Consider the following 57,671-nt stretch of genomic DNA (forward strand, 5'->3'; position numbering starts at 1 on the left):
ATTTTCTAAAAACAGCATGTCGCCGCGGCCAAGCAATTTTTCAGCGCCGCTTATATCGATTATTGTCCGCGAGTCTACCTGGGAAGATACTGAAAAGGCAATCCGAGTTGGAATATTCGCCTTTATTAGCCCGGTAATAACATCAACAGATGGTCTTTGTGTCGCAACAATTAAATGGATCCCGCAAGCCCTTGCTTTTTGGGCAATCCTGCAGATGGCCTCTTCAACATCTGCGGGTGACATCATCATTAAATCGGCTAACTCGTCAATCACAATGACAATAAACGGAAGCTTATCTGAATAGCGCTTATGCTGCATTGCCAGATCATTAAACCTGTTAATATCGCGAACGCCAGTATGGGCAAATAGCTCGTAACGCCGCTCCATTTCATCGACAGCCCATTTTAACGCAGCCGTTGCTGCCTTTACGTCCGTAATAACCGGACTGACAAGGTGGGGAATACGATTATATGGCGCAAGTTCCACCATTTTTGGATCAATTAGCAATAGCTTTAAATCTTCAGGTTTAGCTTTGAATAACAAGCTTATTAATATCGTATTAATACACACACTTTTTCCTGAACCTGTCGCCCCGGCAATTAAGCCGTGCGGCATTTTCTTTAGGTCAGTTACAATCGGCTTTCCGGCAATATCAAGGCCCAGTACCGCTGTTAACGGTGAGCTTGATTCTTCAAAAACACTCGTCTGGATAATTTCATTGATGAGTACAGGCCGTGACTTTTGATTCGGAACCTCAATCCCAATCGTATGTTTTCCCGGGATTGGAGCTTCAATGCGAATATCTCTTGCAGCAAGGCTTAGCTTAATATCATCACTTAGATTAGTAATTTTGTTTACTTTCACACCCGGCTCCGGTTGTACCTCAAAGCGGGTAACCGACGGACCTTGGGTCACATGGACAACACTTGCACCTACATTAAAGTTTTGTAGCGTAAGGTTTAAAAGCTCCTCTTGTTCTAGCAGCCATTTGGTATCCCTCACCTCAGTAACAGGCGGGCTTAACAGACTGGATTTCGGGAGTGCATATAATCCATCATCCATCTTATGCTGGATTTCCTCCACTATGTCAGGAGCGTGCTGATTAATCTGCTGAACGTTTTCGACAGGTTTGATTTCGGTCGGAATAACTTGCTGCTGTTCCCGTTCTCTTCTTCGTTTTCGTTCTTCCCATTTTTGATTATCCTGCTTTAGCATCATGACATTGAAAGGCAAATGGGACCGCTTTGGTGCAGGCGGTTCAGGTTCGGGCTTATCATTAATGTTTGCTTCTTGCTCCATTTCCAGCACAAGTCCAGACGCAGCCTCTTCCGCTGCTTCTTTGTGTCCATCCGCTGACCCTTTGGCTAGAGGGATGAACCTTCGATTCTGGATGATTTCAATAGCTTCAGTGGCTGTATCAATAACTTCTAGTTCCGCTGCATTATCTAGTTCATTTGGCACTTCGTGCACCGAAGTTAGTGGTGCTGGATCTTCGTGAACTGAAGTTATTGGCGTAGTCTCTTCGTCAACTGGAGTTATTGGCGCCGGCTCTTTGTGAACTGGAGTTATTGGCGCCGGCTCTTTTCTAAGAACCAGCTCATCTAGCTGATTATCAAAATCCTCAGTTAAAAAGTGGCTCAATTCATGCTCCACGACTGTGTCCGTTTTTTTCGGCCTATTGAATCCGAAAACCGGTGAAGGAATCTCCGTGGGTTGAAACGGCCCCCGGCTTCTTGCTAATTTTTCATGCTTTACTTTAGGCACTTCTTCTTTTACTGGTTGAACTTCCTGCTGCTCTATCTTTCTTCTTTTCTCGGGAAGCTTCTTGGATCTTTTTTGGCGTAATGGTGCTTCGATTGATTTTCGGTTTTCCCGCGGTGCAGGAGTAGGACGAACACTGCCTTTTGGATATTGATAAGAAATTTTCGTATCTAAATCCTTTAGACTTTCATATTGGTTTATAAGCGGGAGGTTTTCAGGTCTATGATTATGTAGGCTATAATCGTCGTATGTTTCATCATCATCTCGTTTGAATTTTTGGAAAAAGTCTTGAATCCAACTCAAAACTATCACTCTTTCTACTTTATCTATCACTCTATTTTAGCAGTAAAAATTATTTTTTCGAGATAATTATTGAGAATGAGTCAAATTATCTTCTAAATAGCTATTAGCGGTAAGGAAAAAAGACCACTTTTTCTGTGATCCTTTTTCAAATGATGTGTTATTTATTTTTTCCCATTATAAAAATCGGTTCTAATTCCCCATTTTCATATATGAATGATAATGCCGTAATTGGCACATGTCCATTTGCAAAAAAACTCATGGCCATTTGCGCCATAACATCATAGCCTCGGTCGTTCTGAATATCGGCAATAATCAGCACATCTTGATGAGGAACAGCAACAACCATTGCCCCCGTCATTTTCTTTTCAAAATCAGCGAGGAAACCTTTATTTAAGATCCGGCTGGCATCGTAACCATCATTCGTATTGAGAAAATAAAACGTATTCCCGGCCACTTGATCCTCTTTTAATGACGTTGATAGGGATCTGACATTAAAAAGGGCAATCTCCTTTATCCGGTTAGGTTCCCAGCCCTCTTTTTCCATCATCCGAATGTCAATCAATCGATAGGTTTTGCCCATATCATAGGCGTAATAAATCTTGGTTTCTGCCGTGTGTTCATCACTCAAAAACGGAATTCCCTCTTCCGCTTCTGACGGGAACGAAGTGGAGCGGATGATAGGGAATATTTTTCGTTCGTGGTCTGTAAGTTGAATGGGCTCCTCCATTGCTCGGAGTCCTTCCTCGACGTAATAAACGATCTCATCAATGGCTTTTTCTTTATTGACATGCCATTTAGCGACGATTCCAGGCAATGAAATGGTTATACCTTTACCGACTAATTCACTTTCAATGCGCAGCTGATCTTTTTCACGGTCGTAAGAAATGACTCTGTCTTTCCCAGCCAGTCGCGCCTCTAATTCTCTTTTCATTTTTTTGCTATCCATTTTCACTTTGTAATCCTCCAATTCCAGGAGCTGCTTTTTCTATTGTACATTAAAAAAACCCTCATCTCAAAAGAAGAGAGAGGGTTAGGCTAGATTATTTTAAACCCGAAATGAATCCTTCGATTTCTTCTTGCGTTTTTCGGTCTTTACTGACAAAGCGACCAAGCTCTTTTCCGTTTTCATAAGCGATAAAGCTTGGAATGCCATAGACGTCAACCTGTTGGCATAAATCAATAAATTGATCGCGATCCACATGAGTAAACGTATATTCAGTAAATTTAGCTTCTATTTCCGGAAGCACGGGTTCGATAAACCGGCAATCTCCGCACCAGTTTGCTGAAAACATAAAGATCGTTTTTGATCCGTCACGAAGTTGTTCAAATTGCTCTATTGATTCTAAATTTTTCAAATTCAATGCCTCCCTTTCACTTTAATTGTTAGATTCTTCCCAAATGATAGCAGTCATGCGGCTTCTCCGTCCAATGATATGCATTAGGGGTATTGTTGAAAAAAAAGCCAGTCGTTCACTTTCATTGTTCCCAAAAAAGCTTTATTATTAATCTTGTGCAGTCCAATTCCAATATTCGTATTTTCCAAGCTCAGCTCCTTGTACGATATCCAAGTTTTTAAGCTTTAATAATTCCTTTACCGGACCCGTTACAACTGCGCCATATACATGAAAGCCATTCTTTTTTAAATAATGGTATCTATCATCTAAATATCTTAGACCCAATACATTTTCAAGATATGAGCTGCTTTCGTTATCAATCAGCATTTTCATATTGGAAAGCATGATGTTCTCATTTTCCTTTATTGTTTCCATACGAATGCCAGTTACACTATAGGAATGGTAATCATCACTCTGTCTTGCTTTAGATAATCCAATTGAATCGACAGATAAATAATTATCTCCACCTAGAGTATAACCAATATCCCTAAGTTCTTTAAGTTCTCCCGTATATAAGGGCATCCAAAGGACATCGACATCATAATCCTTTAAGCGGTCAAGCAATTCTTCAGGCTTAAGAAATGTTGTTGTCGAAAAAGCTAAGTTGGCAACAGTCCCTTCATGCACCTTATTCAAGGAACTCCAGACTTCTGGGGTGCTTTGAAGTCTTAAAGCTTTTCCCGTTCGCGGATCTTCTGGTAAATAGAACTGAAAAAGCTTTGCATCTGCTGAATTTAAATAGGTTATTTCTTTTGTGGAAAAGGGTCCAACCCCTTTGGTTAAATTAACTGTGCCAATTGGTTGTTCTTCTTTTCCGATTGTCCGGTACAGTGGAAACGAGATTTTTTGACTTAAAAACGGTGTGATTTCCCCATGAAGACCGGATTCTCCATAGTTACCAGCTTGTGTCCAATCAATAGCCAAATTCATTTGAAATTCATTTTTGCTATAGAGATTTGTTTTTGAATAGCCAATTGATAATAGCATCATATAAACCGCGTAAAGACAGAAAAGAATGACAATGACTCTAAGGATTCTAAATGTTAACAAAAAACGGTATTTCCATAATACTTTTTTCTCTTTATCCTTTGTCCATTCCGTCATGTTCACTTTCCCCTTTCACATTCTCAGCTAATTCCTTTAACCTCTTTCTGGCGCGAAAAAGTGTTACTTTCACCTGGGATTCAGATAATTCCATCGCTTCTTGAATTTCTTGATATGTAAAGTCCTCATACTCTCGGAAATAAAGAATGGTCCGGTAATTTTCCGGCAGCAAGGCTAACAAATCCTTAAGCTCTTTTTTATTTTCCTTCTTTACTGCTTCAGCTTCCGGAATGCCGTATGGACTAATCATTTCTTCTTTTTCAAAAAACGGAACCCATTTCCACCTTTGCCGCTTTCGCCATTCATCAATATAAATATTGCGTGCTATTTTAAACAGCCAGGGTTTTACTTCCTGATGCTTAATCGATGATAAGGAAATGGTCGCGCGATAAAAGGTTTCTTGAACCAGCTCTTCAGCTACGGTGGGAGAACCCGATAAACGGAGTAGATAATAATACAATCCCTCGGCGTATTTCCGATAAATATCTTCAAGTTTGATATTCCGCTTTTCGTCCAAGGCTCCCCCTCTCTTCACTTAAACCACGAATGAATAATAAAAAGGTTACAGCAAATTTTAATTGTTTTTTTAATACAGGAGTCTATTGACACCACAAAAAAAACGAAGGGATTCCCTCCGTTTTATTTTTCAGTTTCAACTGAATTGACAATTTCCATCATTACTTTGGCATCCTCATTCAGATTACTTGTTTTAGCTTGTGTCGTTATTTTTGCCCCGCCGACACCGATGGTTAATTCGTTCAAGCTGTTATCCTTCAACTGCTTAATTGTCAAAAATCCAAATTTATTATCATTTGTAAACTTCTCGTTCGTATCGAGCTTCTCGTATTGATCGACTGTTGCTTTATAGACAACATCACTTGAGCTGTCTTCTTGCGGATTAATGAACAGAATATAGGTGTCCGCGCCATTTTGTAAAATGATATTATTTGTTGTTTTATCTTTTATACTGTAACCGGAAGGTAAATAAAAATGAGTTTTTTCATTCTTTTGATTTGGCTTTTTTTCCTGTTCCTTGAATATAGCCTTAGCCGTTTTTACCGATGCCTTACTTTCATCTTTGAACGAAGCATTGTTACACGCAGATAATAACAGGATTGATAGCATGAACAAAGTAATGGTTTTGAAGAATTTCAGATTTTTCGCCCCCTTGCAATATGAACAAAGTCCTATCCCTATCATACCCGTCGGAATATTAGAATGACAAGACCTTTGTCGTATATTGCTGTCGAAAACGTAAGATTTATCTTCTTAGATGTTTCTGATGATAGGTATATTGACCTGTTAGAAGTGTTGTAACATGTGTGAACATTTCTATGCGGTTAATCATCCCATTTGTAAAAATCCCAACCGCCCCTTCATGCTTTCTAACATTTTTCATTTTTGCGTAATCATCCATAACCGGACCGAGCTCTTCCCCCAACCTAAGTCTTGCAGCTACCTCCTCTGGGAGAAGGAATCGGGCACCGCCGGCGATAATCGGTTCCATGTTGTGTGTGGCAAGTGCCCCCCAGTTGCACAGAAGCAATCCGTGGCTTGTTTCATGAACGCCGCCCTCAAGGCCAATCCCAATATCGCCATTTCCTTGATTTAACGCACCTACAGCTCGATTGATTGCTCCTTGAATTGTTTCTTCATCTGAAAACGGTTGTGCGTTTACACCTGAGGGGACATCAATTGAAACAAACTCAGCTTCTTGTTGGGAAAAACCACTTTTGACTGCTTTTATTTTGGCCGGATTCTTTGAGCCGATAATGATTTTCATTTTGCTGGAGCTCCTTTTAATAGTGATTCTCTCTATTTTTGTCTTACTGGACTAAATAGATGAGGCTGATTGACCGTCGGCCGCTTTTTTTGGCGTCGACGGGCTTTATGAACTGCTCTTATTGACCGTGAGCGGCTTTTTTCAGCGTCGATGGGCTTTATGAACCGCTCTTATTGACCGTGGATAGCTTTTTTTGGCGTCAACGGGCTTTATGAAACGATCTTATTGACCGTGGCCGGCTTTTTTCCGCGTCCACGGGCTTTATGAACTGCTCTTATTGACCGTGGGCCGCTTTTTTGGCGTCGACGGGCTTTATGAACCGCTCTTATTGACCGTGGGCCCCTTTTTTGGCGTCGACGGGCTTTATGAACCGCTCTTATTGACCCCGTGGCCGCTTTTTTCGGGCGTTGACGGGCTCCAATAGACCTTATTGGCGACCGTAGGCTCCTTTTTTCGGCATCGACGGGCTCCAATAGACCTTATTGGCGACCGTCGGCTGCTTTTTTCGGCGTCGACGGGCTCCAATAGACCTTATTGGCGACCGTCGGCTGCTTTTTTCGGCATCGATGGGCTCCAATAGACCTTATTGGCGACCATGGGCCGCTTTCTTTGATCCAGAGCCTTTTTAGTCCCCAACACCCCATTCAGAAGAGGCCAACCCAAAAAGGAGGCATATAAAATGCCCCCCTCCCCACGAATATTAGCTGTTTGATTTAATGGTATCCACCGTTGTCTGGTCGCAAGCTTTGACAAGTTTAACGACGAGTTCTTTTGCGGCAGCGTAGTCATCAATATGAACGATTGAAGCATGGGTATGGATATAACGCGAACAAATACCGATGACAGCACTTGGAACACCCTCATTAGATAAATGAACACGGCCTGCATCTGTTCCGCCTTGTGATACGAAATATTGATAGGGAATATTGTTTGTTTCCGCCGTATCGAGGACAAACTCACGCATTCCGCGATGCGTCACCATCGACCTGTCAAGGATGCGAAGTAATGTCCCTTTGCCTAATTGACCAAATTCATTTTTATCTCCACTCATATCGTTTGCCGGACTTGCATCAAGCGCAAAAAAGATATCAGGATTAATCATATTCGCCGCTGTTTGCGCTCCGCGTAATCCTACTTCCTCCTGAACAGTCGCCCCGGAATAAAGGATATTTGGTAATGTCTCATCTTTTAATTCCTGAAGCAGCTCAATTGCTAACCCACAGCCGTAACGGTTATCCCAAGCTTTAGCTAAAATTTTCTTCGGATTTGCCATTGGCGTAAATGGACAAATTGGCAGGATTGCCTGACCAGGCTTGATTCCAATTCGCTCAGCATCTTCGCGATTATCGGCCCCAATATCAATAAGCATATTTTTGATTTCCATTGGTTTGTTTTTCTTCGATTCGTCTAACAGATGTGGTGGAATCGAGCCAACAACACCAATAACCGGACCATTCTTGGTCATCACTTGGACACGCTGTGCGAGTAGCACCTGGCTCCACCATCCGCCAAGTGTTTGAAAACGAAGCATGCCATTATCGGTAATGGCCGTCACCATGAAACCCACTTCATCCATATGTCCGGCAACCATAACGGTTGGGCCAGTTCCATTTCCTTTTTTCACACCGAAAATACTGCCTAATTTATCTTGGATAATTTCATCAGAATATTGAGCTAGTTGTTCCTTCATAAAATTTCTTACTAAATGCTCATTGCCGGGTGCACCGGGCAGCTCTGTTAACGTTTGAAAAAGATTTAAGGTTTGTTCGTTCATTTTGTGCTCCTTTTAATCGTGTATTTATGTATAGTGTTTATTTTACAGAAATTTTTGACCGCTTACCAACATTTCATTTCAATATTAGTAATATTACCTTCTTCCTTTTAAATACGATATACTAAAGAGGAGAATGGTAAATGTAATCTTTTCCAATTTAATATTTGGAGGTATTCAAATGAACTGGAAGTCGTTTATCCTGGGCGCAGCGGTTGGTATCATTGGCGGATATGCTGCTCATGAAGTCCTAAATAACAAGTTAAAGGTTTCACCTGAAAAGGTATTAGAGCAGGTTAAGAAACAATTTAAACAGAATGGGCCAATTAGTGGTTCATGGATACATATGGAAGCGGAGCCGTATGAAAAACACCAAATTCACTATAAAGTTTACAAGGGCGGCATTTCGAAAAATAACAACGGCTCAAATGAACAATTTGAATTCATCGCCGATGCCCAGACTGGAACCCTTTTGGATGTACGCCCTTTATCAGATGCACTCATATCTTAGCTACCAAAATAACCGTATCTTAATAATAGATACGGCTATTTTTTGTCGACTAGGGAATTTTAAAAATCGCTTATCTTTCCCGCTTAATGCTCTCCACTATTTGTTTTCCGTCGGAGCCCCATTTAACTGCGCGGTAAAAGGCATCATGATAAAATGTGAACCAGGCATTTTTCCCCAATCCGTATGGCAGCCATTTTTCCTTTGCTAAGATTGAATCCATTGGATAATCATCATAAGCCATCACCCATAAAACATTTTGATGAGCATGTGTTGCCATCAGGTCTGCCATGTGGATGGACAGTTCTCCGCCGTCCTCAATAACCAAGATTGAATGCCCATCACTATGCCCTCCGGTATGGATCATCGTGATGGCCCCCAAGTTCCACTTTTCCTCAAAAGGGACCACCTGCGATTCAATTGCCTCCCAGTTTTCTTTCCAGTATGTATTTTTTGAACGAATATTAGGATTGCGCATTTCGTCCCATTCCACTTGCGACGCAATAATTTTTGCATTTGGGAAGGTTGATACATATTGTCCCTCTTCAAGTTTTGTCAAACCCCCGGCATGGTCAAAATGCAAATGGGTCATTAGGACATAGTCAATTTCTTCCACACTCAAGCCTACTTTCTCCAAAGAAGATTCAAGCTCAGATTCCCTGGCAACGCCAAAATTTCTTAATTGCTTTTCAGATAATTTCCCTTTTCCAAGTCCGGATTCGACTAACAAATTCTTTCCATCCATCTGAATTAAAATTGGATCTGTCGGCAATTCGATTTGATTTTTTTCATTGCAAGGATATTTTTTCGACCATAGCCCTTTCGGAACGACCCCAAACATTGCACCGCCGTCTAGATTTGTTACCCCTCCTGATAACCATGTCAGTGAAACATTCCCTATCTGTAATGTCTCCATCATCCAAAACCTCCTCTTTTCCCCCATTTTATCATTGGCTGATTATTTAGAAAACAAAAAAGGACAGCCTCGTTAAAGAACTGTCCACCCAATTAATTCTGATATTTAACTTCACAGCGATAAATCCGATTTCCTTTTTCCGAGAATTTCTCTTCGTACTCTGTCATGATGTTTCCTTGATAATCACTTTTATGAAAATCAAGACTTACATACTTTAACAATAATCCATAATCGGAAAAGCTCATAAGGGAGTATTCAAATAAACCCTGATTATCGGTTTTAAAATGAATTTCACCCTGATCGACCAAAATATCCTCATAAAGCTTTAAGAAATCTTTGTATGTTAATCTTCTTTTTTCATGACGGATCTTTGGCCATGGATCAGAAAAATTCAGATAAACTCTGTCAACGTCATTCTTAGCAAAATATTTCTCTAAATCAGCTGCATTCACGTTTAACAGCCTAAGATTCGGTAAATCGGCTTCAATTAAACGGTCTAACGCCGCAACGATGACACTGTCATACAATTCTATTCCCATATAATTAATGCCGGGATTTGCTCTCGCCATTTCGGTGACAAATTGGCCTTTTCCCGTTCCGACTTCAATATGAAGCGGCTGCTTATTGCCAAATACTTCATGCCATTTTCCCTTGTACATTTCGGGATTTGCGACAATATATTGTGGATGCTGCTCTATTTTATCCTTTGCCCAAGGCTTATTCCTCAGTCTCATTTATGACACTCCTAAAAAAATTATCGTTCAAACCATATCACTAAAAACCGTTTTCCTGCAAGTAATTTTTGCTGGAAAATAAGTTTAAGTATAAACAAAAAAAGAATTCACATCCTAACTGTGAATTCCTTTTTAAATTCCCACGTTGAAAGGGCGTGTTTTCATGCCATTAAGCCATGATGACCAGGTTACTTTATTAAAAGATATCTTAAACAACCACCAGGCCGATTGCTGTGGATCCGTAGCAGAATGTGAACAATTGGAACGCCTGGTAAAATCTCTAATGGTCAACACTCAAGTTGATGAAAATGTAAAAACCATTTTACAGGAGGTCTATCAGTACAGTCAGCATGGTGCAGAGACTGCTGATTTAGATCAGCATATTTTATCTAACCAAGATAACTTATCACAATGGGTAAGCAATATTGATCAGTTTAGTTAGAGGATATCGTCCAAAAACTTTATCCATTTGTTCATTTCTTCCAGGCGTTTTTTACTTTTATACCATTGAATCGAGGTTAAGGTTTGCAGTGCAACATACCATTTCATTCGTAACCGTAAATGATTGGTAAAGCTTTTTCCGTACATGTTCAGCCAATCTTGCCAGTTTTCTTCAGGAATATACCAATAAAGCAGTAATCCTAGGTCAACGGCAGGGTCGGCAATCATCGCCCCATCCCAATCAATCAGGTACAACTGGTTGTCTTCTGCAAGCAGCCAGTTGTTATGGTTCACATCACCGTGGCAAACGACTTTTTCATCACAATAAACATTGACAGCTTCTTTCTTTAAAAAGCTCAACGCCTTTTGCACTTCCATCAATGAAAGCACTTGTTCATCCAACTCATTTACCACCGCTTGAAAAAAAGTCTCCGGAAGCAATGGGGACGTCTCTAACCGGCTAAGCATTCCAAGCATCGGCTTTGAACAGTGAATCTTCTTTAATAACCTGGCCACAGCCTCATGGTTCATCTCAGAAGGTTTTAGTTCACGGCCTTCCAGCCATTGTTGTGCCGAAATAACATCCCCGTTTTCCAATCGTTTCGTCCAAACAAGCTTTGGGACAATACCCTCTGCTGAAAGAACCGCAAGGAAGGGAGAAGAATTCCGCTTTAAAAAAAGCCTCTGATCCTCATAGCTTGCATAAAAGGCCTCTCCCGTTGCGCCCCCAGCAGGGATTATCTCCCACTCTTGTCCTAATATATGTTCCAAAATTGTTCACCTTCAATTTATGCCGTTCTAACGAGCTTTGCTGCCCATCTTATTCAGAGGTAACGCTATGCTGCCGAAGGTTTTATTTTACCACATTCAAATCAACAGCTATGACTTTTTAAAAATAAAAAAAAAAGCTATTGATCTCATTCCATACAATAGCTATCTTATTAAATTTTATCTCCAATTGCCTTTTTTCGTCAAGTCATCTTGGAAAACTATTTTTTTAGCAAAACATTAAGCGAAATAGAATCAACCGTAAGTTCTTCCCTTACAAGGGCACCTTTTGGGGAAATTCCCGCAAATTCATGATCAGCTAAAATGGACCATTCTCCCTCAGGAAGTGATATAGATTGCGGCTTTGGAGAGGGATTAATCAACAAGATTACTTCATGAGTATCCTTGTGCAATAAGCAGCCTAAAAGTGGGGCAGCTGTGGATAATTGCTGGATTTGACTTCGAATTTCACCAGCAGTTCTCATTCGAAAACAAGAAAAAGATTTCCGAATTTGAATCAATCCTTTAAGATAATTTACATTTTCAATAAACTCCCATTTTCGATCCCAATCTAGCTGATTAATCTCGTTAGGGGAGCGATAGCTATTTCCATCACCTTGTTTTGTTCGAAAAAACTCCTGCCCGCTGTGAAGGAAAGGAATTCCTTGAGACAATAGGACAATACCTGTAGCAAGCCGGTGATATTTCATGCGCGTCAAGTCATCCGCATCTGGCAGGCAAAAGAGAAGCTTATCCCATAGTGTATGATTATCATGACATTCAATATAATTTACTGATTGATAGGGTTCGTTAAAGAGCCGGTTTTCTTTCTTTTTAAAACCTATACTACCTGTGATGACCTCGAATGCCGTTTCAGTGTGATGATCATTCCCTATGGCAAACCCTTTATCAAACAAATTGAAGGTGCTGCCTTTAATCGTGTCGCGAAATTTGTCATTGAACATGGCTACTTGAGGTATTTTCGCTTGATTGGCTATCATTGCTTTTTGTTCTGATGGAAGGGGCGTATTCAAGTTCCAGCCCTCGCCCAGAAGGATCGTTCCCTTAGGCAAACTCTCACAAACCTCTGAAATAGTAGCTATATCCAATATCCCCATTAAATCAAACCGAAAACTATCAATATCATATTCCCCCTGCCAATAGCGAACAGAATCAACGATAAATTTCCTAACCATTCTACGTTCGGAAGCAATATCATTTCCGACCCCTGTTCCGTTAGAAGGCAAACCCATTTCATTATGGCGAAAATAATAGCCAGGGACTATCTTTTCAAACGAGGAAGTTTCACGAATGTACACATGATTATAAACTACGTCCATAATAACGCGAATACCGCTCTGATGTATTTGGTCAATTAATTGTTTTAACTCAATAATTCTTGCATATGGATTTGAGGGGTCGGTGGAATAGCTGCCTTCAGGAGCATTGAAGTGAAGCGGATTATATCCCCAATTATAGGCTTTATTCCGTTCCAGTTCATTGATGCCGGCAAAATCATTAAATGGGAGGAATTCAATATGGGTAATACCTAAATCTTTTACATAGGATAACCCGGTTGGTTCGTCGCCTTTTCCCTTCGTGTTCCGCTCCCCAGCACCAATGTAAAGTCCTTTATCGATAATTCCGCTATTTTCATGTATCGTAAAGTCTCTTATATGGGTTTCATAAATAATGATATCTACTGGACTTTCAATGGGTGGTAACACGTGTTTCGATTTGCGGGTTTTCTCAAGCTTCACAATAACCCCCTGCTCACCATTTACCGTCACAGCCTTGGCATACGGGTCAACAGCCTCTCGCCATTCCTGATTGACTTGAACGAGAAAACGATATTGAAAGGACTCTAGCTCACGGTTGATACCAACAGACCATACTCCGAAGTCCTCGCGTTTCATCTTGATGATTTCTGAAAAATGACTGTTGGGCGGAAGTAATTTGAGTTTCACTTGAGTGGCTGTCGGTGCCCAAAGTTTGAAACGTGTCTGATTGGCATCATAGGTCACACCAAGATCATTCCCGTCATAATAAAATAAATGATCAAATGACTCCGTTCGAATCACTGCACCTATTTGCAGGTCTGTTTGTCCCCCATGTTCATCCATGATCCAATATTGTTTACCAAATGAAATGTCAACCTCAAGTCGACAAATATATTTTTGATTATTTTCAATCTGGTTGATGCTAAGGATTGACAGTGGGCTCTTCTGGGAATGATCGATGAGATAAAATGAGGCTGACACCCCTTGATGATAGGAAAGTGGAAGCAGTATCGTAATGATTGTCAGCTCATCCAAATAGGCAAGGAAATTCCTGTCAGTGGTGATCATTCGCTCCCCTCTCTTTCAAATCAAGGTTTACTTTCCTACCCCTTCTCGTTAACACCTGCAATCCCTTTACCTGAATCTCTATGTTTAAAGGAGTATAACCAATATGTTCCCCGTCTCCATGGACATACAACGATGTCGCCGATTGGATGGAAACAACCCTTCCCTTAAATGTTTTTACTTCTTTAAAATGGATGTGCTTTCCCCAAAAAACACTGATAAATACAAGTAAGAGCTTCCATCTCGCTAACTGGTGGACAACGGTAATATCAAGCTGGCCATCATCCGGCTCAGCTTCCGGGGCAATCTTCATCCCGCCTCCATAGTAAGGTTGATTGGAGACAGTCACAAACCATGTCTTTTCAAATATATGCTTTTGCCCATCAATTGATAAATCAATTGTGGCAGTTTGATAAGTAAATAGCTTTTTTAGGAGAAAATAAACATATACTAAGCGGCCGAGCGAAAGCTTGTTTAACCATCCTTTTATCTGAGATTGATTCACTTCGTAGGAAATAATCGCATCAAACCCAGCGCCCATATTGTTAATAAAATAATGTTCCGATTGATCTTCGAGCGTCATTTTCCCGGCATCAATGAACGCTGGTTCCTGCTTCATAAGCCTTAATAGGACCTCTAAGGCTTCTAACGGGTCTGACGGAATCTGAAATCCCCTTGAAAAATCGTTCCCTGAACCGCCGGGAATAAATCCAAGTGTTATATTCTTATGCTTGATTACCCCATTCATGACCTCATGGATCGTGCCATCACCGCCAACAGCAATAATGATTTTTTCGTTGTCATTCTTGTTGTCAGCAATTTGATGGGCGAGCTTTTTAGCGTGACCGGGATATTCGGTGAAAAAGGCTAGATAGGAAATCTGTTCTGTCTTTAGCTGCGCTTCAATCTTTCCCCAAATTTTTAAACAATGACCGTTTCTCGCTTTTGGATTAATAATAAAGTAGATGTCCTTCATAAAACCAACCTTTAACTTAATAATTATAAGCTTGTAATTCGAATCGTTTAATGACTTCATATTTTGGTGTTTGGTGTAGATGTGTTTGGTATAATACGACCTCATTTGTTTGAAATTGAAGAGGTTCAGGCTGAAGTTCATGCCATACTTCCAGCAATCCCTTTTGAAAAGTGGTGGTCCCGTTCCACTTTCGCGCAAGGGTAATATGGGGACGGAAGGGTCTTGTTTCCAGTTGAAAACCCGCCCTCTCGCAGGCAGAAAACACTTTCTCCCTGATATTCTTCAACTCAATGCTTTCCATGGTATCGGCCCAAAGTACACGAGGGGCGTTCTCGATCCCGAAAAAGCCAAGCTTGTTAATTTTCAATGTCAGTGCTGCTGCCTCCTTTAAGACCTCATTGACGTTTATTTCTGCGGCTGCACGTTTTTCATGAGGTGCTGCGCCAAGAAAGGCCAATGTAATATGGAGGTCCTGATAGTCGACCCAGCGGCTAAATGGGATGATTGCTTTTAATTGATTGATATGATGATTCATAATCAATTTCGTTTCTTCGGGAATTTTCACAGCAAAGAAAAAGTGGTTTCGCTGCTCCATATCGCTTCTCATTCCTTTTTCTTCATTTTAGTCTATTTTCTCCAAATTGTATCCATCTTAATGTAAAAAGGGTGTCAGGCACTATGTGAATTTTTCACATGGTGCCTGACACCACTTTTAGTTCAGTTTATTGCATTGCTTTTCGATTTCCTGTTGGAATAGTTTTTGTAGTTTTTTTGTTACTGGGCCTGGTTGACCTTCGGTTACCTTTTTATCGCCTATTCCGACAATTGGCATGACCTCTGAAGTTGTACTGGATAGGAACACTTCATCGGCACTTGCCAGCTCTTCAAGCGTGAAGGTCCGCTCTTCTACAGGGATATTATTTGCCAAGCACAAATCGAGAATCACATCTTTAGTAATTCCTTTTAAAATAAGATTATTGGATTCATGCGTGATAACCACACCATTTTTGACGATATAGATATTCGACGAGCTTCCTTCGGTAACATTTTCGTCGCGATGCTGGATGGCCTCAAAACAGCCTGCCTCCGCTGCTTTTTGTTTTGCTAATGAATTGCCCAGCAAATTTAAACTTTTAATATCACAGCGGAGCCAGCGGATATCCTCTGTCAGAATCGTCTTTACACCCGTTTTCATGCTTTCATCAGGTCTTGCGAACTCCTTCGTATATGCTGTAAGGGTAGGCGTAATTCTCTCAGTTGGAAAAGCATGATTACGAGGAGCTACACCTCTCGTTAGCTGCATGTAGATAATCCCAAGCTGTAGATTATTTTTATCAATCAGCTTTTCTAGTAATCCCGATAATTCCGCTGTTTTGTATGGGAGAGAAATGCCAATACTGTTCGAGCTCTTAACAAAACGCTCCAAATGTTCCACGGCGGTAAACATTTTTCCGTTATAAACACGGATGACTTCATACACCCCATCGCCAAATTGGTAACCACGGTCCTCGATATCCACTTTCGCTTCTGAACGATCAATAATTTTTCCGTTTAAAATTGCAAATCCCATGCTCCCATTTCCCCTTTGAATTATTTATTCTGTTTTGGCCAATTCATAAATAGCTTGTGCGTAAATGGCCGTAGCTCTTAGTAAATCTTCAATATACATATATTCATCTTTTTGATGGGCGATATCTGGTCTTCCGGGAAATAACGGACCAAAGGCCACTCCTGCTTTCAGCGAACGGGCGTATGTTCCGCCGCCAATTGCAATCAATTCCGCCTTTTCACCTGTTTGCTCTTCATATACCCTTTTCAAGGTTTGAATTAGAAATTCTTTTTCATCGACGTGATGCGGTTTAGAATCAGAAAAGTTTTCAATCGCAAATCCTTCATCGAGTAACAGCGCATCCAACTTTTCCTTCGTTTCTTCCATTTTGTTTGTTACAGGATATCTACAGGTCATCCCGATCCTGCCGCCAGACTCTTTAGAATAAGCCAGTTTTCCAGGGTTGATCGTTAAGTCTCCGGAAATTTCATCAGAATAAGCCACTCCCAGGTTTACACCTCTTGAATCGTTAAAGAAATAGCGGTTTACGAATTGGAAATAATGGGCTGACTTTGCATCCAAACTGAGTTTAGATAGAAATTCAGCTAAAAACAAACCGGCATTCTTCCCATTTCTCGGTTCCATCCCATGTGCCGAAACGCCTATTACTTCTAAAATTAATTTTCCATTTTCAGCATGGTAACTATATTCCAGCTCATATTGCTTCATGTGGGTGATAAATTGTTCGACCACTTCATTTTGATTTTCCTTAACCAAAATGACAGCTTTGGCATGGTCTGGGACCATATTGTAGCGTTTCCCGGAAACAAAGCTCTCGACTTCTACATTTGCCACGGTGGAATCCTGGACTGACTCTTTCTGAACCATATCAAAATCAGCAATTCCTTTCTCTGCATTAATGATTGGGAAATCAGCATCTGGAGCAAATCCTAACGCCGGCATTTCTTCATGCTCAAAATAATGCTTCACACAGCGCCAATTGCTTTCTTCGTCGGTGCCTATAATCATCCGAACACGCTTCTTAAGCGGCAGACCAAGCTCTTTAACAATTTTCATTGCATAATACGCAGCCATTGTCGGTCCTTTGTCATCTAACGCGCCGCGGGCAAAAATTTTCCCATCGCGTATTTCCGCTCCAAAAGGATCACTTGTCCAGCCATCACCTTCTGGAACGACGTCCACATGGCAAAGGATTCCGAGCAGCTCCTTTCCTTCACCAAACTCAAGATGCCCCGCCAAGTTTCCGACGTTTTTCTGGGTAAACCCATCCTTTTCACCGAGCTCAAGCATAAAATCCAGTGCCTCTTTTACACCTTTCCCGAGCGGTGCATCAGCTTCTGCATGTTCTTCATCCAAAAGACTTTTAATATGTAATAAATTCTGTGTGTCGTTAATAAGGGTCTCTTTTCGTTTTTCCACTTCACTGATCCAATTAATCTGTGCCAATTTTATTAACCCCCTAATCAAGATATTTATCCATCTTTTACAATATCATTATTGCAAATAGCTAAGCAATTTTTCTTGCACTTCTTTATAAAATTGCGATTATGCAAAAATAAAGGAAATATTTTTACTAAAAATTCAAACAATTTATCATAAAACAAACATTCAACACCATAACGTGTAGTATGAGAATAATAAAAAAGGGGATGAAGCCACCTATTTTTGTAAAAGATTGTTAAGTTTATTTTAATTTCTTACTATTGTGGTAGAAATTTTTGAAAATTGTGGGTACAATATGGTTAGAGGTAGACAATAAGTTCTCACTTCATTCCATCCAACAAAAAGGAGATGGCTGCGCGGAAAAGAAAACTACATATTCTTGAAGAGTATTCTTCAAACAGGCTGTCAGTAGAAGGATTTTGCCATAGGTTTGAAAAAAGGATAGGGAGTGGTTCTTTGAAACCTTCAACTAACCGGATGTTAAACCGCATCAAATGTATCTACATGTTTATTCGCAATAACGGCACTGTCACGACCCAAGAACTTGTAGAGGAATTTGGTATCACTCCTCGCACCATACAACGAGATTTAAATGTCTTAGCCTATAATGACTTGGTCATAAGCCCAAGCCGCGGAAAATGGAAGACAACACAAAAGAAAGTGAAGTTGTCATCTTAAAACCTACAACAAAATCTGAAGATAAACATAGAAATAGCACGCGAGCCAATCGCGTGCTATTTTGTATTTTTCAAAAAACAAATGGGGAATCATTAATTCTAATTGACAGCCATTTGATTTATGCTATATTAATATAAAAATACTTTATCACTTAAAAGCGTCTAAGTGGAAGAGAGAGTTGGTCATCATGAAAAACAATCAGCAGGAATTAAAAAAGGGGTTATTGCCGCGGCATGTTCAGTTCATCGCTTTAGCAGGCATGATTGGAACAGGGATTTTTAAAGGGAGCTCTGACACGTTAAATATTGCCGGACCAAGTGTCGTCGTTGCCTATTTAATTGGCGGGCTTTTGCTATTTATTATTATGGCTGCCTTAGGGGAAATGGCCTTAGCCTTTCCAAATTTAAATGTGCAGCATCTAGTAAACAAAGCATTTGGCTTCCAGATTTCCTTTCTCGTCGGATGGCTTTACTGGATTAACTGGATTATCGTAACCGTCGTTGAACTATTAGCAGCGGGAAGCTTCCTGCAATTCTGGTTTCCTTCGATCCCGTTATGGATTCTTAGCTTTCTCTGCGCGGTTGTCATCGTTGGTATTAATTTATTTCAAGTAAAATATTACGGGGAAATGGAATTTTGGTTTGCCGGAATTAAGATTATTGCCTTAGTTGCCTTTATCATTTTGGGCTGCTTTCTTCTTTTTGGTATGATTCCTAGTACTGTACACGATCCATTTTCAAACTACACAGCACATGGTGGCTTCTTCCCGCACGGAATCGCTGGAACGTTTAGCGCCTTTTTAGTTGTCATGTTTTCCTATGGCGGAGCAGAATTAATCGGGGTAGCTGTAACAGAAACAAAAGATGCGGAACGGGTTCTGCCAACGATTATTAAGGGTGCTGTTTGGCGCGTTATTATTTTTTATATTTTACCAATTCTCATTATTTGCGGCATCATGCCTTGGGACAAAGTCACAGGTGCAGACAGTCCGTTTGTTCAGGTTTTCAGCAGCACTGGATTGCCCGGCGCAGCCCATATTATGAACTTTGTCCTGTTGACAGCTGTACTTTCGGCCGCAAATTCCGGAATATATGCCACATCAAGAACGTTGTTTTCAATGGCACAAAGCGGTGTTGCTCCTAAAGAGTTAGCAAAAGTATCATCAAAGGGAATCCCTTTAACAGGGATTATCATTACGAGTGTCTGTATTTTAGCCGGCCTTTACTTAGCCTACCTGACTCCAAGTGAGGTAATTGGTTATCTCATGACAATTCCAGGTTTTACCGTCATGTTCATTTGGATTAGTATTTGTGCCGCACAGTTAAAACTGCGACCGCTTTACAATCATCAACCTGCTTTTAAGGTGAAATGGTTCCCATATACGACCATTTTCGCTATTCTATCTTTGAGCGTAATCTTTATCGGATTTTTGTTAAATTCAAATAACGTCATCGGTTCTTCGGTTAGCATTGTAACCATTGGCTTTTTAATCATCGTTTCGTTTTTTATAAAAAAAACTGTAGTTACTTAATTAACCGCCTAAGAAACAGCCAGCAAAATTCTTGCTGGCTTGTTGTTTTCTCTAACCATGAATATTAGTTTGTTCTACTAGATAGGCAGGTTTAATGGTAACATCAATTAAAGCAAAATAATTAAAGTCCACCTGCCAACGGTTCCGACCACCAACCTAGGCAGGCAAAAAGCCAGGCGATTAGCCTGGCTCAGGTATCTTTCCTTATATTTAGAGATCTTGCTCATCTGACTCCACTAAACGTTTTAGCGCGCCAAGTTTATTTTCCCAATATAATTCAAAAAATTGGAGCCAATCTTTTAATTCATACAGTGGTTGCGGCTCAAGCTTGTACCTTGTTTCCCGGCCGACTTTCCGCTCCTTAACTAGTCCTGCATCTGCTAATACACGCAAATGCTTGGACACCGCAGTCCGGCTTATCGGGAAGTGTCCGCTAATAACGGTTACGGGCATTTCTTCACTGCTGAGAAGTTTCAACAGCTTTCGCCTTGTTGGATCAGCAATGGCTTGAAAGACATCATGCTTTGCTGAAGAAGCAGCCATTTACGCCTCAACATATCCTTGCAATTTTTGTACAAGTCCTGCCCAGCCCTGATTCATGTTGTCGCGAATTGGAGTATGTGGAGCACCAAATTCTGTAACTTTGGCAGCATCCCAACCACTATGAATAAGAGTAAATTCAGTTTTTCCATCGAGCTCTTTTAATTCAAACGTTAGTGTCCAATCCTTGCCCCAATTGAACGAAAGGCTATTTGGCGGGTCGACTTTCGTTACCTTACATGGGGACATTCCAAATTGGCCTGCGTTTAGGTGAAATTCGTGCCCTTCAACTGGTTCCATATCATTTGGCATGAACCAGGCGGCTAATCCTTCTGATGTTGCTACAGCGTTCCATACTTTTGTAATTGGTGCATTATACACTAGTGTGTATCGAATATCAGGCAATGTTTGAGTTTGATTTTCCATTATGAATGCTCCTCTTTTAATAAAATACGAAACTATTTGGTTGCGCATTTAAATAATATAACACCTTTTGGTTTCATGTCAAGCATTAAAAAGGTGACTTCACATTAAGTAAAGTCACCGTAAACATAGCTTTTCATTCAAAAAATATGTTTATTGCCCGCTAGATAATAGTGCATGAGCAATTCCGACAAAGTACTCAGATTCGCGAATAATATGATTTAAAACCACTTTTGCAGTATGATTACCGCTTACAGCTTGACTATGTGTTTTAATCTGTTCACATAATTGAATAAAAGACTCACTTTCCTGTAAGCAATAAGTAACAAGCTGTAGCACCTGTTGATACAATTGGTCCGATACTTGGGAACCAGAGCGAATCACAGATTCTATAAATCTTACAACCTGCTGGTGCGTTTCCCCAAGGGCTTGTTCCCACTTTTTCAAGGCATCGACAAACTCAGGCTCCAGTCCTGAGACCAGCTCTCTAATTACTACTGTATGTTCCTCTTCTTGATGCTTCCAAAATTCAGCCTCATCTAAAATTCGCAGTGGCATTTGCGGACCATAGTAAAATTGCATAGATATCCCCCCATTATCATATCACTTCAATGTATGGGATAAGCTATGAAAATATTCATCTGTTAAATCAAGTAACATCCTGTAGACAATCAAGGGAAGGTGTTATAATTATTAAAAATCGTAATGAGGTAGTAATTTATGGAGCTTTTTAATGAACAATTTGTAAGAAGCATCAAATTAAAGAGAGAGGAAATCCCCTCTTTTAAAAAATATCCCTTTAACCTTCCTAGCTTGAAAACTTTAGATGAATTAAGCTTTCATCCAAATGTAACCTTCCTAATTGGGGAAAATGGGATGGGTAAATCAACCTTATTAGAAGCGATAGCAACTGCGTTAGGCTTCAATCCTGAAGGCGGATCGTTCAATTTTAATTTTTCAACCTATGATTCACATTCACCGCTTGGAGACTATCTTAAAGTAATCAAAGGGATTGAAAAACCGAGGGATGGGTTTTTCTTGCGGGCGGAAAGCTTTTACAATGTTGCTTCTAACATTGAGGAATTAGATCGTGAGGGGTTCGGTCCTCGAGTTATTGATTCCTTTGGAGGAGTTTCCCTTCATGAGCAGTCACACGGCGAGGCCTTCTTTGCGACGTTTCTTCACCGTTTTGGCGGCAATGGAATATACATTTTAGATGAACCGGAAGCCGCACTCTCGCCGCTGCGGCAAATGTCGATGTTGACGAGGATCCATGATTTAGTGAACGAGAATTCTCAATTTATCATTGCTACCCATTCGCCGATCATCATGGCATATCCAGAGGCTAGGATTTTTGAGTTCTCTGAGGAAGGTATTAACGAGCGCCGTCTTGAGGAAACCAATCATTATCAAATCATGAAACAATTTTTCGTCGATAAAAATAGAATGCTCCATCATTTGTTAAATGGATAAACAAAAAGAGCGCATTAACACCCGCGCTCTTTTATTAAACAATATTTTTCCCATAAAAAATTTCATCCATCTCTAACTTTAATCTCTCTGTTATTTCAATATGTTCATCCGGAGTTAGCTTGTCTTTTGTATAGCCAAACAAATAATTATTTAAATCGAATTCGCGCAGCTTGCATTTTGTGTGAAAAATATGCTCCTGATAAACATTAACATCAATCATATCGAATAATTCGCTCACGTCTTCTGGGATGTAATTCTGAATGGAATTGATTTCATGGTCGATAAAAAGCTTGTGTCCCGATTTATCTCTTGTAAAACCACGGACACGATAATCGATTGTCATCACATCGGTTTCAAATGTACGAATTAAATAATGAAGTGCCTTAAGCGGCGAAATTTCACCGCAAGTTGAGACATCAATATCTGCCCGAAACGTACTAATCCCCTCATCAGGGTGGAATTCCGGGTAGGTATGAACAGTGATATGGCTCTTATCCAACTGCATCACCACTGATTCGGGAAGCGGACCAGGAGATTCCTCGAATGATTCTGAAGGAGCATTTGCCACAGGCCCTTCCGATACCAGCAATGTAACACTTGCCCCAGCAGGTTCAAAATCTTGGCTGGCCACATTTAAAACATGGGCACCAATGATATCTGAGACATGCCGTAAAATTTTCTGCAATCTTTCCCCACTGTATTCTTCATCAATATAGTTTAAATAAGCTTCCCGCTCTTCCCTTGTCCGTGTGAAACAAATATCATACATATTAAAGCTTAACGACTTCGTTAAGTTATTAAAGCCGTGTAATTCAATCGCCTGCTCGTGTGTAAGTTTCATGACAGTTCCCCCTTCATAGCCTAAACCTATTTAGCTTTTATAGTACCCATTGTTATACCTGGTTACTTATTTTTTCAAAAAGAACGCTTTACTGGACTGATAAACCAAAAATTGGTGTTATACTAATAGTATCCCCTTGAAAGTAGGTGTACCAATGAGCTTACCTCAAGATCATCTGATAAAACTTGAAGAATTTTATAAAATGCGTGAAGAAACGGACAAACTAATCGAATACATCGATGGCAATGTGTTTATGTCACCTTCACCTTCTACAAAACATCAACGCGTTTCGAGCCGGCTCCATGTAAAACTGTTCCATTTTTTGGAAGGAAAAAGTTGCGAAGTATTCCCCGCACCGTTTGATATCGAACTCCATCGCGAAAATATGGAAGGGAACAAAATCATCATCCCTGACTTATCTGTGATATGCGATAAAAGCGGGTTGACGGAGAATAGGTATGTCGGTGCTCCTGCATTAATCATGGAAATATTAAGCCCTTCCAATCAGTCTCATGATTTAGTCTTTAAGTTGAACCTTTATATGCAATACGGTGTTAGAGAATATTGGATTATCAACCCAATGCTAAATACTATCCAAGCTTATGTTTTAGACTCAGAAGGTCAATATCAGCAATTGGATGTCTTAAAGGAAAAAGGAATATTGAAGTCAGCGGTTTTAGAAGGATTAGAGGTTTCATTGGAAGAGATTTTCTAAGCAAAGTATCAAATTTAGATACTTTGCTTTTTTTCATAATATTTCACCCATTATTGAAGAAATTAAAAATGAGGTGAAATTACCCATCCACCTAAGGATTACGGTGATTACTCCCCATTTACTTGCCGACAGCTCGTAAGTTAACATGGCTGCGATTCAAGGACCTCGCGGATTAGCAAAGGGATTTGTGGATTGCAGACGAAAACGGTCAAAATTCAGGATTAAAAATATTGGCGGATATGATTTTTTTGAAGAACAACACGAATAACCATCTTATTTATAATAATTATAATTTAGTATTGATTATAAAATAATATATGATATAATTAATTTAGATAAGAAATTAGGAGGAATGTTACATGACACTCGAACAAGTACTTAATCAACAAATTGCAAACTGGACCGTATTATACACGAAATTACATCAGTTTCACTGGTATGTGAAAGGACCTCACTTCTTTACCTTACATGTAAAATTTGAAGAACTTTATAATGAAGCAGCTGCCACAATCGATGAATTCGCAGAACAATTACTAGCTAATGGCGGCAGCCCGATTTCCACTTTAAAAGAATCGCTTCAATTAGCAACGATTGAAGAATCAAATGATAAATTAACAGCAGAAGAGATGGTTCAGGCAGTGGTCAATGACTTTTCTTTAATCATTACTGAATTAAAAACGGGAATGGAAGTCGCCGAACAAAATAACGACGAAGTTACCAGCGATATGTTCCTCGGCCTAATTGGCAAACTTACTAAACATAACTGGATGTTAAAATCATTCCTGAATGCATAATAAATACAATAGCGTTTTAAAGGACAAGGCTTCATGCTTTGTCCTTTTTAATTTTTTTAAAAATAATTTAGATGTTAATGATGTTTTTGTTATGATAAAGGCAAGAAATTTAAGGAGGATTGGATTGTGAAGAAAACCTTGTGGATGATTCTGTTCTTTTCTTCCATCATAGTAACAGCATGTGTTTCTGAAAAACCACACGACAGTAAGAACCTACCACCAAAAGAAAATGCCATACAGCCTAAGGAAGTAAACCGACCCACTTCACAGCTGCTTACTGAAATCATGGATTTGGCTAAGAAAGGAACGGTTAAGGACTGTCCATTTAATGTACTTGATAGCATTATGGAACAGGTAAAAACGGAATGGGGTGATCCCGATACAGTCGATCAAGCAGGTCTTGGCTTCTATGCTACTTTTAATAAAAAGAAAATAGTTCTAGGTTACAACAAGGCAGGCGAAATTTTCGATGTCCGCTCTTATGCGAGTGATATGAAGGATGTATCCGAGCAGATGATTGTAAAGGCATTCGGACAGCCAGCAGAGATAAAGAACAACAACAATGAAAATATATATGTTTATGGGACGGGCCATGACATTCAATTAAAAATAATCATTCCGAAAAGCAGCAAGACCATCGATCATATTTCCGTTTTTAATCCTAAACGCGCAGAATCGACAGGTGATTATATTCTAGATATTAAAGGATCATCAAATAAATTAACCGACTCAGCATGGGCATCGATGCAGAAATGGCGGAAGGATATTGTTCTTTTTGCGAAAAATCAAGAAAATGTGTTTATTAATGGCCCAAATAAAAAGAAAGTTGCCCTAACATTTGATGATGGCCCGGATGAAGTCATCACACCTGCCATCATTGATATTTTAGCTGCCCATCATGTTAAGGGAAATTTCTTTTTTATAGGAAGTAGAGTTAAAGAGCACCCGGAAGTTGTTATGGAGGCATTCAAACAAGGAAACCTAGTCCTAAACCACAGCTATCATCACCTTGAATTAACGAAGTTAAATAAAGAAGCTGTTCGCAAGGAAATTACCGATACTGGCCAGGCGATAAAATCTGTTACCGGAAAAGAACCCGCCATCATTCGGACCCCCTATGGCGATACGAATACGGATGTAGCAGCGATTTCAAAACAAGAGGGTTATTCCATTGTCCTTTGGTCAATTGACACTTTAGATTGGTCACAAAAGGATTCCAAAAATATCGTTAATAATGTGCTGGCAAATGTTCGAAATGGCGACATTATCTTAATGCACTCTGATTCCGATAAAGGTGAGACCAAAAAAGCTTTACCACTTTTAATCGAGGAATTGCAAAAAAGGAATTTTGAAATTGTTGACTTGCAAGATTTGTTGAATATTAAAGGATATCAATAACTAAAAAATGAAAAAAGCGGAGATTTTCCGGTTAGTCCGCAGAATGAGCCTGGTTTGGGGGATATAAGCGGAGACTTTCCGATTAAGCAAAGAAAAATTACCTATTTTCACGTTTTTCGAGTCAATAGTCGGAATCCTTCCGTCTATTTAAGCTTTTTTCAGTGTGATTTCCTAATTAAGAGAAATTTCTCCGCTTATTTTTCAAACCTTGCTGATTCCTCATCTGGGTCCGCTCTTTTATGGTTGGCGGGAGCAAAAATAGATATTAAAAAAGGCTCAGTATAGTGAACTGAGCCATTTATTTTTAAATGCAAAAACAGATACAAAATGCAATACAAATTGGGATGCATTTTCGGGTTTTGCGACAGGAAACGGAACCCGTTGCTATGTTAAGCTGCTTTTTCATAAAAATTCTCTATTTTACTTGATAATCTCTTAATAATTCTACTTCTTCGCCGGTCAATTCCCGGTATTCACCGAGCTCAAGGGTTTCGTCCAACGGCAGAGGTCCCATGGAAATCCGCTGTAGGTAGACAACACTTTTTCCAACCGCTTCGAACATCCTTTTCACCTGATGAAATTTACCTTCGGTGATGGTTAGCTCAATATCAGAACGAATCCCCGATTTCAAGATTTTCAATTCGCCAGGCTTGGTTTCATAACCGTCGTCCAAGGTTACCCCTTCTGCAAATGCCTCAACGTCTGCCGCGTCCACTTCCCCATCAATCACCGCAAAGTACGTTTTCGGGACATGCTTTTTCGGAGAAAGCAAACGATGAGCTAATTGACCATCATTCGTAATTAGTAACAAGCCTTCTGTGTCCTTGTCCAACCGGCCAACAGGAAACGGCTCATACACCTGATCCTCCATCTCCAATAAATCGATGACGGTTTCACAGGAGTTATCTTCTGTCGCTGACAATACCCCTTGTGGCTTGTTCATCATCAGATAGATGAATTCTTTGTATTCAACAACTTCGCCATTTAAGGCGACGGTTTGTGTTGCAGTATCGACGTGCTGCTTGGCATCCTTAACCACGACATCATCTACTTTAACGGCCCCGCTTTTCAGCAGCTGCTTCACTTCCTTGCGGCTGCCGTAACCGAGATTTGCCAGCATTTTATCAATTCTCAATGATAATCCCCCTTATTTTAAGAAGATTTTCAGGTGCGAAGTCTTAATTTTTGCTTTAAGCGAACAACCCGGTCCCCAAATAATCGGTCGACGAGTCCTGATTTTAATCCTAGGTAAAAATAGATACTCGCACCTGCTCCAGCACTTACTAGGATAATCAAGACCGATTGCCCCTTTGATGCTGGTGAAAGAAATAGCGAAAGAAATTTATAGACAAGCTCTGTCCCCGCCCACATCAATCCTGCAAAAATCACGATTAGTAAGCTCCGTCTCCAAACAAGACGGAATTGGTAACGCGAAAACGTTTTAATAACAATCAAATTAATAATAATTGCTACCGAGTAGCCAAGTGCTGTTGCTAAAACGGCCCCTCTTGTTTCGAACATTTTTATTAGCGGGATATTTAAAGCGAGTTTTACTAATAAACCAACAAGTAAGCTTAAGATGGTAAAGCGCTGTTCATTGATACCCTGCAGAATGGCAGCTGTTACTGCGTACAAGGAAAATAAAATCGCAACCGGAGCATAGGCGCCTAATACTTGTGTTCCAAGTACATCATGCTCATAAAAGGCTGTGTAAACTGGTTCGGCCAATAGGGACAATCCAATCGCGGCCGGTAATGTTAAATACAATAAGACTTGAAATGTTTGGTTTAACTGCCGGTTCATACTTTGACGATCATTCTCAACAAATGCTTTTGTAATGCTTGGTACCAGCGTTAAGGAAAAGGCCGTCGCGAGTGAGACGGGAATAATAACTATTTTATGTGATTCGAAATTCAATATCCCAAATGCAACATCCGCAAAACTCTTATTCATCCCCATTTCCTTCAAAGCCCTTGTCAAGGTAAATTGGTCAATAAATTGAAAGAGTGGATTGGCTATCCCGACAAACACGAATGGTGCTGCGTATATAAAAATCTCTTTATAAATTTCCTTTAACGAGATATCGATGCTGCCTTTATCATGTTCTAAAAGCTGATCCAAATATGGTTTTCTTTTGTACCAATACCAAAATAAAACAAACAAGCCGCCGATAGCACCAATAAAGGCAGCAAAAGTTGCGACACTAACCGCAGATACAATTGTTCCATTTAAAAATTTCAGGACAACGTAGGCACCGGCAAGCGTGAAAATAATCCGGACGATTTGTTCCACGACCTGTGACACAGCAGACGGTCCCATCGATTGATGTCCTTGAAAATATCCCCTGATTAAACTCATAAATGGCACAACAATCAAAGCGAAACTAACAGATCTTATGACTGTAATAACACTTGCCAAGTCTTTTTTATCAGGATGACTCATCTCTGCTAGCAACGGTGCCGCTGAAAACATGACAAGAAAGGCTGCAATTCCCGTAAATAGCATGACCATTATTCCCGATTTAAATAGTTTTCGGCCAACGGCATATTCCTCTAGGGCATTATATTTTGAAATAAACTTTGACACTGCGAGCGGTACACCAGCCGTGGCAACACTAATAAAAATTGTATAAGGGACATACGAGTAGGAGTAAAGCTGTGTCCCATGTTTTCCGACAATTTGATAAAATGGAATAACGTAAATTAAGCCGATAACCTTTGATAGGATCGTTCCAAAGGTTAAGATAAATGTTCCTCTTAAAAGCTTAGACTGCATAAAATCCCTTCCTATTTCGAAAAGCGCAAGCGCCTCATCAAGTAAATTCGACTATTTTTGCACACTATTGTAGTGTACAACTCTTTTCCTTTTGATGCTACTAACAATCCTAAAAAATTTATTAAAAATTGTTGACTATCTGTTTTGTTTTCAGTACGGGCTGAAATGGTTATAATGGAATAATTGGTATAAACACCATTAGGTTACCGATAAAAATGAATGAACATAAAGTTGGTGCAAATATGGAATACGATGTAATCGTCATTGGCGGCGGCCCATCAGGGTTAATGGCTGCCATTGCCGCCGGTGAAAAAGGGGCAAAGGTCCTGTTAATCGATAAAGGAGAAAAGCTTGGCAGAAAACTGGCGATATCCGGAGGCGGACGCTGTAACGTCACAAACCGTCTGCCGGTGGAAGAGATCATTAAACATTTGCCGGGAAACGGGAAATTTTTATACAGTGCTTTTTCTATTTTTAGTAATGAGGACATTATTGCCTTTTTTGAAAAGTTAGGAATTGCCTTAAAAGAAGAGGATCACGGGCGGATGTTCCCGGTATCTAATAAAGCTCAATCCGTGGTCGATGCCCTTTTGGAGCAATTAGAGAAGCTACAGGTTCGTGTGTTCAAAAATTCCCCTGTAGCGGAAGTCATCTATGAAAATGGACAAACAGCTGCTGTTCTATTAAAGGATGACCAGAAAATTGCCGCAAAAGCCATCGTCATTGCTGTTGGCGGCAAATCGGTCCCCCATACAGGATCAACCGGCGACGGCTATGCCTGGGCGAAAAAAGCTGGCCACACGATTACCGAATTATTTCCAACCGAAGTTCCTGTCACGTCTAATGAACCTTTTATCAAAAATAAGGCACTGCAAGGGTTAGCATTGCGCGATATTGAGGTAAGTGTGTTGAATCCAAAAGGAAAGCCAATTATCTCCCATCGGATGGACATGCTGTTTACTCATTTTGGCATCAGCGGCCCGGCGGTTCTTCGCTGCAGCCAGTTTGTTGTAAAAGCGATGAAGAAGTGGAAATTGAAAGAGGTTACCATGAGCCTCGATGCCCTTCCAGATAAAAGAGAGGAAGAAATTTTTCAGGAAATTGTTAGACTTGTAAAAAGTGAGCCAAAGAAAAGTATTAAGAATACGTTAAAGGGCTTGCTGCCTGAACGTTATTTACTATTTCTATTAGAACAAAATGGTATCGACCCTTCCGAGCAGGGCGGCATGATTTCTAATGAAAAAATTCGTAGTTTTTCTAAAAGCTGCAAACAGTTCCTGATTAACGTTAACGGCACACTTCCACTCGAAAAGGCATTTGTCACGGGCGGCGGCGTGTCGGTTAAAGAAATTGAACCGCAAACGATGGGCTCGAAATTAATGGATGGTTTATATTTTTGTGGTGAAATTCTTGATGTTCATGGGTATACAGGGGGTTATAATATTACCTCCGCACTTGTGACCGGCAGGCTTGCGGGAACCAATGCTGCTCTAACTGCCAAAAATCGGGCCTGACTATTGTCAGGCCTTGTAAATAATCATCGCTGTAAAGCAATAAATCTGTTCTTCCTCTTCCTCCTCTGGCATCGCTGCAACGTTATACTTAATATCTAGCAGACTCCGTTCATCTATCCCTCTCAGAAACCGATTCATTTCCTTTTCCAAATCCTTCTCATGCTCGCGATCAAACAATTTCACCTGGATCAATGTACTCTCCCTCTCTTTTTTTATTATCATTATTGACAACTTTTCTGAATTTTAAAAAAGAGGGGCTGGGAAAGTTGTATTTTTCCAAATATTATCCAGGGTATGTCGTAAGTTTCTGTAAATGTGTCGTAAATGACTGAAAATATATCGTAAGGTCTCAAAAATATGTCGTAAAAGTCAAAATTGATGTCATAAACGAGTTTTATGAAAGAGAAAAACCGATTCCAAAATTGGAATCGGTTATTTCGTTTCTCCTGTCCAGTTCATCATACCGCCTACCATGTTGCGGACTTTGTAACCCTGATCCTGCAGATAGTAGCAAACATTACCGCTGCGGGCGCTTGAGCGGCAGATAAAAATATACTCTTTATCCTTATCAAAATAGTCCAAGTTAGCAGGAATTTCTCCCATTCGAATATGCTTTGCCCCTGGAATCATCCCCGCCGCTACTTCTTCATCTTCTCTTACATCAACAAGCTCCAGCTTTTCCCCTGCCGCAAGCTTCTTTTGTAACTCTTCTGGTGTTATCGTTTGAATTACTTCCATCCCAATCATCCCTTCAGAAAAACATCCCCCAGTTTGGCAGGAGGATGTTCTATTTAATTAATTGGCCACAATATTGACTAGTTTACCCGGAACCGTAATGACTTTGCGAATCGTTTTTCCTTCGATTTGTTCCTTGACGCGGTCATCGTCCATTGCGATGCCTTCCAATGCCTCTTTGCTGGCATCCGTTGGCACCATAAGCTTCGTCTTTACCTTACCATTAACTTGAATAACAATTTCTACCTCGTCATCAACTAGCTTTGCTTCATCGTATGCAGGCCAAGCCTCATAAGAGATTGTTTCGCTAGACCCGAGTTTATTCCAAAGTTCTTCTGCAATATGCGGACAAACAGGTGCAAGCATTTTCACGAAGCCTTCAACGTAATCCTTAGGAAGTACTGTTGCTTTGTAAGCTTCATTAATGAATACCATCATTTGTGAAATGGCGGTATTAAATCTCAATCCTTCGTAATCCTCGGTTACCTTTTTCACCGTTTGATGGTAAACCTTTTCCAAACTTGATGCTTCATCTATTGATTGGATTTTTGGACTTAATGAACCGTCCTCTTCCACCAATAAGCGCCAGATCCGATCAAGGAAGCGGCGGGAACCGTCCAAACCATTTGTCGACCAAGCAATCGAGGCATCAAGCGGTCCCATAAACATTTCATACAAGCGCAGGGTATCGGCACCATGACTGTCGATGATATCATCAGGATTGACCACATTTCCTTTTGACTTACTCATCTTTTCATTGCCTTCGCCTAAAATCATCCCTTGGTTGAATAGCTTTTGGAATGGTTCTTTTGTTGGAACCACACCAATATCATATAAAAATTTATGCCAGAAACGGGCATATAGCAAGTGAAGAACGGCATGTTCGGCACCGCCAATGTAAATATCGACCGGTAACCAATGATTTAATTTTTCCTGTGATGCTAATGCTTGATCATTTTTCGGGTCAATATAACGTAAATAGTACCAGCAGCTGCCTGCCCATTGCGGCATTGTATTCGTTTCGCGGCGACCCTTTTTGCCTGTTTCAGGATCGACTACATTTACCCAATCGGCAATATTAGCAAGTGGTGATTCGCCTGTTCCAGACGGTTTGATATCTTGCGTTTTTGGCAGCATCAACGGAAGTTGATCATCCGGCACAGCTGTCATTGTGCCGTCTTCCCAATGGATAATTGGAATTGGCTCCCCCCAGTAACGCTGACGGCTGAATAACCAATCACGTAAGCGGAAAGTTACCTTTTTCGTACCGATACCTTTTTCCTCTAACCACGAGATCATTTTGGAAATGGCATCTTCTTTATTTAAGCCATTTAAAAAATCGGAATTGATGTGTTCTCCGTCACCTGTATAGGCTTCTTTCTCGACATCGCCGCCGGAGACAACTGGCTTAATTGCGAGTCCGAATTCTTTAGCAAATTCATAATCGCGTTCATCGTGTGCGGGAACGGCCATAATCGCACCCGTTCCGTAGCTTACTAATACATAATCAGCAATCCAGATTGGCATTTTTTCTCCATTGGCAGGATTGATGGCATAGGCACCGGTAAAAACGCCTGTTTTTTCTTTAGCTAAGTCCGTGCGCTCAAGATCGCTTTTCGTCTTCACTTTATCTAAATAAGTATCAACAGCAGCGCGCTGTTCGGCTGTCGTGATTTTATCAACAAATGCATGTTCTGGAGCTAATACTGCATAGGTTGCACCGAATAATGTATCCGGACGAGTTGTGAAAACAGTGAAGGTTTCGTCATATCCATCAATGGCGAAGGTTACTTCCGCCCCTTCAGAACGGCCAATCCAGTTGCGCTGCATGTCTTTCAAACTTTCCGGCCAATCAAGCTCCTCTAAATCTTCAAGTAAGCGGTCACCATAAGCTGTGATTTTTAACATCCATTGCTTCATCGGACGGCGTTCAACTGGATGGCCACCGCGTTCACTTTTGCCGTCAATAACTTCTTCGTTGGCCAAAACGGTTCCAAGTGCAGGACACCAGTTCACTGCGACCTCATCAATATAGGCAAGGCCTTTTTCAAAAAGTTTTAAGAAAATCCACTGTGTCCATTTATAATATTCCGGGTCAGTCGTATTGACTTCACGGTCCCAATCATAGGAGAAACCTAACGCTTTAATTTGTCTACGGAAAGTATCAATATTTTTCGCTGTGAATTCTGCTGGATCATTTCCTGTATCTAATGCGTATTGTTCTGCCGGTAATCCAAATGCGTCCCAGCCCATTGGGTGAAGAACATTATATCCTTGCATCCGCTTTAAGCGGGAAAGAATATCTGTTGCGGTATAGCCTTCAGGGTGGCCAACATGGAGTCCTGCCCCTGATGGATATGGAAACATATCTAGCGCATAGAATTTACGTTTATCATATTCTTCACTCGTTTTGAATGTTTTTTCTGTTTCCCATTTCTGTTGCCACTTTTTTTCGATTTGCTGATGGTCAAAACTCATAACATTTTCCTCCTATAAAAAAATAAAAAACCCCTCATCCCAAAAAGGGACGAGAGGATTGTATGTATCTTCCCGCGGTACCACCCACATTAGTGCTAATGCACTCGCTTCATTCATCCTTAACGCGGAAAACGGCAAGCATTACTATTCGTTCATGCTTGCAACTCAAAGGCGAGTTCATGATGTACCCCGTTGACTTCCACCAGCCGTCAACTCTCTACAGTTCGGGTATTGACCATTACTACTCCTGATCACTGTTTTTGTAATTTAAAAGTATTACGGTTATTGTATTAAATTTTCCGATGGTATGCAAGTAAACTTTCGCCTAAATTCAGGATGGACAGGAAATCGCCTTTATAAACAACCAAAAGAAAAGACAATGGAGATTTCCCCCACTGTCCTCCCCACGTGGACAAATGCTACATTTGTCCACGAACGGTGCCTGACACCATTTTCCTTTTTATTCCACGATCATACATAAGTGTGGTGACGATTGCGATTAGGAATAGTCCGATCAATACGAAAAATAATGAGGACATGCTATACAGATCTACTATTATTCCGCCTAGTAATGGGCCAACCATTCTTCCGCCTGTAGCTGTACTATTTACGATTCCTTGGTAAAAACCTTCTCTCCCCTTAGGCGCTAGATCGAAAGCAATGGTAGGAACTGCCGGCCAGATGAACATTTCACCGACTGTTAGAATAATCATTGCAACGACGAAGCCTGAAAAAGCACTCGCATTTCCTGCAACTAAAAATGAAACGATAAAGATACCAATTCCAATAAGGATTTGCACCTTAAGTGAAGCCGTTATATGCTTTAGCACGCCATTTAATAGTGGCTGCCCAATAACGATGATGGCCCCGTTTATCGCCCATAGTAAACTATATTGTTTCAATGAAATGTTGATTTCCTGTGTGTAGGAAGCAATGGTTGTTGTCCATTGACTATAAGCAACCCAACAAAGCAAATACCCACCGCAAACAATCAGTAAAGCCTGCAGATTTGCTTTGTTTTTTACAACATTTATCGCTTTTTCTTTATTGTCATGTATTGCTGTCTCTACCAGGATTCCCTTATATCCAAATAAAGCAATTAGTAGAAAGATTACATACATGATGGTGTTGGCTAAGAAGATTAATTGGAATGAGTAAGCTGCTACAATCCCTCCAAGAAATGCACCTACTGCAACTCCAAGGTTTTGTGCGACATAAAGGGCATTAAATGATTTACGCCCGCCTTCTTTCCATACGGAACCTGCCATCGCATACATCGATGGAAAAATAATTCCTGTTCCAAAGCCTGTGATGGTAAGGAAAACGACGTATTGTGGCCAGTCATGCCAAATGGATAGGCCGATTAGGGCTAAGAGGGAAATAGCAATTCCCAATATAATAGATTTATAGCCGCCAATTTTATCGAATAAATGGCCGCCATAAAGATTTCCGATGACGTTTGCTCCTGAGTTGAGCATGAGGACAATCCCGGCAATGGAGAGGGACTTTCCTAAATGATCGTGAATATAGATTGTATTTAAAGGCCATAAAAAAGAAGAGCCTATTACATTCACTGCCATCCCGATGATTAAAAGCCATAAGGCACGCGGCATGAAAAACGCTCCTTTAAGATTAACTATTTTGTTTCCCTTGGTAATTTTAGCTGTTTTTTTGTAAGGGTGCAATGCTTTTATATTTCCAGTTAGGGCGGGGATTGATTCCGACGATTTTCGGGTTTATTTCGCCAAACTTGGGATTTATCTCGCCAAACTCGGCGCTTATTTCGCCAAACCGAGGGTTTATTTCGCCAACTTCACGATTTATTTCGCCAAACCCCACATTTGACCCCGCAAATTGACACTCCAGCCCAATTCATTCAAAATAAAAGCAAGAAAACACTGTTCCCCAAAGAGAAACAGTGTTTTCCAGAAATTATTACAAGGCTCTTTCCTAAATTCTTATTCCTTCTTGGTCGGACGAATAAGAACTGCTAATGGAAAGGGTCTATTTTTTTGGAACTGCTGACACTACCGGTGCTTGGGCAGGGAAATAACTATTAACAGCATGGTCTTTCTTCTTCTCGTTTACCTTTTCATCGAAGACAGCTTTTTTAGCTTTTTCAATTTCCTTGTCAAGCTCATCCATGTTGACGCCTTTTTTCACAAGCTCTTCCGTTGCAAGGCGAATCGCTTTGCTAGACTGCTCAATGGACATCCGTAAGGAATCCATTGATCCTTGCGGGTTATGGAAGCCGGCGGAGTTTTCAGCGGCAATGATATCCCAGAACCATTGGCCTTTACGGACAAATTCCTGAGCTTGGTTAATTTTTTCCTGGCTCACCCCTGATGTAATCATTTTGTTTACATAGTAATGGGCTGAAGTGGAAATATCTTGGGCATCATGTAATCCCTTCACGTTTGCATCTTGAATTTCTATGACACGGTCTTTCAGTTTGTCTAAATCACGGTCACCGTGACATTGTCCGCAAGATGTTTGCATCGTTTTAAGCGGTGAAGTCCACCAGTGTGAGGTGATCTTTCTTTTTCCATCGACACGTTCGTATGGCATATGGCAATCGGCACAGGATACATTTGCTTTCCCATGTGTGCCTGATAAGTGAGTTTCAAATTCAGGATGCTGTGCTTTTAACATCGGTGTGCCGGAAATATTGCTGATCCAGTCTTTCTCAAAACCGTTTTCTTTTGCAATCGTGCTATAGTAATCATACATATCTGCAGGCTTAAAACCTTTTGTCCACGGGTAGGTAACTTCACTATTTTTAGCAGCAAAGTAATATTCATCATGGCACTGGCCGCAAACATAGCTGCGCATTTCGTTTTTCGTTGGGTTCGACACATCGACCCCCTTTGCTTTCAATGCTTTAAAAAGACTAGGGCGGGTGACGCGTAAATCCATTGTTTTCGGGTCATGGCAGTCAGAACAGCCGATTGGCGAGTGGCCCATCGCTTCGCCTTTTGGCCAGATATCTTTATTGAAATTGGCGCCCCAATAGCTGTCACCCATTTCTTCAATCATTTTTGGAACAGCCGTTGATTTACATGTGTAACAAGAACCAACTGACTTATCAGTAATCCGTTTAACACTGCGAATATCTTCTAAGGCATACGTATGGCCGCGGTCTTCATTGTATTCGGTCGCAAATCCATATCCATTGAAAAGGATTGGCAGTAATGGTTCTTTATCGGCGTCGTATTTGCTGCGCTTGACCGAACCATTGTATTTTGTGTCTTCCATCTTTTCATTTTTCTTGTAGCTGTTATATTGAAGCGGAAATAAGTCCTTGAACGCATCATTACTTATTTCATCTGCTGAAAGGCCTGTCGTTTTCTTACCTGCTGCCGAAGCTGTTTTTTCACCGGAATCATTGCAGCAGCCGGTGATTATCAACACAAATGACAGCAGGAGAAGATATGCCCCATATCGAATCCTTCCCATTTTTTAAAATCCTCCCTTATTTTCTAATAATTCTCCTGATTTAGGTGGCTTATTATAATGATCATCTTTAAAGCCTTTCCCATGCGGAACTGTTTTGTGACAGGATATACACTTATCCTTTGCGTCATGTGATACATTGCTGAGCGTACTGTTGTGGCACGAAATACAGTTATCATTCATGATATCTTTCGTGCGGTCCGTCGCCTGGATTACATCCGGAATATCATCGGTTCCGAGTGTGTTGAAATAAATATGTGTCATCCCGGCACGGCCTTTAAAAAATAACTTCCCGACTTCACTCTTGTGTGGCAAATGGCAGTCATTACACTGTAAATCGGAATGTGTAGAATCCACGAATGACGTATAAACGGATTTCATCGTATGACAGTTTTGACAAAAACCAGGTGAATCCAAGTAAGCCATTGTTTTGACTGTTGAAAACGATAAAAATACGCCGACAAGCAGGGCCAGCACAATTAAAAACTTTTTGTTCATCTTCAAAAGCTTTTTAAACATTACTTCACCTCCCATTAATGATCTAAATACTCTCTATTTATTTATTAAAGAACCTTGAAGGCACCTTAATCCCAATTGAATCACGCCAAAAGGCGCTTTTGTTTTTACTGCCTATTCCTGCGATTTCTTATCAGAATGGTCAATGCAGCCACAGATAGAACACTAATCCCGCTAAATGCGCCAACGGCAATACTTGTGGATTTCTTATTCTCGTTTACTTTCACTTCAGCTGAATCATTTAAAACCTCTGTGGACAGCTTCTCTTCGCTGCGTTCATATGTTAAGGTGAAGTTTTTTTCTTCACCCGCTTTTACTCCTTGGAAAAGATAGGAGAATGTGTTAGCTGCTTCACCATGATTCTGGTTTTCATCAGGGGCCGGCGTGAGCTTGAATTTTTTTGCCTTAGACGGCTCTGTAAAGGTAACATTGACGAGTCCGATGTCAGCAAAGCTTTTAAACTGATACGCTAAGGTCTTCTTAGCCTTATTTACCTTTAGGCTGTCTGTATAAAATTCGATAACAAATTTGTAGCGTTCATTCGGGCCAATCTCTTCACTTGTTGTCCAGGAAATCGTTCCTTTATCACGGTCGATGGCATATTCGATTTCATAGGTCTTTCTTAAATCGCTTGAGTAATCTGCCACATAGCCAATTCGGAAGTTTTTCTCACCCATTGGCAGCGGCATTTCAATTTGTCCTTTTTGCGGCCGATCGGAGTTATTTACCATTGAACCCTGATAACCAATTAACAGCGGTGAATGATCCTTCTTTTGATCATTTGGATGATAAGCAAACTCCGGCATGACTTGAATCGTCAGCTCTTCCATGCTTAAAATTTTACTCTCAGCAAAGCTAACCGAAGGACACATAATGGCCAGAATGATGCTAGCGATAAAAAGGTATTTTTTCATGTCAATACTTCCTTTGTTAAGTAAAATTTGTGGATAAAATGTGAACGCATTCACATAATCTTCTATTAAAAGTGCTAAGTAGTTTCACTTAGCAAAAGGTGGTATTCGTGGAATGAGGTTTTTAAATCCATATCTCATTTAAACCATGTTAAATAATCTCCATCTGTGACCTCCATCACACAATAAATTGTAGTTGTTGCTAAAGTGTGAACATGGTTTTTCTTCTATTTTCATGTTGTTTTTATTAAGAAATTGATGTCCCAAGTGATTTTAGAGTCATTTTTTAAAAATACCCGCAAAAAAATCTCCCAACGAATTGTTGAGAGATTTTAAACTTTTATTAGGATTGTCCATTTTCTGGGTGCATTTTAGATTTTACTGGCTGACCGCCTGATTGTTCATATTTCCTTTTTGCGTTCTTGACAAGGTCAACATCCTGGCCGAGTTCGAGATCTTGATTATTGATTCCATTTCGAGTTTTTTGTTCTGGATTTTGTTGTTTTGATCGTTTTTTCAAGAAGTCTCTCCTCCTTTTAATGCCCTTTTAAAATCATCGAGTTCTGCAGCTGCTGCAGCTGCAGCCTCATCCTATGGAGCTGTTCCCGCTGCTGCGAATTGGAAAAATGGGCCATTTTGGCGATATCACCGTAAGTGTCTTCGAGACCCTGTAGTGCCTGTGTATAATTATCATCGTTATATTGTTCTTGGAGGCTGCTTTGCTTGTATTGTTCCTCGGCAAATCGAATCGCATCCTCACACTGCTGCATCAGGTTATCCATTGAATCACGAGTAGCCATTTAAGAACCCCCTTCAATCCCTGCTATGAAGCATACGGCTTCATTTCTTATTGTGTTCTCCATTCTTTTTCCTATGACAGAAACCGCAGGATAAATTTTTACCAGCCTTCCTTGAAACAATTACAATTGGATAAGGATTTCGCTTCATGTTAAAATTGAGCTTATGAAAATTAAAAGGAGGTTTTCTGACATGCTTCAGACAAAACCTTTTCCATATGCAGCTGATGATAAAAGGTACCATACCTGGAATTACCATCTGCGCGGGCATTTCGGTCATAAGGTGTTTAAAATAGCACTTGATGGCGGCTTTGATTGTCCGAATCGTGACGGAACAGTCGCTCATGGGGGCTGTACCTTCTGCAGTGCAGCCGGTTCAGGAGATTTTGCCGGTAATCGTGTCGAGACACTGGAAACACAATTTAATGAGATTAAAGAAAAAATGCACACGAAATGGAAAGATGGCAAGTACATGGCCTACTTCCAGGCGTTCACGAATACCCATGCATCCGTTGAAGTTCTTCGTGAAAAATACGAAACCGTCCTTAAGCAGGAAGGCGTTGTCGGCTTGTCGATTGCCACTCGTCCAGATTGCCTGCCCGATGATGTCGTCGAATATTTAGCAGAATTAAACGAACGAACATATTTATGGGTTGAACTCGGGCTGCAGACTGTGCACGAACGTACCGCCCTTCTTATCAATCGTGCCCATGATTTCCAGAGTTATATTGACGGTGTTAAGAAGCTAAGAAAGCATGGGATTCGAATTTGCACGCATATTATTAATGGCCTGCCGCTTGAGACGGATGAGATGATGATGGAAACAGCCCGTGAGGTCGCTAAATTGGACGTGCAGGGAATAAAGATTCATTTGCTTCATCTTTTAAAAGGCACGCCGATGGTCAAGCAATATGAAAAAGGCATGCTTGAATTTCTTTCGCAACAGGAGTATGTCAATTTAGTATGCGACCAATTGGAGATCTTACCACCGGAAATGATTGTTCACCGCATTACCGGCGATGGGCCGATTGACTTGATGGTTGGCCCAATGTGGAGTGTGAATAAGTGGGAAGTATTAAATTCCATTGATGGAGAATTAAAGCGAAGGGACAGCTGGCAGGGTAAATTTTTTCAAGAGGCATTAAACCGATGAAATTGGAGCGTATTCTTCCGTTTGCGAAAAATTTACTAGAAAAAGCCGTTCAACCCGGTGATGTTGTCGTCGATGCGACAGTTGGCAATGGCCATGATACCGTGTTTTTGGCAGGGCTTGTTGGAGACAACGGGAAAGTTTACGGATTTGACGTGCAAAAAGAGGCAATCGTGGCAACAAAGGAGCGCTTGGCGGCTCATGGCTTGTCAGAGCGGGTGACCATTTTTCACGAAGGACACGAACAGCTTTCCGCAAAAATTCCAACTTCTGATCAGCGAAAAATTACTGGAGCGATTTTTAACCTTGGCTACTTGCCTGGCAGCGATAAATCAATTGTTACTCAACCAGATACAACAATTGCCGCAATCGAGCAGTTATTGGAACTGATGGCACCAGAGGGAATCATCGTCCTTGTTATTTACCACGGGCACGAACAAGGTACGGTGGAACGGGACATCCTACTTCAATTCTGTCAACAATTAGACCAAAAGAAAGCCCATGTACTGCAATACCAATTTATCAATCAGCAAAATAATCCGCCGTTTATTGTGGCGCTTGAAAAACGTTAAAAACCAGGCTTCATTCGCCTGGTTATTTTATTTAATCATAAGTCTTGTCACAAACGCGGGGACTAATTTTTGCACCGAGCGGTAGGCGCGTCCGTTGAAATAAAAGAAATAACTGACCCATCCACCTGATTTAATGATTCCCTTTGCCAGCTTGCGGACATTTTTCTGTTTTCGAACCTTGGCATCCGATAAGTAAATTCCTAACAACCCCCGATTGATAAGCTGATGGAATTTCTTATGCGGAAGGTACTCCGTATGCCTGTCCGCTTCGACAACAAAATGCTTTAACCGCTGAAAAAGGGTTTCCTGATTGTCATAGTAAGAACAAAAGTTTAAATCCCCTCCGGCAATATCCTCCTCTTGGTCAATGAAATAATCCAAGAGAATATGGAGTCCTTGAATATAAGGGAAATAGCCCTTACGAATATTTTCGGCATCACTCGCCTGAAAATCCTCACGCATTGCATATGATATTAAGCAAAAAATCCCCAATGTCGAACCGGAGCAGGCCGAAAATTCATACCATTTCATCTCAGGGAGTCGGTTTTGGTAACGATGGAACCATTTTTCAAGCCGCGGTACCCGCTCCTCGTGAACTACATGTTTGTGAATTTGCAAATCACAATAATACTGGCACAACTCCTGAAGATAATCTTTGATTACATCGTAATGCTCGGTCTCATTAAGGACAGAACGACAAGTCGCCGATAAATCATGCAAATAATTCCCATCATCTTGATCCTCGCGAAGCCGGTAATAGTTTTTCCTATCAGCCCTAAGTAAAAGGGCGTCAGCCATCGACTCATGAAGTGCAGCAAAGTCCTCAGGATCAAGCGATGTGCTTCGGTCACAAAGATTATCTAAATAATCACTAATCGTTTGATAAGCGACGATAAACTTGACTGCTTTCTTATAATCCGCGCCGGCCGTAAGCGCTAAGATTGCTCCACCTTCACAGTGAAACGTTTTTTGCTCAATACTGGCAAGCGCCTGAGTTCGTAACTCGGAATTCGGAATTTTTTCAGCCCGGCTTTTCCAATAAGCCAATTCTTGATGGACTGCTGGAAGAATTTTGCGGTATACCCTGGACATAAGGGTGATTGGCATCATGGAAACAACAACCTTTCTAAACGATATATCCGATAGCTTTTAATTGACTAAATACAAAATCTTTTGCGTATTCAAAGACCTCTTCGCGCTCCGGTTCATTAAAAATTTCATGGTAGCATTTCGGCCATTCCTTAAATCTCTTTTCGGATAATGGGACATGATTGAACCATTCCTTAACGGTCGTTTTATTGACGATTTTGTCATCCCCGCCCTGCATAACCAGCATGGGGATATCCTGTGTTTTTCCGAGATCAAGGAATGCTTGCTTTATCGCCGCTGCAAGTTCACGATACCATCTCACCGATATCTTTGTCACGTAAAGGGTATCATTCGAGTCCGCTTCTCTTACGTCTTCATTTCTCGTCGCCATTTGGACAGTCAAACCTGAATTCATTCGTAACGAAGGAAAGACCGCATTCAACACATGGGATAGTGCGTCTAAGAATTTGGAAGGGGAATGGACCAGTCCTAAGCATGGGGAAGAAAGAATCACTCCTGCGACATTTAACCTCTCTTCTTGGAGTAAGCGAATCGAGATTAATCCGCCCATACTATGTCCAAGTAAAAAGACAGGCAGATCATATCGGTAGGCAGCTTGGACCCAATCTTTTACCTCAAAAATATATTCATCGAAGGAGTCAATATGGCCCCGGTTGGCTCTAGTTGTCATCCCTTGCCCTGGAAGGTCAGCCATAATGACATGAAAGCCAGATAAACGCCACATTTCAATTAGCCAGCCATATCTGCCATGGTGTTCCATTGCCCCATGAACAATGACGATTACCGCCTTCGCTTCCCCTTCAGCTTCCCACTTCCACATATATTTTTTCCCCCTTGAAAAAGTAATTAGCGATTATTTTAAAAATTAATCTTCCACCTGATGTTTATAAAAAATAAAAAAGATAAATGTTTTGAAATTTACTTAAAGCTTTCGATACAATAGAATTATTACTCAAAAAGGAGCGAACCTATGATTTACCCCTTTAAAGATAAATATCCGTTAATTGCGGAAACTGCATTTATTGCCGATTATGTAACGATTACTGGTGATGTTGAAATTGGCGAACAATCCAGCGTCTGGTTTAACTCGAGTATTAGAGGTGATGTTGCCCCAACGAGGATAGGCAATAAAGTAAATATCCAAGATAATTCTATCTTACACCAAAGTCCTAATAACCCGCTAATTTTAGAGGATGAAGTAACGATTGGGCATCAAGTAATCCTGCACAGCTGCATCATTAGGAAAAGGGCGTTAATCGGGATGGGGTCGATTATCCTTGACCAAGCTGAAATCGGCGAAGGTGCGTTTATTGGTGCCGGCAGTCTCGTTCCCCAAGGGAAAAAAATCCCCCCTAATAGCTTAGCATTCGGCAGGCCGGCAAAAGTTATTAGAGAATTAACAGCAGAAGACAAAAATGACATGGAACGCATTTATACAGAATATGCGGTGAAGGCACAATATTATAAGTCCTTACAGTCATAATTAAAAAAATAGCACCCAAAAATTAATTATGGGTGCTATTTCGTCGTATTAGATGGTTTCCAGTACTTTTTCACCAGCAGTTTGGAAATTATATATTTTTTCAACATACACTTGATGCCAGACCATAAACATCAACACCGTCCAGATTTTCCGGCTGTTGTCGGCTTTGCCTTGGCAATGGTCTTCAAGTAATCTTAAAACGTATGTTTTATTGATTAAATGATCCGTGTTACTTTCACGGATTATTTTTTTCGCCCATTCGTTCATTTCTGCCTTTAACCAGTGGCGAATCGGCACGGGGAAGCCAAGCTTTTTGCGGTCAAGCACATGCGCCGGAACAATGCCTTCAGCTGCTTTTCGCAAAATATACTTCGTTGTCCCGTTTGCCGTTTTTAAGCTTGTCGGGATTTTCGATGCCACCTCAAACATGGCTTTATCAAGGAATGGAACCCGCAGTTCCAACGAATGTGCCATTGTGACTCTATCTGCCTTAAGTAAAATGTCGCCGCGCATCCACGTATGAATATCAATATATTGCATCCGGTCTACTGGATCATACCCTTTTGATTCCTGATAAAGCGGCTTCGTTATGTCTAAATAGTTCAGTCCTTCACGATAGACGCTCAAAAGGTCACGTTTTTCTTCTTCCGTAAACATCTTGGCATTCCCGATATAACGCTCTTCCATCGGTGTTATACCGCGTTCGATAAAGCTTTTGCCCTTTGTTCCTTCAGGCATCATGTTCGCAATTCCTTTTAACAGGACTTTTCCTACCCGCGGAATTTTATTGAACACTTCTAAATCTTGCGGCTCACGGTAAATATTGTAGCCGCCAAATAATTCATCGGCCCCTTCACCAGATAACACCACGGTTACATGTTTACGGGCTTCACGTGCGACAAAGTAAAGCGGCACACACGCCGGGTCTGCCAGCGGATCATCCATATGCCACATGATTTTTGGAATTTCATTCATATATTCCTGGGGTGTAATCACATAACTAATGTTTTCGACACCAAGCTTTTCAGCGGTCTCCTTGGCCACATCAATTTCACTGAAGCCGTTATGCTCAAAGCCGACTGAGAACGTTTTAATCGACGGATGGAACTCTTTCGCAATCGAAGCAATGATCGAGGAGTCAATCCCGCCAGAAAGGAACGAGCCAACTGGAACATCACTGCGCATATGCATTTTGACCGAGTCGAACAAAACATCTTTAATTTCTTTGATGAAATCAGATTCTGATTTGTTGACTGGCTTAAATTGCGCCTTCCAATATCGTTTAATCTCCATGGGAGCGCCAATTTTTTTCGTAAAATAATGACCAGGCTCTAATTTTTTTATTCCTTCAGACAAAGTGTTTGGTTCAGGAACAAATTGATAAGTTAAATAGTGCTGCAGCGAATCATAGTCCAAAACATCATTTTCAAGGGCGAGTAAGATACTTTTCTTCTCTGAGGCAAACAACGTTCTTTCCCCGTCCTGCATATAGAAAAATGGTTTAATCCCAAAAGGATCGCGCGCACCGTAAAGGGTTTGCTCCTGCTTATCCCAAATAACAAAGGCAAACATTCCGCGCAGCTTTTCGACTGCTTTTTCCTTCAAATGGCTGTATAGGGCGATGATAACCTCCGTATCAGAGCTCGTCGCAAACGATAACCCTTCCTTGAGTAATTCCTCACGAAGCTCCACATAGTTATACACTTCACCATTAAAGATAATCCAGTAGCGCTCATTTTCGTAAGTTAGCGGCTGATGACCGCTCTCAATGTCGATAATACTTAAACGACGGAAGCCAAATTGAATATGATCATCATAAAAGAAACCATCATCATCAGGCCCTCTATGAGTAATGATATCGTTCATATGTTTAAATTGTTGTCTTTGTTCATCACTATAATTTTGTGCTTTGTCGTGTACACAACCAATAAAACCACACATTATGTACCTCACCTACTCCATTTCTAACTATCCTTTAAAAGGATGTTTCTTGAAAAACATACTATATAATACTACCACTATTTTTTTAAAAAATGCACTGAAAACATTAGGAAATTTACTGTACCTTCATTTTTTACTTCTATAGTCCTACTTAAACATTCTATTCAATTTTAAAGACAACTGCACAAAATGTTAGATAAAGAAAACTCGCCGATTGGCAAGCCGGTAGGCGAAGACAGAGGCGTAGTTGCACTTATGCCTGAAAGGAAAGTTATACTTTCCTTTCGGCCGCAAAAAAAGAAAGGGAGTTACATCTGAAATGTAACTCCCCTTTTATTATAGGTTCGCTTCTTGACGTAAAGTATCCGCTTTATCGGTTAGCTCCCATGGAAGCTCAACATCGGTACGGCCAAAATGACCGTATGCTGCTGTTTGTTGGTAAATTGGACGGCGAAGGTCGAGCATTTTAATGATTCCCGCTGGGCGGAGGTCGAAGTTTTTGCTTACTACATCAACTAAAACCTCTTCACTTACTTTACCTGTACCAAATGTATCAATCGAAATGGAAACAGGTCGTGCGACACCAATTGCATATGCAAGCTGAACTTCTACTTTGTCAGCAAGTCCAGCAGCAACGATGTTTTTCGCAACGTAACGAGCCGCATAGGCTGCAGAACGGTCAACCTTTGTTGGGTCCTTACCAGAGAAGGCACCGCCGCCATGGCGAGCATAACCGCCGTACGTATCAACAATAATTTTACGGCCAGTTAAGCCGGCATCCCCTTGTGGTCCGCCGATAACGAAACGGCCTGTCGGGTTAATGAAATATTTTGTGTTATCATCGATTAGTTCTTGTGGAACAACCGGGTTGATAACGTATTCTTTCAGGTTGCGCTGAATTTGCTCTAATGTTACTTCCGGATTATGTTGAGTTGAGATAACAATGGTATCAATGCGAACCGGATTGTCATTTTCATCATATTCAACGGTTACTTGCGTTTTTCCATCTGGGCGAAGGTACTCAAGAACCTTATCTTTACGCACTTCTGTTAATTTGCGGGCAAGCTTGTGTGCAAGTGAAATCGGAAGCGGCATAAGCTCTTTCGTTTCATTGCAGGCATAACCAAACATTAAACCTTGGTCTCCTGCCCCAATTGCTTCGATCTCCTCATCAGACATTAAGCCTTCACGTGCTTCAAGGGCCTGGTCGACACCCATGGCAATATCAGGGCTCTGTTCGCCAATCGAGGTTAACACGGCACATGTCTCCGAGTCAAAGCCGTATTTAGCACGATCGTAACCAATGCCTTTAATCGTTTCACGAACAATCTTTGGAATATCCACGTAAGTAGATGTAGTGATTTCGCCAGCAACAAGAACCAATCCAGTTGTTACTGAAGTTTCAGCCGCAACACGAGCATTAGCATCCTTTGCTAAAATAGCATCTAAAATGGAATCAGAAATTTGGTCACAGATCTTGTCCGGATGACCTTCAGTTACTGATTCAGAAGTAAACAAACGACGTTTTGTTGACATCTGAATTCCTCCTATATAATGAGATAATCGAGGTTTTTGAAGGTTACAGGAATCCTTCTTGAACCTCGTGAATTGACACGGTACTCCCAAGCCTTAGTATGAAATAAACAAAGGATTTTTATTAGAGACTCTTTTCTTAAAAGGACTTATACAAAACAAAAAACCTTACCACTATCAGAGGAAAGGTTGTTCCGGGCCTTTCACTCTTATCGTTCAAGGCGTGAGCCTTGCGTCAGATTAGCACCTTTGCATTTGAAAAGAACCTGTTAGCGGCCACCTTTTCATATTGCAGGTTGCTGGGTTTCATTGGGCCTGTCCCTCCACCAGCTCGGGATAAGAGAGTATCCGTTCAAATTAGAATAATACGCTACAATATCGAGCAATGTCAATGAATTTTTAAGAAACTTCCCTTAAAAACTCAAGAAAAAATACCGTTATTTTTCCAATCATATGCAAAAATTAAATGGATGTTATAACTTATTAAAAATAAATTGAATAATGTATAAAATGCAATTTGATTTCGTTGAATAGTGTAGACTAATAGCTTCAATGTGTTATACTATTAAATACAAAAACCATGAATAAAGGTAGGTTTCATTAAATGAATTCTATAAAAATTCCTAATGAGTTAACGCAGTTGTTAAAGGAAAATCATGTCCAAGTACAATTATCCGTTCCCCAATTAGTCGAGAAAATTTTAGGCCGTAATGAAGGAACATTAACCGCCACTGGCGCAGTTCGTGTTTCTACCGGCAAATATACAGGCCGTTCACCTCAAGATAAATTTATTGTGATGGAGGAGTCTTCGAAGGATAAAATTGCCTGGGGCCCTTCTAACCAACCGATTTCTGAAGACGCTTTCACAATTCTTTATCAAAAGGTTCTTGATTACTTAAAACAACAACCTGAACTTTTTGTGTTTAAAGGCTTTGCCGGCGCCGATAAAAAATCCCGCCTGCCCATTCAAGTCGTAAATGAATATGCTTGGCATAATTTATTCGTGCATCAATTGTTCATTCGTCCATCCGAGGATGAATTGCTGACCCACGATGCTGGATTTACAGTTATTTCGGCTCCAAATTTCAAAGCAGATCCCGCTGTAGATGGCACAAATTCAGAAACGTTTATTATCATCTCGTTTGAACGCAGGATTGTCTTAATCGGCGGAACTGAATATGCAGGTGAAATGAAGAAATCGATTTTTTCAGTGATGAATTATTTGCTGCCTGAAAACAACATTTTTTCCATGCACTGTTCAGCGAATGTTGGGCTTGAAGGAGATGTGGCTCTATTCTTCGGTTTATCTGGAACAGGAAAAACCACCCTTTCAGCTGATCCTAACCGCCGTTTGATTGGTGATGATGAACATGGCTGGTCATCAAATGGTGTCTTTAACATTGAAGGCGGCTGTTATGCAAAATGCATCAATTTAACGCGAGAAAAAGAACCACAGATTTTCGATGCGATTCGCTTTGGTACCGTCCTCGAAAATGTTGTGATCAATCAGGAATCGCGAATCCCTGATTATGATGATGGAACATTAACCGAGAACACAAGGGCTGCCTATCCAATTGATGCGATTGATAATATTATCCTGCCGAGTATTGCCGGTCATCCAAATACAATCGTCTTTTTAACAGCCGATGCCTTTGGCGTATTGCCGCCAATTGCCAAGTTAACAAAGGAACAGGCTATGTATCATTTCCTAAGCGGCTACACATCCAAGCTAGCCGGGACTGAACGCGGTGTGACATCACCGGAAGCCACCTTCTCAACTTGCTTTGGAGCACCATTCCTGCCGCTGCCCGCGACCCGTTACGCGGAAATGCTTGGTGAAAAAATCCTTGAGCATAATGCGAATGTGTTTTTGGTGAATACCGGCTGGACGGGCGGCGAATATGGCGTCGGCAATCGGATGAAACTCGCCTACACAAGAGCGATGGTTCAAGCAGCCCTCGAAGGTGAACTCAACCAGGTTGAAACGGTCAAGGATGAATTCTTCGGTTTAAATATTCCGCTTCATATTGCCGGTGTCCCTGATGATGTACTAAGGCCAAATCAAACATGGGCAGACCCGGAAGCCTATAAACAGAAAGCAAAGGAGCTCGCGGCAAAATTCCGTGAAAACTTCAAGAAATTTACCGCTGTTTCGACTGAAATTGAAGAAAAAGGCGGCCCGATTGCATAATGAAAAAGTCCCGTGTGAAATTAAATTTACGCGGGACTTTTTTACATAATCATTTAAGCCTCTTGAAATGATTTCTTTAAAAATTTAATACTTCCATCAATAAAAGGTTCCCGTGTACTTTCCATTAATACATTAATAAACGGCTTTTTCTTCTTGATATAATTCAACACGAAGTCGTAGTTTAATAGTCCTTTGCCCACGGCGACTGTTTTTAACTTATTGTCCTCGGCGATAAAATCCTTTGCGTGTAGAATAACGATTCTGTCTCCCCATAAGTCAAATGCTTCTTGGAAGATTTCCTCTTGGTTTTGATACGTATCAATTGTTAGCAAATTGACCGGGTCAAAGATGACCTGGAGAATATTTGAGTCGACTGAATCCAACAGCCGCTTCATCACCTTCGAGGAATAAATCGGGTGATTTACACCCGCCTCTACTCCGACGATAACCCCAAATTTTTCTGCTTCGGCCACAAGCTCATGAACGCTTTCGACAACTTCAAGGAAGGGTTTTTCTTTGAAATTTTCAACCGTATAAGCAATTTCCGCATTCACATTCCCAGTTTCCGTACCGACAATACCACAGCCAAAATCTCTAGCAAATCTGATATGCTCTTTGAATCGCTCTAACGCCTTTCTACGCTCCGTTTGATCCGGATGAATCATGTTTATATAACAGCCGAGGACTGCAATTTGAATATCCTGCTCCCGGAAGGCACGGCCAATTTGATGGGCGAAGCCAGGTGATAAACTGCCTGTCGCAGTATTCATATACGGAAAGGATTTGTTTAAGGCTAACTGGATTGAAGTCAGCCCTTTATCACTAATTTTCGTTACTAAATCATCTAAAGACTGATTGTCAATATCGTGTGCTCTTATTCCTATATTCATTATCGCGCCAGCCAGCCTCCATCAACCGCCAAAATATGCCCATTCATGTAATCAGATGCCTGACTTGATAAGAATACTACAACACCCATCAAATCTGCTGGTGTTGCCCAGCGTGCGGCAGGAATACGTGATAAAATTTCGGCATTGCGTTTCTCATCCGCACGAATTGGCGCTGTATTTTTCGTTTCTACATAACCCGGAGCGATGGCGTTAATTTGAATATTATACCCGGCTAATTCATTGGCGAATGCCTTTGTCAGGCCGGCTACGGCATGTTTACTGGCCGTATATGGCGGAACGAACTTTCCGCCCTGGAAGGAAAGCATGGAAGCAACGTTAATAATCTTGCCGCTCTGCTGCTCAATCATTACTTTAGACACTTCCTGGCTTAGAAAATATAAAGCATTTAAGTTAAGCTCAATCACGGCATCCCAATCTTCTTCTTTGTACTCTTGGATTGGTGAACGGCGAATTGTGCCAGCGTTGTTCACTAATATATCAATTTTCCCATAAGCCTTTAGGCATTGGGATACCACTTCCTTGAGTGCCTGTCTATCCGTTAAGTCCGCTTGGAAAAACTCTACCCGGCGGCCTGTTTGCTTAATTAATTCATGCGTTTCATCCCAATTAGTACCATGTGTAACGATAAATAAATCGGCACCCGCCTTGGCAAGAGCTACAGCATATCCCTGACCCAGGCCAGTATTTCCGCCCGTCACAATCGCTACTTTCCCATCAAGCTGGAAAAAGTCCATTGAAAAAGCATTTAATTCACTCGTCATCATGAATACCTCCCATACAATGTAGTTAAAAAGCTATCTTTCTATTAACGCAAGTCTTCCATTTTGACAAAATCCATGTCATCATAGGTAATGTTTTCGCCGCACATGCCCCAAATAAACGTATAGTTGCTTGTTGCGGTACCTGTATGAATCGACCAGCTTGGCGAGATGGCCGCTTGTTCATTTTTCATGACAAGATGTCTTGTTTCATCTGGTTTGCCCATGAAATGGAATACTCGTGTTTCCGGTTCCATATCAAAGTATAAGTACACTTCCATCCGGCGTTCATGAGTGTGGCAAGGCATTGTATTCCACACGCTTCCTGGTGAAAGCATCGTTAAGCCCATTTGCAGCTGACAGCTTTGGCATACATTTGGATGAACATATTGATAAATTTTCCGTTCGTTTAATGTGCCAGGAGCACCTGCTTGAAGCGGGTCAATGTTGTTAATATCAATCTTAACTGTCGGGTATGTATGGTGTGCCGGAGTTGAGTTGATATAGAATTTAGCTGGCTTGTTTGCATCCTTTGAACGGAATCGTACATCCTTTGTCCCTCTGCCAACATACAATCCGTCTCTTCGATCCATGTCGTATTCAACACCATCAAGAAGAACCACGCCCGCATCACCGATATTAATTATCCCCAATTCACGGCGCTCTAAGAAATAATTTACGCCAAGCTGTTTATCAAGTTTAATGGTCAATTCTTCTTTTGCCGGAGTAACACCGCCGAAAATCATTCGATCCACATGAGTATAAGTTAAGTGTACTTGGCCGGCTTCAAAAAGTGTTTCTACTAAAAAGTGATTTCTTAATTCCTCTGTTGTATATTTTTTTACATCCTCCGGATGATGAGCATAACGTGTTTCCATTGTTCATTTCTCCTTTTCATTTCAAATTTTAACGAACGATTTTACCTGGTTTGTTCTCGGCAAATGTAAAGACTTCATCTAAATTTTTTTTCCTAATTACGCCTCTCTTGCTTCTTTTACTTTTTTAATATACTCGCTTGCATACTCGGTAATTTGCGGATATTTCCCCGTTTTAGCAGGTGTTACTAGATTTCCGCCGACACCAACAGCCACACAGCCATTTTTGATCCACTCGGCGACATTATCCAAACTTACGCCCCCTGTTGGCATAATATTGACTTGGGGAAGCGGTGCTTTAACCGACTTGATAAATTCAGGACCATACGCATTTCCCGGGAACAGCTTGATAATATCGGCACCATATTGAAGCGCCTGTTTCATTTCGTTAATCGTCATACAGCCCGGCATATAAGGAATTTGATATAAATTACATAGCTTTGCTGTCTCGACATCAAAACATGGACTAACAATAAACTCTGCACCAGCCAGGATGGCAATCCGTGCTGTTTGAGCGTCAAGAACGGTTCCAGCTCCGATTACGACCTTGCTATTTGAATAAATAGACGTTAATTCCTTTAGAACAGCTTCTGCATCCGGTACTGTGAAGGTAATCTCAATTCCTGCGATTCCACCTTTTACACACGCTTCAGAAATGAGGATGGCTTCTTCCATCGTATCCGCTCTTACAACTGCAACAACTCCACACTCGGTAAGGCTATTTAGAACGTTTAGTTTTTTCATACCTTTCACCACCTTGAAAAATTCATATTAATTTCCTATTTGGAAATCTAATTTATTATTTGGAAATTATAGATTTATTATATATAATAATGTTAACGTTTTCAATAGATAAAAGTATTTTGATAACTTTATAGTAATTTTTAGAGTAATAGCCATTTAAACCATGATCCACTATACTAATTTACAACTCGAATAGGAGAAGGGATTAATGATGAATACGAATAAACCGCCATATGGCACCGTTCTGTTAAAAGCTGCCCGCATTATCGATTTTTTGTCAGCCAGCGATCACCCGCAATCATTAAATACGATTTCAAAAGAGGCTGAATTGACAAATTCAACTGCCTTAAAAATATTGGACACACTGCTGTTAATTGGCTATGTTCAAAAAGACTACGAATCAAAAAAATTCAGTCTGGGCACTGCCCTTATCAAAATAGCGAATAAAGCGATGAATCGGCTCGATATTAAACAAATCGCCCAGCCGCATTTAGAGAAATTACAGCAGAAGACATTAGAAACCGTGCACCTTGGAATCCTAGATCACACAAGTATTGTCTATGTAACGAAAATTGAAAGTAAAAATCCGGTCTGTTTGTATTCGAAAATCGGAAAAGCAATTCCGTTGTATTGCTCCGCTATGGGCAAAGCTGTACTGGCAGATCAAACGGACCAAGAAATAAGACAGTATTTAGCTGCTACTTCATTAGTAAAAATGACCGAACATACGATTACCGATGAAGATGCCTTTATGAATGAAATCGCTAAAATAAGAAATCTTGGCTATTCCTTTGACAACCAGGAACACGAGAATGAGGTTTTTTGCATCGGCGCATCGATTACCTTAAATGGAAAAAATCATGGTGCCTTTAGTGTCAGCATTCCTCACTATCGCGTCACAGATGAATTGCTCAAGGAAACCATTCAGGCCATCCAAACGTGCAAGGCGGATATTATCAGCGACTTACAATAATGTATCCTTTGAAATAAACCCGTTATCGTTAAATAACGGGTTTATTTTTATCCTACTTAAAGCGTTACACCAGTTTTAAAAATCGCAATTTCTCTAAAATCATTTTTTTCATTATTGACGAATTCCCCGCTTGCCACTCTTACAATATAGTCAACAAAATCCTCCAATACTTGCTCTGAAGAAACGCCATCTTCAAGCAAGGTACCGGCATTATAATCAATCCAATGTGGCTTGGTGTTGTAAATTTGCGTGTTTGTAGAAATCTTCATCGTCGGCACAAAGGTTCCAAACGGCGTCCCCCTGCCTGTCGTAAACAGCACCATTTGACATCCGGCTGCAGCTAAGGCCGTGGAGGCCACCAAATCATTTCCCGGGGCACTGAGCAGATTTAACCCGTTTGTTTCAAGAACTTCGCCATACTTCAACACATCGACAACCGGAGAAGAACCGGCCTTTTGCGTACAGCCAAGCGATTTGTCCTCCAACGTGGTAATTCCGCCTGCCTTATTTCCCGGTGAGGGATTTTCGTAAACCGGCATATCGTGCTTAAGGAAATAATCCTTAAAGTCGTTTATTAAATGCACTGTTTTTTCAAAAACCTCTTCATTAATGGCCCGTTCCATTAAGATGGTCTCCGCACCAAACATTTCCGGAACCTCGGTTAACACGGTGGTTCCCCCTTGAGCGATCAGGTAGTCGGAGAAACGGCCCAGAAGCGGGTTGGCCGTTATTCCGGAGAATCCGTCGGAGCCGCCGCATTTTAAGCCAATTTTTAATTCGGATAATGGAATATCTTCCCGTTTATCATTTTTGGCATATTCATAGATTTCTTTTACCAGTTTCAAGCCTTCCTCAATTTCATCCGTAACCGCTTGGGAAATCAGGAATTTGATTCTGCCTTCGTTCACCGGGCCGAGCGCCTTTTTAAATTCCGGCAATTCATTGTTTTCACAGCCAAGCCCCAATACCAACACACCGCCGGCATTCGGGTGATTGACCGCATCCATGAGGATTTTTTTCGTGTTTTCATGATCATCACCGAGCTGGGAACAGCCATAATTATGTTTCAAAACAAGCACATTATCAAACGGGCTGATATCACCGACAACATTTTCAAACCGTTTAATGATTTTTTCGGCAATGCCATTTACACAGCCAACCGTAGGAACAATCCATAATTCATTGCGGATGCCGACCTTGCCATTTTCTCGGCGATAGCCTTTAAAGATGCGGTCTTCTTTCATATATGGATTGGCTGTTTGTATCGGCTCGTAGACATATTCTTCAGTACCGGAAAGGTTCGTTTTCGTGTTATGAGCATGAACCCATTCACCTGGAGAAATATCAGTCAGCGCATGGCCAATCGGGAAGCCGTATTTAATAATATTTTCCTGATCCTTGATTGCTCTTACAGCAATTTTATGTCCCCTGTTGATATCTTCCATTAACTCGATTTGCTGGCCGTTTACGTCAAGCGTCTCTGATTTTTTTAAATCTCTTAATGCCAATATAATGTTATCGTTTGCATTTATTTGCATGATGTCCTTCATGTTAACCCTCTCCCCTGGCAACGGATGCTGTCGATAAATCCTTTATGACTGCAGTTATACCGTCTGTTTCGATTCTGTCCAGATGCGCGGCAACCATGTCTGTCAGCCCCGGAATATCCGTTAAGTCTTCTCCCCAAAGTACAGTGTCAGCCAAAACTTGCGCGGCCAGCTCCTTTAACCCGAGCTGTTGGCGCTGATATTTTTCCCAAAGTGATGCAAACAGGGTTAAAACCTTCGGATGATCATCGAGCTTGATTTCCTCCCCGCCCCTTTTACCTTTATAAAAATACAGCAGGCTGCTGAACGAAAATACCAATCTCTCAGGCAAAGCTCCAAATCTGTTCACGTATTCCACCAAAATCGGCAAATCTCTTGTTTTAAACTTTGAAATTGAGTTTAAGGAAATGCTCATTAAATAATGTTTAATGTATGGGTTCTTGAAACGATTCAATACTTCATTGGTATAAACCATTAATTCATCTTGTGGATCATCCAGGGTCGGAATGATTTCCTCGTAAATCAGGTCGTTAATAAACTTCCCTGTCAGGCTATGATTCACTGACTCTTCCACCGTATCTAAGCCTGATAAATAAGCGACCGGGGTCATTGCCGTGTGGGCACCGTTTAAAATCCGCACTTTTCTTGTCCGGAATTTTGTTAAATCATTGACTATAAAGGTGCCCTTAAGCCCGGCAGCAGCAAACGGAAGTTCCTCGCCCAGCCAATCAGGCCCTTCGATTGCCCAAAGATAATATTGCTCGCCGACAACCATTAACTGATCCTCGTAGCCAAGCTCCTTCTGGATTTCTTCACTTGAATCTTTCGGGTATCCGGGAACAATTCGATCAACCAGGCTGGAACAAAAGGTATTCGCGTTCTCGAGCCAGCTGATAAACGCTTCACCCAGATTCCAATGCTCCGCATACTGAAGAACCACTTCTTTCAACATACCGCCATTGTTTTCGATTAATTCACATGGAATGATGATGCAGCCTTTTGCCTCATCTCCTTTAAAACGGTTAAAACGGTGGTAAAGAAACGCGGTAAGCTTGCCGGGAAAACTTTTTTGCGGCCGATCCTCGAACCGGTCTTCCGGATCAAAGACAATCCCCGCTTCCGTAGTATTGGAAACGATAAATCGCAGCTCCGCTTGCCCTGCCAGCTTTACATATTCGTCATAATCTGCAAATAGATTAATCCCCCTGCTAATCGTATCAACCACCAGCTGTTCTTTGACCGGCTGGTCTTCCTTTATCCCCTGTAGGAAAAGCGTAAATAGTCCATCTTGGTTATTGAGCCGCTCAATTTTTTCTGATCCCCGCGGCTGAACGACAACAACACTGCCATTAAAGTCTGTTTCCTCATTTAATACTTGGATCTGCCAATCGACAAACGCTCTTAGAAAATTGCCTTCCCCGAATTGGAGGACCTTTTCCGGATAAGTTTTGAAATTTTTATAAACTTTTTTATTAAGTAATTGCATATTTTTATCACCCATCCTTTTTGCACACGTTAACAATCATATTCGAAAACAAGGATGTCTCAAGATGATTTAAGCCTATTCACTTGGACATCCTCCGTATGCTATTTTATTTTCCTTACTGAATCTCTAAAGATTAATTCTGTATTTACCAAGATTGTTTCACCACTTACATTCTTGGTTTGGATTAGGGATAGTATTTTTTCCGCACCCATGAAACTAATTTGTTCAACTGGCCGTTTAACGGTTGTCAGCCTTGGATTGGTATACTGTGCGAAGCCTATATCATCAAATCCGACGACAGAAATATCATTCGGAACATTTAATCCGCTAGCAAAAATGGCGTTTATCGCACCAATTGCCATGTCATCGTTAGAACAAAAAACGGCTGTTGGAGGTTTTTCCAATGATAAAAGCTGTTCCATCTTGTTATAGCCACTTTCCATATCGTAATTACCTTCAACAGAATAGGCTTTATTGATTGAAACATTCTCTTCAATCAGAGCTGTCAGGTAGCCTTCTTTTCGCTGCTGAGCTGATTTAAAGCCTTCTCTGCCTTCAATTAACGCTATATTTGTGTGTCCTTGCTGAAGTAAATATTCAACCGCCTGCCGTGAACCCACTTTATCATCCGATATTATATTAATAATTTTGTCGTCCTCAATTTCCCGATTTAAGACAACAAGCGGAATCTTCATTTGCTTGACATGGTAGATAAAAGGGTTGTCACTCACACTTTGGCTCATTAAGATAATGCCATCAAACCGCTGATTATTAATCGATGAATACTCCTTGTAATCATCAATTCCGCGAACATATAAATTGTATTCCTGGCCGATTACATGATTAACACCCTTGATGGTTTCGGCAAGGAAGCTCGCTGATGTCCCATCGCTGATACTTGTAAAGAATAAGCCAATCGTATGCGATTTTTGCATCACGAGGCTTTTAGCATTGAAATTGGGCGTATAATTTAACTGAGCAGCGATTTCAAGAATTTTTCTTTTCGTT

At 40.8% G+C, this 57,671-nt stretch carries 56 protein-coding genes, 1 riboswitch and 1 other annotated feature (2 of these 58 only partly in view); of the genes, 14 read left to right on the forward strand and 42 right to left on the reverse strand.

From position 1 onward, the window contains the following. The 8 genes from BANVL01_RS05405 to BANVL01_RS05440 all read right to left on the reverse strand — a co-directional run. Window positions 1-2,064 carry the 5' portion of a DNA translocase FtsK gene (locus BANVL01_RS05405; protein WP_082804871.1) on the reverse strand. 360 nt of this gene lie to the left of the window's left edge, so 2,064 of the gene's 2,424 nt are visible here — the first part of the coding sequence; the start codon lies at window positions 2,062-2,064; its stop codon lies beyond the left edge, outside the window. Between the two features lie 157 nt (window positions 2,065-2,221). After that, window positions 2,222-3,010 carry a DUF1444 domain-containing protein gene (locus tag BANVL01_RS05410; protein WP_066096828.1) on the reverse strand — a complete coding sequence of 263 codons (789 nt, stop codon included), beginning with the start codon at window positions 3,008-3,010 and terminating at the stop codon, window positions 2,222-2,224. 94 nt (window positions 3,011-3,104) lie between these two features. Beyond that, entirely contained in the window at window positions 3,105-3,419 is a 315-nt protein-coding gene (locus BANVL01_RS05415) for a thioredoxin family protein (protein ID WP_066090904.1), read from the reverse strand. Window positions 3,420-3,566: 147 nt separating this feature from the next. Further along, the gene (locus tag BANVL01_RS05420) at window positions 3,567-4,562 is read right to left on the reverse strand and encodes an anti-sigma factor (RefSeq protein WP_066090907.1); all 996 of its coding nucleotides are present in this window, start codon (window positions 4,560-4,562) and stop codon (window positions 3,567-3,569) included. Beyond that, on the reverse strand, window positions 4,540-5,079 hold the full coding sequence (locus BANVL01_RS05425; RefSeq protein WP_066147729.1) for a sigma-70 family RNA polymerase sigma factor: 540 nt from the start codon (window positions 5,077-5,079) through the stop codon (window positions 4,540-4,542). Before BANVL01_RS05425 ends, BANVL01_RS05420 begins: the two co-directional genes overlap by 23 nt. 122 nt (window positions 5,080-5,201) lie before the next feature. Then, window positions 5,202-5,693, reverse strand: coding sequence for a hypothetical protein (locus tag BANVL01_RS05430; protein ID WP_082804872.1), 492 nt, complete (start codon window positions 5,691-5,693; stop codon window positions 5,202-5,204). Between the two features lie 130 nt (window positions 5,694-5,823). Continuing rightward, the gene (locus tag BANVL01_RS05435) at window positions 5,824-6,345 is read right to left on the reverse strand and encodes a DUF84 family protein (RefSeq protein ID WP_066090910.1); all 522 of its coding nucleotides are present in this window, start codon (window positions 6,343-6,345) and stop codon (window positions 5,824-5,826) included. A 700-nt stretch (window positions 6,346-7,045) separates the two neighbouring features. Continuing rightward, window positions 7,046-8,119, reverse strand: coding sequence for a M42 family metallopeptidase (locus BANVL01_RS05440; RefSeq protein ID WP_066090911.1), 1,074 nt, complete (start codon window positions 8,117-8,119; stop codon window positions 7,046-7,048). Between the two features lie 178 nt (window positions 8,120-8,297). Between BANVL01_RS05440 and BANVL01_RS05445 the strand changes: the two genes are divergently transcribed. Continuing rightward, complete coding sequence (locus BANVL01_RS05445; protein WP_066090914.1) at window positions 8,298-8,627, forward strand: PepSY domain-containing protein; 330 nt, start codon at window positions 8,298-8,300, stop codon at window positions 8,625-8,627. Between the two features lie 70 nt (window positions 8,628-8,697). Here BANVL01_RS05445 and BANVL01_RS05450 read toward each other — a convergent pair whose 3' ends face one another. Beyond that, entirely contained in the window at window positions 8,698-9,540 is an 843-nt protein-coding gene (locus tag BANVL01_RS05450) for a YtnP family quorum-quenching lactonase (RefSeq protein WP_066096839.1), read from the reverse strand. Window positions 9,541-9,632: 92 nt separating this feature from the next. Further along, window positions 9,633-10,274, reverse strand: a complete 642-nt coding sequence (gene trmB, locus BANVL01_RS05455) for a tRNA (guanosine(46)-N7)-methyltransferase TrmB (RefSeq protein WP_066090917.1) — start codon at window positions 10,272-10,274, stop codon at window positions 9,633-9,635. Between the two features lie 163 nt (window positions 10,275-10,437). Between trmB and BANVL01_RS05460 the strand changes: the two genes are divergently transcribed. Next, window positions 10,438-10,716: a YtzH-like family protein gene (locus tag BANVL01_RS05460; protein WP_066090920.1), complete on the forward strand. Its 279-nt coding sequence runs from the start codon at window positions 10,438-10,440 to the stop codon at window positions 10,714-10,716. On the opposite strand, the gene BANVL01_RS05465 is transcribed toward BANVL01_RS05460, so the two are convergent. The 6 genes from BANVL01_RS05465 to pepV all read right to left on the reverse strand — a co-directional run bounded on the left by BANVL01_RS05465 (window position 10,713) and on the right by pepV (window position 17,820). Then, window positions 10,713-11,486, reverse strand: coding sequence for a phosphotransferase family protein (locus BANVL01_RS05465; RefSeq protein WP_066090923.1), 774 nt, complete (start codon window positions 11,484-11,486; stop codon window positions 10,713-10,715). The two genes, BANVL01_RS05460 and BANVL01_RS05465, sit on opposite strands and share 4 nt — an antisense overlap. Window positions 11,487-11,704: 218 nt before the next feature. Next, window positions 11,705-13,831, reverse strand: coding sequence for a type I pullulanase (pulA, locus tag BANVL01_RS05470; RefSeq protein ID WP_066090926.1), 2,127 nt, complete (start codon window positions 13,829-13,831; stop codon window positions 11,705-11,707). Next, window positions 13,818-14,804, reverse strand: a complete 987-nt coding sequence (locus BANVL01_RS05475) for a diacylglycerol/lipid kinase family protein (protein WP_066090932.1) — start codon at window positions 14,802-14,804, stop codon at window positions 13,818-13,820. Before BANVL01_RS05475 ends, pulA begins: the two co-directional genes overlap by 14 nt. A 16-nt stretch (window positions 14,805-14,820) precedes the next feature. Beyond that, on the reverse strand, window positions 14,821-15,411 hold the full coding sequence (gene thpR / locus BANVL01_RS05480; RefSeq protein WP_235845488.1) for an RNA 2',3'-cyclic phosphodiesterase: 591 nt from the start codon (window positions 15,409-15,411) through the stop codon (window positions 14,821-14,823). Window positions 15,412-15,516: 105 nt separating this feature from the next. Next, complete coding sequence (gene dat, locus BANVL01_RS05485; RefSeq protein ID WP_066090938.1) at window positions 15,517-16,374, reverse strand: D-amino-acid transaminase; 858 nt, start codon at window positions 16,372-16,374, stop codon at window positions 15,517-15,519. 24 nt (window positions 16,375-16,398) lie between these two features. Beyond that, window positions 16,399-17,820 (reverse strand): dipeptidase PepV, encoded by a 1,422-nt coding sequence (gene pepV / locus BANVL01_RS05490; protein ID WP_066090941.1) that lies wholly within the window; start codon window positions 17,818-17,820, stop codon window positions 16,399-16,401. A gap of 453 nt (window positions 17,821-18,273) precedes the next feature. Here pepV and BANVL01_RS26550 point away from each other — a divergent pair, with 453 nt between their 5' ends. Together BANVL01_RS26550 and BANVL01_RS05495 are read left to right on the forward strand one after the other, a co-directional pair. Next, a complete protein-coding gene (locus tag BANVL01_RS26550) occupies window positions 18,274-18,495 on the forward strand; it encodes a DeoR family transcriptional regulator (RefSeq protein WP_082804873.1) in 222 nt (73 codons plus the stop codon). 187 nt (window positions 18,496-18,682) lie between these two features. Further along, window positions 18,683-20,026 (forward strand): amino acid permease, encoded by a 1,344-nt coding sequence (locus tag BANVL01_RS05495; RefSeq protein ID WP_066096846.1) that lies wholly within the window; start codon window positions 18,683-18,685, stop codon window positions 20,024-20,026. 210 nt (window positions 20,027-20,236) lie between these two features. Here BANVL01_RS05495 and BANVL01_RS05500 read toward each other — a convergent pair whose 3' ends face one another. From BANVL01_RS05500 to BANVL01_RS05510, 3 genes are all read right to left on the reverse strand, one after another. Next, entirely contained in the window at window positions 20,237-20,569 is a 333-nt protein-coding gene (locus BANVL01_RS05500; RefSeq protein WP_066090946.1) for an ArsR/SmtB family transcription factor, read from the reverse strand. Beyond that, the gene (locus tag BANVL01_RS05505) at window positions 20,570-20,992 is read right to left on the reverse strand and encodes an SRPBCC family protein (protein WP_066090949.1); all 423 of its coding nucleotides are present in this window, start codon (window positions 20,990-20,992) and stop codon (window positions 20,570-20,572) included. A 150-nt stretch (window positions 20,993-21,142) separates the two neighbouring features. Then, on the reverse strand, window positions 21,143-21,571 hold the full coding sequence (locus BANVL01_RS05510; RefSeq protein ID WP_066090952.1) for a DUF2935 domain-containing protein: 429 nt from the start codon (window positions 21,569-21,571) through the stop codon (window positions 21,143-21,145). A gap of 138 nt (window positions 21,572-21,709) precedes the next feature. On the opposite strand from BANVL01_RS05510, the gene BANVL01_RS05515 reads away from it, so the two are divergent. Further along, window positions 21,710-22,462 (forward strand): AAA family ATPase, encoded by a 753-nt coding sequence (locus BANVL01_RS05515; protein WP_066090955.1) that lies wholly within the window; start codon window positions 21,710-21,712, stop codon window positions 22,460-22,462. Between the two features lie 34 nt (window positions 22,463-22,496). On the opposite strand, the gene speD is transcribed toward BANVL01_RS05515, so the two are convergent. After that, window positions 22,497-23,303, reverse strand: coding sequence for an adenosylmethionine decarboxylase (gene speD / locus BANVL01_RS05520; RefSeq protein WP_066090958.1), 807 nt, complete (start codon window positions 23,301-23,303; stop codon window positions 22,497-22,499). A gap of 154 nt (window positions 23,304-23,457) precedes the next feature. On the opposite strand from speD, the gene BANVL01_RS05525 reads away from it, so the two are divergent. The 3 genes from BANVL01_RS05525 (at window position 23,458) to BANVL01_RS05535 (ending at window position 26,210) form a co-directional block, all read left to right on the forward strand. Then, window positions 23,458-24,018: a Uma2 family endonuclease gene (locus tag BANVL01_RS05525; RefSeq protein WP_066090961.1), complete on the forward strand. Its 561-nt coding sequence runs from the start codon at window positions 23,458-23,460 to the stop codon at window positions 24,016-24,018. A 359-nt stretch (window positions 24,019-24,377) separates the two neighbouring features. Next, window positions 24,378-24,812, forward strand: a complete 435-nt coding sequence (locus tag BANVL01_RS05530; RefSeq protein ID WP_066090964.1) for a Dps family protein — start codon at window positions 24,378-24,380, stop codon at window positions 24,810-24,812. Between the two features lie 126 nt (window positions 24,813-24,938). Next, window positions 24,939-26,210 carry a polysaccharide deacetylase family protein gene (locus BANVL01_RS05535; RefSeq protein WP_066090967.1) on the forward strand — a complete coding sequence of 424 codons (1,272 nt, stop codon included), beginning with the start codon at window positions 24,939-24,941 and terminating at the stop codon, window positions 26,208-26,210. A 415-nt stretch (window positions 26,211-26,625) separates the two neighbouring features. On the opposite strand, the gene BANVL01_RS05540 is transcribed toward BANVL01_RS05535, so the two are convergent. Then, window positions 26,626-27,345, reverse strand: coding sequence for a 16S rRNA pseudouridine(516) synthase (locus BANVL01_RS05540; RefSeq protein WP_066090970.1), 720 nt, complete (start codon window positions 27,343-27,345; stop codon window positions 26,626-26,628). A gap of 29 nt (window positions 27,346-27,374) precedes the next feature. After that, entirely contained in the window at window positions 27,375-28,985 is a 1,611-nt protein-coding gene (locus BANVL01_RS05545) for a putative polysaccharide biosynthesis protein (protein WP_066090973.1), read from the reverse strand. 242 nt (window positions 28,986-29,227) lie between these two features. Here BANVL01_RS05545 and BANVL01_RS05550 point away from each other — a divergent pair, with 242 nt between their 5' ends. Next, window positions 29,228-30,499, forward strand: a complete 1,272-nt coding sequence (locus tag BANVL01_RS05550) for a BaiN/RdsA family NAD(P)/FAD-dependent oxidoreductase (protein ID WP_066096852.1) — start codon at window positions 29,228-29,230, stop codon at window positions 30,497-30,499. A gap of 6 nt (window positions 30,500-30,505) precedes the next feature. Here the strand turns inward: BANVL01_RS05550 and BANVL01_RS05555 are convergent, their stop codons facing one another. From BANVL01_RS05555 to BANVL01_RS05600, 9 genes are all read right to left on the reverse strand, one after another. After that, window positions 30,506-30,691: a sporulation protein Cse60 gene (locus tag BANVL01_RS05555; RefSeq protein WP_066090976.1), complete on the reverse strand. Its 186-nt coding sequence runs from the start codon at window positions 30,689-30,691 to the stop codon at window positions 30,506-30,508. 240 nt (window positions 30,692-30,931) lie between these two features. After that, entirely contained in the window at window positions 30,932-31,237 is a 306-nt protein-coding gene (locus tag BANVL01_RS05560; RefSeq protein WP_066096856.1) for a rhodanese-like domain-containing protein, read from the reverse strand. Between the two features lie 57 nt (window positions 31,238-31,294). Beyond that, on the reverse strand, window positions 31,295-33,712 hold the full coding sequence (gene leuS / locus BANVL01_RS05565) for a leucine--tRNA ligase (RefSeq protein WP_066090979.1): 2,418 nt from the start codon (window positions 33,710-33,712) through the stop codon (window positions 31,295-31,297). Between the two features lie 42 nt (window positions 33,713-33,754). Next, window positions 33,755-33,976 (reverse strand) — a binding site (T-box leader). Window positions 33,977-34,131: 155 nt separating this feature from the next. Then, a complete protein-coding gene (locus tag BANVL01_RS05570; protein ID WP_066090982.1) occupies window positions 34,132-35,325 on the reverse strand; it encodes an MDR family MFS transporter in 1,194 nt (397 codons plus the stop codon). Between the two features lie 391 nt (window positions 35,326-35,716). Next, entirely contained in the window at window positions 35,717-37,168 is a 1,452-nt protein-coding gene (locus BANVL01_RS05580; RefSeq protein WP_066090989.1) for an ammonia-forming cytochrome c nitrite reductase subunit c552, read from the reverse strand. A 3-nt stretch (window positions 37,169-37,171) separates the two neighbouring features. Then, window positions 37,172-37,684, reverse strand: a complete 513-nt coding sequence (locus BANVL01_RS05585; RefSeq protein ID WP_066090992.1) for a NapC/NirT family cytochrome c — start codon at window positions 37,682-37,684, stop codon at window positions 37,172-37,174. Between the two features lie 104 nt (window positions 37,685-37,788). Next, window positions 37,789-38,595, reverse strand: a complete 807-nt coding sequence (locus BANVL01_RS05590; protein ID WP_066090995.1) for a hypothetical protein — start codon at window positions 38,593-38,595, stop codon at window positions 37,789-37,791. A gap of 340 nt (window positions 38,596-38,935) precedes the next feature. Beyond that, on the reverse strand, window positions 38,936-39,112 hold the full coding sequence (locus BANVL01_RS05595; protein WP_066090998.1) for a glycogen biosynthesis protein GlgD: 177 nt from the start codon (window positions 39,110-39,112) through the stop codon (window positions 38,936-38,938). 16 nt (window positions 39,113-39,128) lie between these two features. Next, window positions 39,129-39,392, reverse strand: a complete 264-nt coding sequence (locus BANVL01_RS05600; RefSeq protein WP_066091001.1) for a YtzC family protein — start codon at window positions 39,390-39,392, stop codon at window positions 39,129-39,131. Window positions 39,393-39,582: 190 nt separating this feature from the next. On the opposite strand from BANVL01_RS05600, the gene mnmL reads away from it, so the two are divergent. Beyond that, complete coding sequence (mnmL, locus tag BANVL01_RS05605) at window positions 39,583-40,542, forward strand: tRNA modification radical SAM protein MnmL/YtqA (protein ID WP_066091004.1); 960 nt, start codon at window positions 39,583-39,585, stop codon at window positions 40,540-40,542. Then, the gene (gene mnmM / locus BANVL01_RS05610) at window positions 40,539-41,111 is read left to right on the forward strand and encodes a tRNA 5-(aminomethyl)-2-thiouridylate-methyltransferase MnmM (protein ID WP_066091007.1); all 573 of its coding nucleotides are present in this window, start codon (window positions 40,539-40,541) and stop codon (window positions 41,109-41,111) included. The genes mnmL and mnmM overlap by 4 nt, the downstream gene beginning before the upstream one ends. 27 nt (window positions 41,112-41,138) lie before the next feature. Here the strand turns inward: mnmM and tbcS are convergent, their stop codons facing one another. Both tbcS and BANVL01_RS05620 read right to left on the reverse strand, forming a co-directional pair. Then, entirely contained in the window at window positions 41,139-42,221 is a 1,083-nt protein-coding gene (gene tbcS / locus BANVL01_RS05615; protein ID WP_066091009.1) for a tetraprenyl-beta-curcumene synthase, read from the reverse strand. A gap of 16 nt (window positions 42,222-42,237) precedes the next feature. After that, window positions 42,238-43,041 (reverse strand): alpha/beta hydrolase, encoded by an 804-nt coding sequence (locus BANVL01_RS05620; RefSeq protein ID WP_066091012.1) that lies wholly within the window; start codon window positions 43,039-43,041, stop codon window positions 42,238-42,240. 150 nt (window positions 43,042-43,191) lie between these two features. Between BANVL01_RS05620 and BANVL01_RS05625 the strand changes: the two genes are divergently transcribed. Beyond that, the gene (locus BANVL01_RS05625) at window positions 43,192-43,704 is read left to right on the forward strand and encodes a gamma carbonic anhydrase (protein ID WP_066091015.1); all 513 of its coding nucleotides are present in this window, start codon (window positions 43,192-43,194) and stop codon (window positions 43,702-43,704) included. Window positions 43,705-43,752: 48 nt separating this feature from the next. On the opposite strand, the gene asnB is transcribed toward BANVL01_RS05625, so the two are convergent. Further along, complete coding sequence (gene asnB / locus BANVL01_RS05630) at window positions 43,753-45,645, reverse strand: asparagine synthase (glutamine-hydrolyzing) (RefSeq protein WP_066091018.1); 1,893 nt, start codon at window positions 45,643-45,645, stop codon at window positions 43,753-43,755. A gap of 336 nt (window positions 45,646-45,981) precedes the next feature. Further along, complete coding sequence (gene metK, locus BANVL01_RS05635) at window positions 45,982-47,181, reverse strand: methionine adenosyltransferase (protein ID WP_066091021.1); 1,200 nt, start codon at window positions 47,179-47,181, stop codon at window positions 45,982-45,984. 203 nt (window positions 47,182-47,384) lie between these two features. Next, window positions 47,385-47,521, reverse strand: a riboswitch (SAM riboswitch). Between the two features lie 261 nt (window positions 47,522-47,782). Between metK and pckA the strand changes: the two genes are divergently transcribed. Then, window positions 47,783-49,369 (forward strand): phosphoenolpyruvate carboxykinase (ATP), encoded by a 1,587-nt coding sequence (gene pckA / locus BANVL01_RS05640; protein WP_066091024.1) that lies wholly within the window; start codon window positions 47,783-47,785, stop codon window positions 49,367-49,369. Between the two features lie 53 nt (window positions 49,370-49,422). Here pckA and BANVL01_RS05645 read toward each other — a convergent pair whose 3' ends face one another. The 4 genes from BANVL01_RS05645 to BANVL01_RS05660 form a co-directional block, all read right to left on the reverse strand. Next, on the reverse strand, window positions 49,423-50,259 hold the full coding sequence (locus BANVL01_RS05645) for a sugar phosphate isomerase/epimerase family protein (RefSeq protein ID WP_066091027.1): 837 nt from the start codon (window positions 50,257-50,259) through the stop codon (window positions 49,423-49,425). Beyond that, on the reverse strand, window positions 50,259-51,041 hold the full coding sequence (gene kduD, locus BANVL01_RS05650) for a 2-dehydro-3-deoxy-D-gluconate 5-dehydrogenase KduD (RefSeq protein ID WP_066091030.1): 783 nt from the start codon (window positions 51,039-51,041) through the stop codon (window positions 50,259-50,261). The genes BANVL01_RS05645 and kduD overlap by 1 nt, the downstream gene beginning before the upstream one ends. A gap of 44 nt (window positions 51,042-51,085) precedes the next feature. Beyond that, entirely contained in the window at window positions 51,086-51,916 is an 831-nt protein-coding gene (kduI, locus tag BANVL01_RS05655; protein WP_066091033.1) for a 5-dehydro-4-deoxy-D-glucuronate isomerase, read from the reverse strand. Window positions 51,917-52,012: 96 nt separating this feature from the next. Then, entirely contained in the window at window positions 52,013-52,657 is a 645-nt protein-coding gene (locus BANVL01_RS05660) for a bifunctional 4-hydroxy-2-oxoglutarate aldolase/2-dehydro-3-deoxy-phosphogluconate aldolase (protein WP_066091036.1), read from the reverse strand. 208 nt (window positions 52,658-52,865) lie between these two features. Between BANVL01_RS05660 and BANVL01_RS05665 the strand changes: the two genes are divergently transcribed. Then, on the forward strand, window positions 52,866-53,630 hold the full coding sequence (locus tag BANVL01_RS05665; protein WP_235845489.1) for an IclR family transcriptional regulator: 765 nt from the start codon (window positions 52,866-52,868) through the stop codon (window positions 53,628-53,630). Window positions 53,631-53,686: 56 nt separating this feature from the next. Here BANVL01_RS05665 and BANVL01_RS05670 read toward each other — a convergent pair whose 3' ends face one another. From BANVL01_RS05670 to BANVL01_RS05680, 3 genes are all read right to left on the reverse strand, one after another. Continuing rightward, on the reverse strand, window positions 53,687-55,180 hold the full coding sequence (locus tag BANVL01_RS05670; RefSeq protein ID WP_066091040.1) for a UxaA family hydrolase: 1,494 nt from the start codon (window positions 55,178-55,180) through the stop codon (window positions 53,687-53,689). Between the two features lies 1 nt (window position 55,181). Beyond that, a complete protein-coding gene (locus tag BANVL01_RS05675; RefSeq protein WP_066091041.1) occupies window positions 55,182-56,663 on the reverse strand; it encodes a tagaturonate reductase in 1,482 nt (493 codons plus the stop codon). A gap of 101 nt (window positions 56,664-56,764) precedes the next feature. Then, window positions 56,765-57,671, reverse strand: partial view of a LacI family DNA-binding transcriptional regulator gene (locus BANVL01_RS05680; protein WP_066096862.1) — the 3' portion only. The gene runs 92 nt beyond the window's last position; only the last 907 of its 999 coding nucleotides appear in the window; its start codon lies off the right edge, out of view — the gene reads right to left on this strand; its stop codon occupies window positions 56,765-56,767.

Origin of the sequence: Neobacillus novalis NBRC 102450, from assembly GCF_001591805.1 — a bacterium.
GTDB lineage: Bacteria > Bacillota > Bacilli > Bacillales > Cytobacillaceae > Neobacillus > Neobacillus novalis.

Bases quoted from the DNA above. Each gene is read 5' to 3' on its own strand.
- BANVL01_RS05525 (WP_066090961.1), top strand. From the start codon at position 23,458: ATGAGCTTACCTCAAGATCATCTGATAAAACTTGAAGAATTTTATAAA.
- tbcS (WP_066091009.1), bottom strand. From the start codon at position 42,221: ATGATGCCAATCACCCTTATGTCCAGGGTATACCGCAAAATTCTTCCA.
- BANVL01_RS05475 (WP_066090932.1), bottom strand. From the start codon at position 14,804: ATGAAGGACATCTACTTTATTATTAATCCAAAAGCGAGAAACGGTCAT.
- BANVL01_RS05665 (WP_235845489.1), top strand. From the start codon at position 52,866: ATGATGAATACGAATAAACCGCCATATGGCACCGTTCTGTTAAAAGCT.
- BANVL01_RS05545 (WP_066090973.1), bottom strand. From the start codon at position 28,985: ATGCAGTCTAAGCTTTTAAGAGGAACATTTATCTTAACCTTTGGAACG.
- BANVL01_RS05410 (WP_066096828.1), bottom strand. From the start codon at position 3,010: ATGGATAGCAAAAAAATGAAAAGAGAATTAGAGGCGCGACTGGCTGGG.
- BANVL01_RS05660 (WP_066091036.1), bottom strand. From the start codon at position 52,657: ATGAAAAAACTAAACGTTCTAAATAGCCTTACCGAGTGTGGAGTTGTT.
- BANVL01_RS05550 (WP_066096852.1), top strand. From the start codon at position 29,228: ATGGAATACGATGTAATCGTCATTGGCGGCGGCCCATCAGGGTTAATG.
- BANVL01_RS05530 (WP_066090964.1), top strand. From the start codon at position 24,378: ATGACACTCGAACAAGTACTTAATCAACAAATTGCAAACTGGACCGTA.
- BANVL01_RS05435 (WP_066090910.1), bottom strand. From the start codon at position 6,345: ATGAAAATCATTATCGGCTCAAAGAATCCGGCCAAAATAAAAGCAGTC.
- BANVL01_RS05460 (WP_066090920.1), top strand. From the start codon at position 10,438: ATGCCATTAAGCCATGATGACCAGGTTACTTTATTAAAAGATATCTTA.
- kduD (WP_066091030.1), bottom strand. From the start codon at position 51,041: ATGACGAGTGAATTAAATGCTTTTTCAATGGACTTTTTCCAGCTTGAT.
- BANVL01_RS05560 (WP_066096856.1), bottom strand. From the start codon at position 31,237: ATGGAAGTAATTCAAACGATAACACCAGAAGAGTTACAAAAGAAGCTT.
- leuS (WP_066090979.1), bottom strand. From the start codon at position 33,712: ATGAGTTTTGACCATCAGCAAATCGAAAAAAAGTGGCAACAGAAATGG.
- BANVL01_RS05645 (WP_066091027.1), bottom strand. From the start codon at position 50,259: ATGAATATAGGAATAAGAGCACACGATATTGACAATCAGTCTTTAGAT.
- mnmL (WP_066091004.1), top strand. From the start codon at position 39,583: ATGCTTCAGACAAAACCTTTTCCATATGCAGCTGATGATAAAAGGTAC.
- BANVL01_RS05515 (WP_066090955.1), top strand. From the start codon at position 21,710: ATGGAGCTTTTTAATGAACAATTTGTAAGAAGCATCAAATTAAAGAGA.
- metK (WP_066091021.1), bottom strand. From the start codon at position 47,181: ATGTCAACAAAACGTCGTTTGTTTACTTCTGAATCAGTAACTGAAGGT.
- pulA (WP_066090926.1), bottom strand. From the start codon at position 13,831: ATGATCACCACTGACAGGAATTTCCTTGCCTATTTGGATGAGCTGACA.
- BANVL01_RS05670 (WP_066091040.1), bottom strand. From the start codon at position 55,180: ATGAAGGACATCATGCAAATAAATGCAAACGATAACATTATATTGGCA.
- trmB (WP_066090917.1), bottom strand. From the start codon at position 10,274: ATGAGACTGAGGAATAAGCCTTGGGCAAAGGATAAAATAGAGCAGCAT.
- dat (WP_066090938.1), bottom strand. From the start codon at position 16,374: ATGGGATTTGCAATTTTAAACGGAAAAATTATTGATCGTTCAGAAGCG.
- BANVL01_RS05620 (WP_066091012.1), bottom strand. From the start codon at position 43,041: ATGTGGAAGTGGGAAGCTGAAGGGGAAGCGAAGGCGGTAATCGTCATT.
- BANVL01_RS05420 (WP_066090907.1), bottom strand. From the start codon at position 4,562: ATGACGGAATGGACAAAGGATAAAGAGAAAAAAGTATTATGGAAATAC.
- BANVL01_RS05590 (WP_066090995.1), bottom strand. From the start codon at position 38,595: ATGAAAAAATACCTTTTTATCGCTAGCATCATTCTGGCCATTATGTGT.
- BANVL01_RS05505 (WP_066090949.1), bottom strand. From the start codon at position 20,992: ATGGAAAATCAAACTCAAACATTGCCTGATATTCGATACACACTAGTG.
- BANVL01_RS05495 (WP_066096846.1), top strand. From the start codon at position 18,683: ATGAAAAACAATCAGCAGGAATTAAAAAAGGGGTTATTGCCGCGGCAT.
- BANVL01_RS05570 (WP_066090982.1), bottom strand. From the start codon at position 35,325: ATGCCGCGTGCCTTATGGCTTTTAATCATCGGGATGGCAGTGAATGTA.
- BANVL01_RS05600 (WP_066091001.1), bottom strand. From the start codon at position 39,392: ATGGCTACTCGTGATTCAATGGATAACCTGATGCAGCAGTGTGAGGAT.
- asnB (WP_066091018.1), bottom strand. From the start codon at position 45,645: ATGTGTGGTTTTATTGGTTGTGTACACGACAAAGCACAAAATTATAGT.
- BANVL01_RS05675 (WP_066091041.1), bottom strand. From the start codon at position 56,663: ATGCAATTACTTAATAAAAAAGTTTATAAAAATTTCAAAACTTATCCG.
- speD (WP_066090958.1), bottom strand. From the start codon at position 23,303: ATGAAACTTACACACGAGCAGGCGATTGAATTACACGGCTTTAATAAC.
- BANVL01_RS05580 (WP_066090989.1), bottom strand. From the start codon at position 37,168: ATGGGAAGGATTCGATATGGGGCATATCTTCTCCTGCTGTCATTTGTG.
- BANVL01_RS05445 (WP_066090914.1), top strand. From the start codon at position 8,298: ATGAACTGGAAGTCGTTTATCCTGGGCGCAGCGGTTGGTATCATTGGC.
- BANVL01_RS05450 (WP_066096839.1), bottom strand. From the start codon at position 9,540: ATGGAGACATTACAGATAGGGAATGTTTCACTGACATGGTTATCAGGA.
- pckA (WP_066091024.1), top strand. From the start codon at position 47,783: ATGAATTCTATAAAAATTCCTAATGAGTTAACGCAGTTGTTAAAGGAA.
- thpR (WP_235845488.1), bottom strand. From the start codon at position 15,411: ATGAGAAGCGATATGGAGCAGCGAAACCACTTTTTCTTTGCTGTGAAA.
- BANVL01_RS05585 (WP_066090992.1), bottom strand. From the start codon at position 37,684: ATGTTTAAAAAGCTTTTGAAGATGAACAAAAAGTTTTTAATTGTGCTG.
- BANVL01_RS05500 (WP_066090946.1), bottom strand. From the start codon at position 20,569: ATGGCTGCTTCTTCAGCAAAGCATGATGTCTTTCAAGCCATTGCTGAT.
- mnmM (WP_066091007.1), top strand. From the start codon at position 40,539: ATGAAATTGGAGCGTATTCTTCCGTTTGCGAAAAATTTACTAGAAAAA.
- kduI (WP_066091033.1), bottom strand. From the start codon at position 51,916: ATGGAAACACGTTATGCTCATCATCCGGAGGATGTAAAAAAATATACA.
- BANVL01_RS05440 (WP_066090911.1), bottom strand. From the start codon at position 8,119: ATGAACGAACAAACCTTAAATCTTTTTCAAACGTTAACAGAGCTGCCC.
- BANVL01_RS05510 (WP_066090952.1), bottom strand. From the start codon at position 21,571: ATGCAATTTTACTATGGTCCGCAAATGCCACTGCGAATTTTAGATGAG.
- BANVL01_RS05625 (WP_066091015.1), top strand. From the start codon at position 43,192: ATGATTTACCCCTTTAAAGATAAATATCCGTTAATTGCGGAAACTGCA.